This window comes from Mesorhizobium sp. M7A.F.Ca.MR.148.00.0.0 (genome assembly GCF_003997735.1).
Taxonomy (GTDB): domain Bacteria; phylum Pseudomonadota; class Alphaproteobacteria; order Rhizobiales; family Rhizobiaceae; genus Mesorhizobium.
Genome location: NZ_RZTB01000049.1, coordinates 1 through 43,575, shown reverse-complemented (window position 1 = coordinate 43,575; position 43,575 = coordinate 1). Strand labels below are relative to the sequence as shown.

Below are 43,575 nucleotides of genomic sequence, written 5' to 3'. Positions count from 1 at the left end.
GCAGTGCTCGACGTTCTTGATGTCGGCGCGCTCCGCAGAGGACCCCACCCCCGGCCTACGGCCGGACCCTCCCCTCATGGGGGAGGGGGACGCAGCGCCAAGGGAACAGCCATGACCATCACCGCAGCAACCCCTGCCCCGCCCCGCGCCCGCAGGGTCGCCAGCCGCCAACAATGGATCGGCCTGCTCTATGTCGCGCCGGCTGTCGCGCTGGTCGTCGTCTTTTTCCTGATCCCGCTCGGCATGACGGCGTGGATGTCGCTGCACAACTGGCCGCTGATGGGCGAGCACAGCTTTATCGGCCTCGGCAATTACGTCGCCATCCTGCGCGACACCAGGTTCTGGAACGCGCTGCGCTTCACCGCTTTCTACACGGTGATCGTCACCATCGCGATCTTCGTGGTGGCCTTTCCGCTGGCGCTGTTCGTCGAACGGCCGCGGCCGCTGACCAATCTCTACCGCACCATGTTCTTCATGCCGGCGGTTGTCGGTTTCGCCTCGGCCAGCCTGCTCTGGTCGTGGTTGCTGAATGTCGATTCCGGCCTGTTCAGCCCGGCCGCCTACGACCTCGGACTGATCGACAGGAAGTTCAACCTTCTGGCCACCTTCCAGCCGGCCTTCTGGTCGATCATCGCCATGGTCGTCTGGAAGGTCGCCGGCTTCACCATGATCATCCTGATGGCCGGCCTGCAATCGATCCCGCAGGACCTGCAGGAGGCGGCCGTCATCGACGGTGCCGGGCCTTTCGCCAGGTTCAGGGCGATCACCCTGCCGCTGATGCGCCGCACGCTGGCGCTGGCGCTGATCCTGTCGGTCGCCGGCTCGATCCTCGCCTTCGACCAATTCTACATCATCCTGCGCGGCGGCCCGCGCAACCAGACGCTGACGGCGGTCTACTGGATCTTCAACCAGTCCTTCGTGTCGTTCAAGCTCGGCTATGGCGCGGCACTTTCCATGGTGCTGCTGGTCATCCTGGTGGCGCTCAGCCTCGTCCAGCTATGGTTGTTGCGCAAGCCGGAGGGTCTCGACTGATGGCGCAGGCAGCCTCCCGTAGCCGCCGGCTCCTGAGCCGCGTCGCAGAGCATTCTACCGGCATCGTCGCCTCGGTGCTGTTCGCCGCGCCGATTGTTTGGGCGGTGCTGTCGGCGTTCAAGCCGGCGGCCGAAGCACGCCTGCCGCCGCTGCCGCCCTGGCCGACGTCGGGGTTCTCGCTGGAGAACTATGCCACGCTCAACAGCTTCGGCGACGGGCTGTGGGCCTCTGCGCAAAACAGCATCTATGTCTCGGTGATGACGGTCGTGCTGTCGGTCGCCGTCAGCGTGCTGGCCGGCTACGGCTTTTCGCGGTTCCGGTTTCCGTTCAAGGACCTGTTCTTTATCCTCATCCTGTCGACGATCATGATCCCGTTCCAGTCGATCCTGACGCCGATCTTCCTGGTGCTGACCAAGCTTGGCCTGCACAACACCCTGACCGGCCTGGTCGGCGTCTATGTGACGCTGCAACTGCCGTTCTCGATCTTCATGATGCGCAACGCCTTCGACGCCGTGCCGCGCGAAATCGAGGAGGCCGCCCGCATGGACGGTGCCAGCAATCTCACAATGCTTTTGAAGGTGATGCTGCCGCTGGTCTGGCCGGGCGTGGTCACCATCGCCCTGTTTGCCTTCCTCGGCGCCTGGAACGAATTCCTCGCCGCCCTCGTGCTGATGACCGACCAATCCAAGTTCACGCTGCCGGTGATGATGACCGCACTGCAGTCGGGCCGCTTTGGCGCCATCGACTGGGGCGCGGTGCAGGCGGGCGTCACCGTGATGATGGTGCCGTGCCTCATCCTCTTCCTGGCGCTGCAGCGCTTCTACATCCGCGGCCTGATGGCCGGGGCCGTCAAATAGAATGGAGTAAGTTCATGACCGCATCGCCATCCGCAAAAACCGGAAAACCGAAGCTCGCCTTCCGCCCGCTGCCGGTGCCGCAGGTCGACGTGCACGGCTTCTGGGGCGACCGCGCCGACGCTGTCGCCACCCGCACCGCCGACATCCTCTACGAGCGCTGCGTCGAGGCCCGCATGCTGGAGCAGATCGATCCGGACCGCCCCTCGCCCGGCATAGTCATCCCCTTCCACTCGCCCTCTCCCGACGAAGCCGACCGCCAGGGCGCGGAATTCACCGGATCGACGGTGACCACGCAGATGTTCTGGGATTCCGATCTCGGCAAGACGATCGAGACCGCGGCCTATTCGCTTTACCGGCGCAAGAACCCCGAACTGGAGAAGAAGATCGATGCCGTCATCGACATGTATGGCAAGCTGCAGCAGGAGGACGGCTATCTCTCCAGCTGGTATCAGCGCATCCAGCCCGGCAAGCGCTGGACCAATCTGCGCGACTGCCACGAGCTCTATTGCGCCGGCCACCTGATCGAGGGCGCGGTCGCCTATTACCAGGCGACGGGAAAACGCAAGCTGCTCGACATCATGTGCCGCTATGCCGACCATATCGCGTCGGTGCTCGGCCCCGAGCCCGGCAAGAAGAAGGGCTATTGCGGACATGAGGAGATCGAGCTGGCGCTGGTCAAGCTGGCGCGGGTGACCGGCGAGCGGAAATACATGGAGCTGGCCAGATACTTCATCGACCAGCGCGGGCAGCAGCCGCATTATTTCGACGAGGAGGCCCGCGCCCGCGGCGCCGACCCGAAGGCCTATCATTTCAAGACCTATGAATACAGCCAATCGCACATCCCGGTGCGAGAACAGCACAAGGTCGTCGGCCATGCTGTCAGGGCGATGTACCTCTATTCCGGCATGGCCGACATCGCGACCGAATATGGCGATGATACGCTGCGGTCGGCGCTCGACCTTCTGTGGGACGATCTCACCACCAAGAGCCTCTACATCACCGGCGGGCTCGGGCCATCGGCGCACAATGAGGGGTTCACCAGCGACTACGACCTGCCCAACGAGAGCGCCTATGCCGAGACCTGTGCAGCGGTGGGCCTGGTGTTCTGGGCCAGCCGCATGCTCGGCATGGGGCCGAACGCGCGCTACGCCGACATGATGGAACGCGCCCTCTACAACGGTTCGATCTCGGGCTTGTCGCTCGACGGCTCGCTGTTTTTCTACGAGAATCCATTGGAAAGCCGGGGCAAGCACAACAGGTGGAAATGGCACCGCTGCCCGTGCTGCCCACCCAATATCGGGCGCATGGTCGCCTCGATCGGCAGCTATTTCTACAGCCTGGCCGACGACGCGTTGGCCATCCATCTCTATGGCGACTCGACCGCCCGTTTCGACATATCGGGCGTCCCGGTCGGCGTGACGCAGACGAGCCGCTATCCCTGGGACGGCGCCGTCGAGATCGCGCTCGAACCGCAGGCGCCGGTCGAATTCACCTTGCACCTGCGCATTCCAGCCTGGAGCGCCAGTGCCCAGTTGAAGGTGAACGGCGAGGCCATCAAGCTGGCTGAGATCACCAGCGACGGCTACGCCGCGATCAAGCGGACATGGACGAAGGGCGACAATATCCGGCTCGATCTCGAAATGCCGATCGAGCGGCTCTATGCCAACCCGCAGGTGCGCCAGGATGCCGGCCGCGTCGCGCTGTCGCGCGGCCCGCTGATCTATTGCGTCGAGGCATCAGACAATGACAGCCAGCCGCATCGCCTGACGCTGCCGCGGACGGCCACCATCGAAGCGCAGCACCGGCCGGAACTTCTCGGCGGCGTGGTGACGCTGTCGACCGCGGCACTTGCCGATGCCGCCGACGGGTGGCAGGACGGGCTGTACAGGCCCGAGCCGCCGGCCACCGCCGAGACACGCCTGACCGCCATTCCTTATTTCGCCTGGGACAACCGCGAGCCCGGCGAGATGCTGGTATGGCTCAGGGACGGCTGAAGGAGGTCGGTCTGTCGGCGATGGCCGATCCAAGCTCAGCCGCGGTCGATGCCGCGGTTTCGGGCTCTCGGTCCACATAGCGCTGGCGCAGGCGCAGGAATGGCGCCTCGACGCAGGTGTAGCTGAGATAACCGATCGGGATCGTCGCCACGAAGCACAATGCGGACCAGAGGCATGCGACGTAAAAATTGCTGATGCTCATGACATGCGTGTCTATGAACGCCGCCAATTGCATGACGAAGAACAGGTGCAGAAGATAGATCGAATAGCTGTAGGCCCCCGCCTTCTCCAGTATCCTGAACGGCGGGCTTGTTCGCTTTTTCGAAAAGCTCGTGTCGTAGTAGGCGATGCCGAATGAATAGGCTGCCGCCTCCAGGGTCGGCAGGATGATCCATATCCAATGAGGCGACGGATAGCGGCCCAGTTGGTAAAATCCGCCGGCTGCATCGAACCACCAGAAGAACCCGGAAAAAGCCATGAGAACGGCCAGCGCCAGCCAGTGCTGGTTCTTCGCGCGGGCACGCAGGTGGAAGGCAAGAATGCCGGCCAGGAACTGATCCGCATGGCCTATGATGGTTACGGACCCCGCCGACTGCACTTCGCCGATCTGCACATACAGGACAGACCTCAGCACAATGGCTGCCGCGATGAACAGCAAGGGCGCGAACACAAACCGCTTGGATGCCATCAGCAAGAACGGCAGCAACAGGTAGAAGTGCGCTTCGATCGTTACCGACCAGCCGCCATTCGGGAGGGCGGGAAAAAGAACCCCCAATCCGACGCTCGTGAAATACCCGTCGAGGGACTGGCCGGCCAGGTACCTGCGGCAAGCCTCGATACATATCACGACCAGGAGAAGCGGAAGCAGCCTGAGGGCCCTGTTGGCAAAGAAGGGCAGATAGCTGATCTGTTTTCCATCGAGCAGCTTGGCGAACAGGTAGCCGGAAAGCGCCATGAACAGGGAAACGCCAGTATGCCCTTCATCCAGAACGCTGAAGATAGGAAGAGCCGGCACAAAGTCATAAGGCACGGGGCCTGCAGGAGACGCATGAAGGAAATGCCAGGTAAAGACAAGAAAGGCCGCCAGGCCACGAACCTGATCCAGCGCTGGGTAATGCTCTCCGGTCGAGGATTTCATGATTGGCCCCACGCGCACCGTGTCCTGCGCCGGTGTTCAGGTCATCGTTGGGCCAGAACTGTTTTCAATTCATTAAATCCTCACTGCGGAGACTTCCGAAATCAGAGATTTGCTTCGCAAGGTGCTGTGGCCTGCAAGCATCCGGGGCCAAACACGACTGAAGCGTGCCGCGCTTGAGCGGATCACTTCTGGGCGACGGTCAGCCCGATCTCCACGGCCACCAGTTCCTGCAGCCGCCACAAATTGCGGTCGCGGATGCCGCAGGCTTCGAGGTGGCGGATCGTCTCGAAAAGATATTGCGCGCCCGAGCCCCAATGACCAACGGCTGTCACCAGCGTCGCCGCGATCGCCTGCTTGTCGAGCTTGCCGGCATAACGCGGATTGGCGGGATCAACGACGAAGCCAAGCGCGCGACATGGGCCGCCTTCGGTCCTGACCTGCAGCCAGCGCGGCACGTTGACGGCGGGCAGGATGGTCATTTCGCGGCGCAGGAGCGCTTCGAGGTTAGCCGCCACCGGTTCCGCGATCTCGAACACCATGCCCTGGCACTGGCCGCCGCGATCGAGCGCCATCATCAGGCCGGGCTGCTCGACCGTGCCGCGAAAACGCTGGACCGTGAAGCAGAACGAACGATGCCAGCCGCTGGCCACCGCGCGTTCTCCGCCTCTCACCTCGCCGGCGGGCTTCCACAACAGCGAGCCATAGGCAAATAGTTTCAGCGGCCCGGCCGGAGCGCCGGCCAGCACCTCGTCGCGGATGCGCGCATAGTCGGCATCGGTCATGTGAACCATGCCCGGCGTCGGCCCGGCATCCTCGACAGCACGCATGGTGCGCGCGACCAACGCCTCGGTCAGCGCCATCGGCGTGTTGCGCGGGACCCTCGATGATGCGGTGGAAATGGCCTTGCTCATCTTCGCGCTCCCAGTCCTACCGCCATGTTGCTGAAGGCTGAAGGATTCTCAAGGGCCGTGCAGCCGAGATAGATCACGAGTGGCCGATGCCGCTCTTGCGTGACGCGTCTTGGAACGATGTTGCCGGCAAACTGTTCTGTTCCTTGCCGGAGGATGCCATGAACGACGCGTCGGCAAAGCCCGTTGGTCCCGTCCTTTCATCGGCGGAGCGCGTCAACACGCTATCCCATTTCCATCGCGCCGAGATCGCTCGCATGGCGGGATGGCGCGACCGGCTCGACCTGACGACCAACTGGGCAATCACGGTGGTGGCGGCGCTGCTTTCGGTATCGCTCTCGACGGCCAGTGCGCATCACGGCGTGCTGCTGTTCGCCATGCTGCTGATCCTGCTGCTGCTGTGGATCGAGGCGCGCCGCTATCGGTTCTTCGATTTCTATCGGGCGCGCGTACGCCAGTTCGAACGCCACTATTTCGCGCAGATCTTTTCCCCACAGCCCGACTTCGCCTCGGACTGGCTGCTCATCGTCGGCGAAGGCCTGCGCGCGCCGAAATTCCTGCTGTCGCAGCGCGTCGCGCTAGCCCGTCGGCTGCGGCGGAATTACATCTACCTGTTCCTGATCCTCTGGCTGGCCTGGGTGCTCAAGATATCCACACCCAGCCTTCAAACCGTGGGCGTCAGGACCGGCTTTGCCGGCTCGCTTCGCGAGGCCGTGGACAGCGCCGCCCTTGGCCCCGTTCCCGGTGTGGCGATCGTGGTTGTCGTGGCCGCATTCTATGTCGGGTTGCTTGCGATCGTCTTTTTCACGGCCGATGACGACGGCGAACTGTCCTTTGGCGAGGTGCATGTTTGACGTTTATGCCCGGCAACAAGCCGCTGCAATGCAAACGGCGGCCCGCGCGTTGAAATGGTCGGTCCGCCGAGACGTTTGGGAGCACGGAACTGCGCGCCTAGATGCCGAAGAACTGCTTGCCAACCATGTAGCCCAGTGCCGCTACGACCAGCGGAAACAGTGCCGGCGCGGCTTTGCCTAGAAGGGAGACCTGCAGGTCCTTCGCCGGCGTATGACGTGCATTGCCGAGATTCTTGGTCATTGCTTGCCTCGGGTTCGAAAGACTCATTAGCAAATGCTGATTAACAGCATGGCCGGATTAACGGCCTGATAGGAAATCAACTCTGATCAAATGCAAATTCTAATGATCGGCACATGGACGGCAAAGACGCGCTACCCTATTTCGCGGCGTTCGAAGCGTTGACCGGGACGCGCGGCCTTTCCCGCCAATCGGCAAAACCGCGCCTGAACAACAAGATGGCTCAGGAACCCGATTTAGCAGGTGAACGCCAGCTCCAGAGCCGGTGCAGTTCGCCCGCCGCCTCGCCCGAGCTTCGTGTTGATAGGCGCGGCATCGAACGGCATGCCCGCAGGGGAGGCAGGCCGCATCCCGTCAAAAAATTCGCAAACCAATGTCGGACTTGTTACGCCTCGTTCGTCCTTGGGGTATCGAACAGCCATTTATGAAAGGATCCAGCATATGCCCGGCACCGTACGTTTGCACCGCGTTCTGACGACCAGCCCGGAAAAGGTCTATCGCGCCTTCGTTGAAGCGGACGCGCTGGCCAAGTGGCTTCCGCCAAACGGCTTCACCTGCACGGTTCATAATTTCGAGGCAAAGGTCGGCGGCACGTTCAAGATGTCGTTCCGCAATTTCACCACGGGCGACAGCCATTCCTTCGGCGGCGAGTACCTCGAACTCGTCCCGGGCGAGCGCCTGCTCTACACCGACAGGTTCGACGATCCCAATCTGCCCGGCGAGATCCGGGTGACCGTGATCTTGAAAAAGGTGTCGGTCGGCACCGAAATCGACATCACCCAGGCCGGCATTCCGGACGTCATTCCGGTCGAGGCCTGCTATCTCGGCTGGCAAGAGTCGCTCAGAAATCTGGCAAAGCTCGTCGAACCCGAGATCAATCAATAGGCTGGGGGTGGGAGAACGGGGCGTTTCTGGCCTGCTGAAGCCTGAAACTTGGACTGTGGCGGGAACTGCCCTTTATCGCTAGCAATTCATCATCGACACCCCCTGTGACCGGACGTGTCAATGAAGAATGCAGCGGAGGCTGAAAAAGCATGACTCTCACAAACCGAGACATCGTCGAATTGACGGCGTGGCGGCGCCAGCTGCACCAGGCCCCGGAAATCTCGAATGAAGAGGAGAAGACGGCAAGGGAGGTCGTCGCCTTCCTCGCCGATACGGGGCCGGACAAGGTGCTGACACAGCTCGGCGGGCACGGCGTCGCAGCCATATATGACAGCGGCAAAACGGGGCCGACGGTGCTGTTCCGTTCGGAACTCGATGCCTTGCCTATCGAAGAACTTTCAGGCGTGCCGCATTCGTCGCGCGTGCCGGGCAAGTCGCATATGTGCGGCCATGACGGACACACCGCGATCCTGGCATCCCTCGGCCGTCAGTTGGGGCGCGAGAGGCCTGCAAGCGGCCGCGTCGTGCTGATGTTCCAGCCGGCGGAGGAAACCGGCAATGGCGCGGCAGGCGTCGTCGCCGATCCGCGCTTCGGCGAGATCGCGCCGGATTTCGCTTTCTCATTGCACAACCTGCCCGGCGTGCCGTTCGGCGAGGTGCGGCTCAAGGCCGGCGTGGTCAACTGTGCGTCACGCGGCATGCGCATCGTGCTGGAGGGCAAGACCGCCCATTCGTCTATGCCGGAGACCGGCATTTCGCCTATGCTGGCGATCAGTGAGCTGATGCCGGCGCTGCCGGCGCTCGGGCGCGGGACCTTCGCCGACGACGACTTCTCCATGCTGACGGTCACCCATGCCGCGATGGGCGAAGCCGTGTTCGGCATCTCGCCGGCTCACGCCGAGGTGTGGGCCACGCTGCGCACCCGGCGTGACGAGCGCATGGCAAACCTGTGCGCTGCTGCCGAAGCACTGGTCGCCAGGATCGCGGGCGAGCATCGCCTTTCCGTCCGCTGGGACTATCACGAGATCTTCGTCGCCAGCGTCAACGCGCCGGACGCGGTGGAGCATCTGCGGCGCGCACTTGATGAAGAGGGCGTCGCGCACGGCGAAGAAGCCCTGCCGATGCGCGCCTCTGAAGATTTCGGCCTGTTCGGCCACAGTGCCAAGTCGGCAATGTTCTTCCTCGGTGCAGGCGAGCGGCACCCTGCCTTGCACAATCCCGACTATGACTTTCCCGACGACCTGATCCCGATCGGGTCAAGGATCTTCATGCGCACGGCACGTAATTTGCTGGGCTGACCTCCGCCGACCCCAACACCGAAAGGAACACGCAATGCCAACGATGCCAAAGAACACGATTTGCCTCTGGTTCGACAAGGACGCCGAGGCTGCGGCTCGCTTCTACGCGGAGACCTTTCCCGATACCAGGGTGGGCGCCGTTCACCGTGCGCCGAGCGACTTTCCGTCCGGCAAGAAAGGCGACGTGTTGACGGTCGAATTTACCGTTGCCGGCATTCCCTGCATCGGATTGAACGGCGGCTCCACATTCAAGCAGAGCGAGGCCTTCTCGTTCCAGATCGCCACCGACGATCAGCAGGAAACCGACCGCTACTGGAACGCCATCGTCGGCAATGGCGGCCAGGAGAGCGCGTGCGGCTGGTGCAAGGACAAATGGGGCGTGTCCTGGCAAATCACGCCGCGCACGTTGACCGAGGCCATGGCGGCCGGCGGCGAGGAAGCCAAACGCGCCTTTGATGCAATGATGGAGATGACGAAGATCGACGTCGCGGCGATCGATGCAGCCCGGCGCGGCTGACCTCGATCGCAGCTGAGTTGCTATCGGACCTTGATGACGACCTTGCCCTTGGCGCGTCCTGTTTCGACATAGGCCAGCGCCTCGTTGGCCGCCTCGAAGGGAAAGACCCGATCGACGACCGGGCGGATCGCGCCGGCTTCGATGAGCGATGCGATCTTGCTCAACTGCTCGCCCTGCGCCCACATGAAGAGAAACGAGAACGTCACGCCACGGCGCTTGGCTCTCGCTCGAATACTGCGGCTCAGCAGGCGAAGCACCAGCTTCAGCACCATGTTCAGTCCTTTTTCCCTGGCGAAGTCGGGATCCGGTGGGCCGGAGATGGAGATGAGCTTGCCCCCCGGTTTCAGAACATTCAGTGACTTTTCAAGTGTCTTTGTGTCCTGGCTGTTCAAGACGACGTCGTAGCCCGACAGCACTTTTTCGAAATCGTCTTTCCTGTAGTCGACGATGACATCGGCGCCGAGCCCCTTGACCAGGCCGGCACTCGCCGCGCTGGCGGTGGTCGCAACGGTCGCGCCGAGATGCTTTGCCAGTTGGATGGCGAATGTCCCCACGCCGCCGGATCCGGCTTGAATGAAGACCTTCTGTCCCCTCTTCAGGTTGGCCCTTTCGATGAGCGCCTGCCAGGCGGTCAGGCCGACCAGCGGGATCGAGGCCGCCTCCTCCATGCTGAGGTTCCCGGGCTTCAGGGCCACGTCGGCTTCATCCATGGCTATGAACTCGGCGAACGTCCCGATCCGGCCATCGCGCGGCCGCGCATAGACGTCGTCGCCGAGTTTGAACTTGCGGACTTTCGATCCCACGCGGACAACCCTCCCGGCCACGTCGTGACCCAGGATGAACGGCCGGCGATAGGGCAGGATCAGCTTGAACTCTCCGGTTTTGACCTTGGAATCGAGCAGGTTCACCGCCGCGGCGTGGACCTCGACCAGGACATCGCTGTCCCCGAGTTTCGGCTCCGGCATTTCGGCCAGCCGCAGCGTGCCGTTCTTGCTGTATTTGTCGACGACGAATGCCTTCATGGCAGTGACTTTCTGAGAGATTGTTGATGTTCGGGACGAAAGCCGCCCGGTGAGAGGTGTCAGGCCTCGAGAAAGGCCAATGCTTTCGGAACGAAATCCGCGTGGTTCTGGAACACCCCGCCATGGCCGGCATCCGCATAGATCACCAATTGCGCCCCCGGAATGCGGCGGGCGAGATCGTGGGTATTGACGCTCGGCACCATCCTGTCGTGATCGCCATTTGCGATCAGCGCAGGGACGCGGATGGCGCTCAAATCTTGCGGCGCCTGTAGTCCATAAGCCTTCACCGCCCGGAGTTGCGCGCCGAACGCGCTAAGCGATATCGGCCTGTCGCGGTCGGCCTTGCGCTCTGTCAGCCGCTGCAGGAACGCCTTCGCAGCGCGGCGCCCGTTCACCGTTCTGGTGAAAAACAGATAGTATTTCGGATCCCGAAAAGTCAGCGCACCCTTGATCATGTCCACGATCGTCAGTGGCGTCATCTTGTCGATGCCTTGGCCGCCGGCCGGCCCGGTGCCGGCCAGGATGAGCTTGCGCACAAGCCTGGGCTCGGTCAGCACGATCTCCTGCGCCACGAAGCCGCCGAGTGAGAAACCGAAGAGATCGACTTGATCGAACCCCAGCGCCCGGACAAAGGCGACCGCATCCCGTGCCATCTCGGCGATGCGTGACGGCGTTTTGCCGCCTGAAGCACCAACGCCCCTGTTGTCGAAGGCAATCACCCACCGGGTCGCGGCGAGGCCATCGACGATGCGTGGATCGAAATTGTCCAGTTGAGCGCCGAGATGGTTCAGCAGGATTACCGGCACGCCCGTCCTTGGTCCGAGCTGCCGATAGACGAATGCCGTGCCGCCGACATCGACGGAGTGCGTTGGCGTGTCCTGGAACGATGCCCGTAAGTGGGGCGACCGCTTGAACCCATGTGTCATGCTTGGCACCTCCGCCTTGCGGGGGCTGGCCAATCGTGTTGTCGTTGCCAGTCGCATGTGCGTAAAATCCTCTGCTCGCTGTTGTTCAAACCGGCAGGCGGAACTGTTTGCGCAGGCTCTTGTCGAATATCCCCGCGGGAGCAAAGCGGCGCAGCAGGCTGACCTGGCGCGCTGCCTTGCCGGCGGTGTAGCGCCGTTGCGGACGGGCATCGGTCGCTGCTTTGACGACCACCTGCGCCACCACTTCGGGCCGATCGGCGACAGGCATCACATCGCGAAGCAGCGCTTCCAGCGTAGCTCGAGCCTGATCGTATTCCTGCAACGGCGAATCCGGTTGGATCCCGTTCTGGTCGAAGACAGTGCGAACGAATGCCGGCTCGATGACCGAGACGCGGATATTGAAGGCACGAACCTCGTGGTCGAGCGATTCCGAATAGCCCTCGAGCGCGTGCTTGACCGCCGAATAATGCGCTGAATACGGCGCCGGCACCAGTCCCAGCACAGAGCCGATATTGACGATGCGCCCCTCGCCACGCCGCCGCATCGACGGCAGCACCGCATTGGTCATGCGGATGACGCCGAACAGATTGACGTCGAACAAGGCCTGCACCTGTGCAATCGAGAATTCCTCGGCGCCTCCAAGCTGGCCGACGCCGGCATTGTTGACCAAGAGGTCGATCCGGCCGGTCTGCGACAGCACCGTCGAAACGAGTGCGGCAACGGCCTCACCGTCGGTCACGTCGCAAACCAGCATGGTCACCCCGTCCGGGCCGTTGTCGGCCTTGCGCCGGCTGGTTCCGAAGACGGTGAACCCCGCCTTTGCCAGAGCCTCGGCACTGGCGCGGCCAATGCCCGAAGAGGCTCCCGTCACAACAGCAATTTTTTTGGAATTCGCATTCATTTCGTGCTCCAAAATCATGAGGGCTAGCTTTTTTGCGCCCGTTGAATTACAGTCGTAATATCAGATTACACTCATAATGCAATAGCAGAAAGGAATAGCAGCCATGCGCTACGAAAAAGGCCGGAAGGACGCCTCGCGCGGACGGATCATGGAGGTCGCTGCGGAACGCTTTCGCGGCGACGGCATCGCCGCGTCCGGACTGGCGACCATCATGAGCGACGCCGGGCTGACGAACGGCGCCTTCTATCCGCACTTTCAATCCAAGGCGCAGCTTGTCCGCGAAAGCGTGGCGGCGGCGATGGAGCTTCAGGCGCAGCAACTGGCAGAAGCATTGGCTTCGGGCGTGGAGATGGCCATCGGCACGTATCTGTCGGCCGAGCACCGGGACAATCCCGGAAAGGGCTGCGCGTCAGCCGCGCTGCTGCCGGAGCTCGCCCGTCAGCCGCCTGAGACGCGTGAAGCCTATACAGACCACCTGCTGGCTTTGGTGCGCCAGTTGGCGCAAGCGCTACCGCAGGCCAAGGATCCGGAGGGCGTGGCGCTGGCTGTCTTCGCAACGCTCCTCGGCACGCTGCAAATGGCCCGCGCCGTGGGCGGAACGGAATTGTCCGATCGCATCCTCTCGGTGGGGAAACATGCGGCGAAGACGCTGATCGAGCAGCGTTAGCGCTCCAGGAAGCTGACAGTGAGGAACATGCCGGGCGCTGACGATAGCCGATCCGTCAGATCTTCCGGCTGGCCAGCAGCCTTGTCAGCCAGTCCGGATTCATTTCCGGAACAGAGGACAAAAGCCGTTCGGTATAGGCCGCGTGCGGTGGCGTGAGAACTTCGCTCTTCAATCCCTGCTCGACGACTTTGCCGCGGTGCATGACGACGATTTCGTCGGCTATCGCGCGCACGGTAGCAATGTCATGGGTAATGAAGATGTAGCTCATTCCGAGTTCACGTTGGAGACGTATGAGAAGCTTGAGAATTTCCTCTTGGACGATCTGGTCGAGCGCGGACGTGATCTCGTCGCAGATGATAAGCTCCGGATCGGCAGCCAACGCCCGGGCAATGCAGACGCGCTGTTTTTGGCCACCCGACAGCTCGCCAGGCAGGCGTTCCAGAAAATCTTCGCTCATCTCGACCATGTGCATGAGTTCGCCGATCCGGCGATCCCTCCGCGCGCCCTTAAGGCCGAGGTAGAATTCGAGCGGCCGAGCTATGACTTCTTCGACCGTTTGGCGCGGATTCAGGGCGTTGTCGGGCATCTGATAAATCATCTGTATGCGGCGCAGGACCTCTTTCGGCCGCGTCTTCAGGCTCGTGGAAAGAAGCTGGCCGGCAAAAGAAATCGAACCTGAAATTGGCGGCAAAAGGCCGGTGACGACTCGAGCGAGCGTCGATTTCCCCGAACCGGATTCGCCGACCACAGCCACGGTTCTTCCGCGCGGAACCTTGATGGAGACATCCTGGAGCACCTTGACCTTTCCTGCATAGGCCGCGGTAACGTTGTCTATCGTCAGCAGATAGTCATCGGCTGGAACTTCGGGCTTGGCGAGCTTGCGTACGGCCCAGAGCGTTTTTGTATATTCCTGGCTGGGCGAGGCCAGCATCTGGCGTGTGTCTGCTTCCTCCACGGTACGTCCGTGGCGCAGAACCATGATACGATCCGCCATTTGCGCCACCACCGCCAGGTCATGCGTCACGTAGATTGCAGCGGTGCTGAATTCCTCCACGATGTTGCGAATGGAAGCTAGAACTTCAACCTGCGTGGTCACGTCGAGCGCCGTTGTTGGCTCGTCGAATATTATGAGGTCCGGACGACAAGCCATTGCCATCGCTGTCATTGCCCGTTGCAACTGCCCGCCGGAGACCTGATGAGGATAACGAAAGCCTATGGTCTCCGGTTCTGGGAGTTGAAGGCGTCGATAAAGATCGACGGCGCTCCGGTTCGCCTCTTCCCGGCCGGCAATTCCATGCGCCACCGCGGTTTCGACGGTTTGTTCCAAGAGCCGATGTGCCGGATTGAAGGAGGCAGCCGCGCTTTGCGCGACATAGGCAATGCGGGAGCCCCTGAGGCGACGGCGCCCTTTTTCATTGACTGCCAGAAGATCAATCCCGTCGAACAGGACCGAGCCTTGCATGATCCGGCAGCCCGGCTTGGCATAACCCATTGCAGCAAGGCCAATGGTGGACTTGCCGGCGCCTGACTCTCCGATCAGCCCAAGAACCTGGCCCCGCTTCAGCGTCAGATGGACCCCGTGGACAATGGGATGCCACCGCTCATCCGAGAACCCCTCCACATGCAGATTGCGGATTTGAAGCAGATCCTTTCCTTTTTCGCGTGGGCCTGGACCGCTACTTTTCATCCCGCAACCCGCTTGTTGCTTGCAGGAACCAGTCCACAACGAAATTCACGGACACGGTAAGGAGAGCAATCGCGCAGGCCGGAAGTAGCGGGGTGACATCGCCGTAGGTGATCAGGGTCGCGTTCTCGCGCACCATTGATCCCCAATCGGCCGTCGGCGGCTGAATACCGACGCCGAGAAACGACAGCGCCGCGACTGTCAGGAACACGAAGCAGAATCGCAAGCCGAACTCGGCGACCAGTGGCGGCATGACATTGGGAAGGATTTCCTTGGCGATGATCCATTTCGGTCCCTCGCCGCGTAATCGTGCCACCTCGACATATTCCATCACCGCCACGTTAAGTCCGACGGCGCGAGAAAGCCGAAAGACCCGGGTGGAATCCAGAAGCGCAATGATGACAATCAGGCTCGTGATCGACGAGCCGAAGATCGTCAGCAGCACCAGCGCGAAGATCAGACTCGGGATTGACATCAGCACGTCCACTGCACGCGACAAGATCTGGTCGAGCCACCCCCTGTACAATGCGGCAAGAAGGCCGAGCGAGACGCCGACCGCGAAGGACAGCAACGTGGTCGCGACCGCGATAGCGATGGTATTGCGCGCACCGTAGATCAAGCGGGTGAGCATGTCGCGGCCGAGCTGATCGGTTCCCAATTTGAACTCCTGGCTCCACGGCGCGAAGGCTTCGCTGAAAACCTGCGTCTCGCCATATGGGGCTATCCAGTGCGCGAAGACCGCAACAAAGACGTAGCCGAGGATCACGACGATGCCGAACCATGCGCTGAACGGTGCCTTCTTCAGCGCAGTTTTCGCCCGGGTGGCACGCGAGCGCCTCAGCCTTTGAACCGCCGCGACAGATTCGGATCTAGTCATCGTGGGTGCAAGAGCCTGGGATTGGTGGCGATGGAAATAATGTCGGCTAGCAGGTTGAGAAGGATGTAAGTCGCGGCGAAAATCAGGGCGCAGGCCTGGACAACCGGAACATCCCTGGATTTCACCGCGTCAACCATCAGCTGGCCGATGCCGGGGTAGACGAAAACGACCTCGACCACGACCACTCCGACGATGAGATACGCCAGGTTGAACGCCACCACAGTGACGATCGGAGCCCAGGCATTGGGCAGGGCATGCCTCAGCACGATCACCATCGGGGACATTCCCTTGAGGCGCGCCATATCGATGTAGGGGCTTGCCAGCATGTTGATGATGGCCGCTCGGGTCATGCGCATCATGTGGGCCACGATTACCAGCGTAAGCGTGATTGCCGGCAGGGCGACTTTCCAGAGATGCTCCCAAAATGGCGTCTGATCGTTCACATTCGACAATGTCGGAAATTTGGGAACCGCATTGAGCGCCCAGTTCAGCGAGACAGTGAGCCAATGAGGCAGCGTTTGAGCGAAATCGGATCCGATGAACGTGTCGCGCGAGATCACCAGGTAGGCGAGCATATAGGCGACGAAAAATTCCGGGAATGAAATGGTTGTCAGTGTCGCGACATTCACCAGCCGGTCGAACCAGCCGTTGCGGTACAGCGCAGCCAGAATGCCAAGCCCCAAGGCCAGAGGAACAGCTATCAGCGCAGTCACCGCTGCAAGGAACATCGTGTTGTAGAGGCGTGGTGCGATGATCTCGGCCACGGTACGCCGATATCCGGTGCGGCTCGCAAACGAAGAGCCGAAATCGCCATGGAGCATCTGGGCGACCCAAACGAAGTAGCGCTCGACAGGCGGACGATCGATGCCGATTTCCCGCTGGAACGCGGCGACCGTTTCGGGCGTCGCCGATTGCCCGAGCGTGGCCTTGGCGAAGTCGCCTGGAAGCATCGCGATCGCAGAGAAGATAATGATGGACACGATGAACAAAGTGACCAGGCCGAGGCCAAGGCGCTGCAGGACCGTTCTTGCGACGGGGTTCATGTGCGTGGCGTTTCCCTTTGGGCGGCAGCCCTGCACTCGGAGCCAGCTGACCGGAGCCTCAAAACCATCGCGGCTCCGGCCCGCCATCTCATGCCGTGGCGATCCACCAGCGTTCGGCCATTTTCAGTCCATCGTTCTCCCAGTTGGGCGCCACATCGCCGTGTGCGAGCTTTTTGGATTGGGCGCTGACGAAATTGTTGAAGACCAGCACGATGCTGCCGCCGTCATCATGGGTTAACTGCTGCATCTCGGCATACATCGCCGCTCGCTTGACCTCGTCCGTCTCGGCGCGCGCCTGGACAAGCAGTTCGTTGAAATGGGGATTTTTCCAGAAGGACTCATTCCAACTGGAGTCGGCGGCGAAGGCTTGCGTGAACATCCAGTCGGCCGTCGCCCGACCGCTCCAATAGGAAGCGCACCAGGGTTTCTTCAGCCAGACATTGTCCCAATAAGCGTCCTCGGCCTCACGCACGACATTGACGTCGATGCCGCATTGGGCTGCCGTTTCGCGAATGAGCGAAGCCGCGTCCACGGCGCCGGCAAAAGCGGCATCGGCGACCGAGAGGTCCACCTTCAGGTTCTCCATTCCGGCCTTTTTCAGGTAATGCTTGGCTTTTTCCGGATCGAAGCTGTGTTGCGGTTGCGGATCCTTGGCGAATTTGATGGCCGGCGCGATCGGGTTGTCGTTGGCCACAGTGGCGTGGCCAAGAAAGATCTTGTCGACGATTTCTTGGCGATTGATCGCCCATTTCAATGCCATTCGCACGTCTGGATTATCAAATGGCGCCATCGTGACATTCATCGGCAAGGTATAGTGCCCATAACCAGTGACTTCGACGATCTCCACCTTGGGATTGCGTTTCAACATGCCGAGGGTCTTCAGGTCGGCGCGGCCGATATAGTCCACCTCCCCCGTGGACAGCGCCGCCATGCGAGCGGCAAGATCCGTGATGGCGATGAACTCCACCTCATCGAGATAGGGCTTGCCGTTCTTGAAGTAGTTTGGATTGCGCTTGAGCTTGGCCGAAACGCCGGGCTGGAAATTCTCGACGACGAAAGCACCGGTGCGAACGCCTGAAGCCCAATCCGCCTTGCCATCCTTGGCCGGCATGATGACCAGATGGTAGTCACTCATAATGTAAGGGAAATCGGCGTTGCCGCTCTTGAGCGTGAAAACCACCGTTTCCGGGCCATCCGCCTTGATGTCGGCGACGGAGTCCAACAGCGATTTCGCCGCCGATTTGGTGTCCTTGCCCATGTGATATTGCAAGGAGGTCACGACGTCATCCGCCGTCACGGTCTTGCCGTTGTGAAAGGTTGCGCCTTTGCGCAGCTTGAAGGCCCAGGTTTGGGCCCCATCCGAAGTTTCAAAGCTCTCGGCGAGGTCCGGTTGGACATTGCCTTTGGCGTCAACCTCAGTGAGGCTGTTGGACAGCGAGCCCGAAAATGCGGTTTGTGTGAACGTGTCGGGGTAGCCGGCCGGATCGATCGAATCCGTCGTCGCGCCATGAGCCATGCCGAGCTTGGCGAAGCCGCCCTGCATTGGTTCGGCCCGCGCCGTGCTCACGAACAGCCGGTCGGCGGCGGCAACGGTCAGGCCCGCGGCCAGCCCAAGATGAATGAAGTCGCGGCGGGAAACCTTGCCGCCTCCGATCAGGCTTTGCGCGATACCAAGCTTGTATTCAGATTCTGACATTTGACTCTCCCATTGCGGAATTCCCCGCGTTATTTCTCGTCAAGCACCGGCGAACAAATCTGCTTATCGGCTCCCGCCACCTTTCCTTCGAATTTTTCCAATCCCAATCGGCTTGCGCCAATCAGGCCGTCACGTAGATGCCGCCGGCTTCGACGGTGACTGGAAATGTGCGCGCGCGAACGGACGGATCGACCAAGGCCGCGCCTGACTTGATGTCGAACTCCCAGCCGTGCCAGGCGCATCGAACGATCTCGTTTTCGCGATGATAGATGAATTGCGCCTGTTCAACGGGCGCGGTTGTGCCGCATTGCGGCCCCTCGCAAAGCGGAGCGCCGCGGTGCGGACAGACATTCAGCAGCGCGTGGAATGAATCTCCGATGCGGAAAATCCCGACCGAAAGGCTGCGGATCTTGGCGATGAACGGAGACCCTGTTTCGATCTCGTCGACGCGGCAGATATATGTCTTCTCGGGCATCGTATGCTTCCTCAGGCGGCATTCGCGGCTTGCGCGCGGGGGATGCGTTTGTAGACTTCCAGCGCGTTCAGTCCCATGATCTTGCTCCTCCAGGCAGGAGGGATTTGCAGCGTGTTGGCATCGTCGTAATCCCAGTGCGGATAGTCCGATGCAAACATCAGCGTGTTTTCTCCGTCCATCGCTTCGAGCGTGGACCAGAGATGTTGGATGTTTGCAGGCTGCTCCAGCGGCTGCGTGGAAAAGCGGATGTTGCGCCGGCAATATTCAGACGGCAGCATCTTCAGCCATGGCGTCTCCTTGCGCAGCGCTTTGTAATCAGCGTCCAGGCGCCAAAGGACCGACGGAACCCAGGCCACGCCGCATTCGATGATCACGAAGTAGAGGTCCGGCCATTTCTCGAAGACGCCATGGGCGATCATGCTTGCCACGTGCGACATCGCCGACATGTGCAGAATGGCATGCGTTTCCCAGAAGAATGTTGTCGGGGCAGGAGCAATGGCAGTTGAATTCACGCCGCCATGCCCGCCCAGATGAATGGCGAATGGCAACCCCACTTCCGCGCAGGCTTCGTAGATCGGGTGGTAAAACGGGTCGCCATACGGCTTGACGGACCCCTGGGAGGCGAGAACCTGGACCATGCGCGGATGACTGCCAAGACGGCGAATCTCGGCGGCAGCGAGCTTCGGATCCTGTGGCGCGATGATGATCGAGCCCATGAAACGATCGTCTTTCGGCAACCACTGATCGATCTGATAATCGTTGTACGCGCTGACCAGAGCGCTGGCATAGTAAGGGTTAGCCAGGGTCGACGCCTCGATAGGCTCATCGCCGGTCAGGATCGCCACGTCGACTTTGTATTTGTCGAGGTGCTTCTCTTTCATGATGAGATAGTTGTCGGCTTCCGTTTTCGGACGGATGTCCTTGCGGGAGAAGTCCTGCGGGTGGAACCAGGGCCGATGGCCATGCGGAAAGGCGCCAACGGGACCTGTTTTCTCGCCCTCGATGAACATGTCTTTCCACAAGCCGGAGAGATAGGGCTCCAACACGGTGGCGCTTGACCAGTAATTATGACAGTCGCAGTCGACTATGAACACTTCTTCCGCTCCGTATCCGTATCTCGTCCCGGCGGCGCTGCCGGCCGTTGATCTGCTGCAGCTTCCGCCTTGAGTATTGTTTGATCAAGCTTATGATACGTGGAATATGATCGAGTTTTTCGATTGGAGATTTCATGCAACTTGATCACATCGAGACCTTTCTCGACATCATCGAATCGAGAAACTTCAATCGCACTGCCGATCGGCTAGGATTGACCCAGTCGACGATCAGCACCCGCATCAAGAACCTCGAGAGCGCAATCGGGTCCGAACTGTTCCAGCGCGGACGCGCCGGGGCGGAGCCGACCGCCGCAGGGCGCCGGTTCGAAGCTTATGCAAGATCCTTGCTGTCTACATGGTCGCAGGCTCGCCACGATGTCCGGGCGTTCAATCGTTTCGAAGGCACCTTGCGCGTCGCCGCGCAGGTCGGGATGACCCGCTCGGTTTTGCCGGGTTGGGTGGAGACGCTGTGTCAGGCTCTTCCCAAATCGTCGATCCATGTCGAGTCGGATTATTCAAACCAGATGGTCAGCGACCTGAGCATGGGAAATCTCGATATCGCAGTGCTTTACGCCCCGCGATACCTACCCGAAATCTCCTATGAGCATTTGATGGTTGAGGAATATGTGATGGTTTCCACGGTGGCCAGAACCCTCTCCGAGGTCGACCCCGAAACCTACATTCGTCCGGGCTATACAGTCCTGCTGGAGAAGGCCCATGCCGAATTGCTCGGCGAGTTGGCGATCTGTCGCCTTTCCATGGGATCGGAAACCTTGGCGGAGATGATGCTACGGCGCACGGGCGGCACCTGCTATATGAGAAGTGACGATGCGCGCAGGTTCGCCCTCGAACGCCCATCGTTCATCGTCGAAGGCGCTCCGACGCTGCATCAGCCGGTCCACACGGCCATCCTGGCGCGCCGCAAACACGAACCGATCATACGCAAGGGAATCCGCGCCCTTCACGTTGCCGTGATGTCACTGGATATGTAATCGAAATAATCGATCATAACTCGGGAGGGATGCTTCTGTTGCGGGGGGCCTGGAACTGGCATCTTGGGTTCGACTTCAAACCGAGATGAATGATGAACGCACACGTTTCCTTTGGGGCCCCCGACCTCCTGCCGATGAGGCATCATCGGCAATGGGCACAAACCACATCGCAGCTTGTACTCTGCCGTCGTGTAATCGAGGAAACGCCCGATGTGAAAACTTTCGTTTTCACATCCTCGACGGATCGGATGTTCTGCTTCAGCGCGGGCCAGTATGTGCTCGTGCACCTCAAGATCGAGGGTGCCGCGGTGACGCGCTCCTACTCTGTTTCGTCACCACCGACGCGACCGCTCGACCTGCAGATCACCGTGAAGCGAACACCGGGCGGCCTGGTTTCGAATTGGCTCCACGACAATTTGGGGGCGGGCGACGAGATCGAGATCGAAGGGCCGCTCGGCTCATTCAATCTCGATGACCTACCCTATGAAAAGCCGCTCTTCCTTTCGGGCGGCAGCGGGATAACGCCGGTGATGTCCATGCTGCGTGCGCTTACCGACCGCGCGGCCGACCAGGATATCTCATTCGTTCATAGTGCCAGAACGCCTGGTGATATAGTCTTTCGACGGGAATTGGACGCACTTGCCTCTCGCTTTCCCAACGTAAAAGTAACGTGCGTTTGTAGCCAGGAAGATCCCACCTGGAGGGGGCCGACTGGCAGAATAGACAGTCAGATGCTGCTGACCCTCGTTCCCGATCTCCACAACCGCACTATCTTTGCCTGTGGCCCTGAAGAGTACATGAAAGCCGCACGTGCCTGCCTGGATGCGATTGGCGTGACTCCGTCACGGTACCACCAGGAGAGCTTCGGCGGCGGCAGCAGCCCCCAGTTGGAACCGGCCCCGACAATACCATCTTCGGTCCGTTTCGTCCGCTCCGGGATCGTGCATAACTGCTTGCCCGGAGAGACGCTGCTGGAGGCGGCGCGCCAATGTGGCGTCTACGTCCCAACCGCCTGCCAGCAGGGAGTTTGCGGCACATGCCGCATCGCCAAGCTGTCCGGCGAAGTCGCCATGGAGGATCTCGGCGGGCTGGCCCCTGAAGAGAAGTCGGCCGGCTATGTCCTGGCATGCTGCAGCCACCCTCAGGGCGCGGTTTCGCTCGATCTTTAACCCCGGGTGCTTGGTTCAGCATTGAAGCCGGCGCAGTAAGTGTTGAACTGCCGGTGAAGGCGTTGCGGGCGTAGCGGACTGATGCGCATCGACCTCAGCCGATATTGCTCAGAAGTCGAGAACAACCATCATACCGCGGACTTCGGCCATTTCCAGCAGCAGGTCCTGCAGTCTGTCGTCCAGCGCGGCACCGGTCAGCGCCAGAAGCTCGGTGATGCTCTCTCTCATTGATATGACGGCGGCGCCTGTCTTCTCGGCGAGCAGCCGTCCGATGGCAGCCCGGATCAGCTCGTCCTGATCAGACATGCTTCACCTCCCGACGCACTGCAACCTCCCCTTGCTTTCCATGCCTCACCGCCGCTTTCGACAACAGGGCGTGATTTCCCATACGGTATGTTTTTAATGCGATCCCGGGCGGCTTTGCTCACGCCAGCAGATCGTCTTTATCGACCTGCCAGTCGTTCAAAGCCGCCAATGAAGGCAGCGGCGAAAAATGGCCGGGTTGGACCGTTTCAACCGCTGCAAGCAGTTCCTGCGGCACTTCGTGCCGATAAAGCTGGGTGCATACGCCCCCTTCGACCATTGCCGGCAATTCCGTTATCGCGTCGAAAATCGAAAATGTACCCGTTGGTTCTTCCAGGATCTCTAAACGCCTCACCCGAAACCTCCCTCTTGCGCAAAAGTAGCGACTAACGCGGCTATCCCCAAGTGGTTCCCCAGGCCGGCACATTTTTTCGCGCCTTGGTTGTAGCGCATGCCGGCAGGGCAGTCATGCCCCCAGGGTGCATAGCCAAAATCGCTACGCACCACTTTTAAATCTTGACGCGTGTCAATTTTTTATAAAACATGCGCAAATGCCGGATTGGCATCGGCCGGCGCTCTGGGAGGAGCAATGCCTGACATCGAAAAGTGCCCGACCTGGGCTGCAGTCCGCACATTCCAAAGCGGGCAGCAATCTGTTGGCGAACATCGCGCCAGGCGCCGGGGTCGCTTGCGCGCCGTCTAACATTGCAGTCACCGGACAGCGACATTGATGCAGCCCATAAAACAATCAGGAGGAGGAAAAACCATGCGTATGTTCAATTGCCTGAAGCTTGGCACGAACCTGCTTGGCGCAGGCATGCTTGCAGCCATCGTCGCAGCGCCCGCCCATGCCGAGGATACGGCGAAAGTCGCGGCCATCGTCAAAGGCCTCGACAATCCGTTCTTCCAGACCATGCAGAAGGGCATCGAGGAACAGGCCAAGGCAAACGGCGTGAATGTCAGCGTCCAGGCCGCCGCCAATATGGGTGACGCCACCGGCCAGGCCGACCGCCTGACCGCCATGGCCATGCAGGATTTCGATTGCTACCTGGTCAACCCGATCAGCGTCTCCAATCTCGTCCAGGCGCTGGTGCCGGTCGCCCAGAAGAAGAAGCCGATCGTCAACATCGACTCGACCATAGACCCCGAACAGGCCAAGGCCGCCGGCTTTGCCGTCTCGACCTATATCGGCACCGACAATGTCGCCGCCGGCGCGCTAGCCGGCGAAGAGATGCTGAAGCTGGTGCCGAAGGGCTCCAAGGTCGCGCTGGTCGCCGGCATCATCGGCGATGTCGGCTCCAACGCCCGCATCAAGGGCTTCAAGCAGGCGGTGGAAGGCAAACTCGACATCGTGGTGATGGTCAGCGCCGACTGGGATCGCGAAAAGGCGCTGACCGCCGCCACCGATATTCTCGCCGCGCACCCGGATCTCGCCGGCTTCTTCGCCGCCAACGACATCATGGCGCTCGGCGTCGAGCGCGCCGTGCGGACCTCGGGCAAGGACGTCAAGGTGATCGGCCTCGACGGCATCGTCGACGCGCTCAAGTCGATTGCGGCAGGCGAACTCACCGCCACCGTCGCCCAATATCCCTATGTTGTCGGCGCCATGGGCCTCGAGGCCTGTGCAGTGGCCGCCAAGGGCAAGGAACTGCCGGCCAACGTGCCGGCGCCGGTGCTGTTGATCAACAAGGACAATGCCGAAGCCTCGCTGAAGAACTTCCCGCGGCCCGGCGGCGACTATCCCGATCCCTTCCGCGAGATGCTGAAGTGAGCACACCAGCAGACAACGCACCCGCCGCCCATTCGGCGGGTGCTGAGGAGAGCCGTCCCTCCCTGGCGGCTCTCCTCCTCGATCCGTCCTTCTGGGCCGACTGGGCATCCGTCGTCGGCCTGGTCGGCCTCGTCATCGTCTTCGGCATCGCCCAACCGGTCTTTCTCAGCGTCGCCAATCTGCAGGCGCTGTTGCTGGCGGCTGCGATCCTGGTGGTGCTGTCGATCGGCCAGACCTTCGTCATCGCCACCTCGGGCATCGACCTGTCGCTGGCGGCAGCGGTCATGCTCGGCGCCATCATCCTCGGCCTCGTCAACGCCGCCGGCTACGGCATCTTCATCGCCTGCGTGCTCGCGGTTCTCGCCACCAGCGCCGTCGGCTTTCTTAACGGGCTGATCATCACGGCAGGCAAGATCCCCGACTTCGTGGTGACGCTCGGCACGCTGTCGGGCATCACCGGCCTTGGCCTCATCCTGTCGGGCGGCGAACCGACCATGGTCGGCTCGACCTTCCTGCTCAGGCTCGCTTCCGGCTCGCTCGGACCGTTCGGTTATCCGGTCTGGGTAGCGATCGCAGCCGTCATCGTCGCGCATATCGCACTCTACCACACACGCTTCGGCGTGCATCTGCTGGCGACCGGCGGCCAGACCGAAAGTGCCGGCGCGCTCGGCATCCGCACCAACCGGGTCAAGATTGCCGCCTATACAGTCTCGGGCTTCTGCGCCGGCATCGCGGCCATTCTTCTGGTCGCCCGCATCGGCTCGGCCGAACCGCAGATCAACACCAGCCTGCTCTTGAACTCGGTGGCGGCGGTGGTGCTGGGCGGCGTCAGCCTGTTCGGCGGCCGCGCCAGCATTCTGGGACCGGCGATCGGCGCGCTGATGCTCACAGCACTCGTCAACGGCCTGACCTTGCTCAACGTCTCAGCCTTCTACCAACCGCTTGCCGTGGGCGCCATCGTGGTGCTGGCGGCGCTGATCATGCGATATCAGAAATGAGCGCGCTCCATCACATCCCCGCCGCTGAGGCGATCATCGCCTGCGAAGGACTGAGCAAGCATTTCGGCGGCATCCGCGCCTTCACCGACGTCGCCTTCCAGGCCCGTCGCGGCGAGGTGACCGCCGTCATCGGCGACAATGGCGCCGGCAAGTCGACGCTGATCCGCAGCCTGGTCGGCGTGCATCAGCCGGACACCGGCAATTTGTTCTTCGACGGCCGGGCGCGGCCCTTCGCCAACCCCGACGAGGCACGCAAGGCCGGCATCGAGACCGTGCATCAGAACCTGGCGCTGATCGACGAACTGACGGTCGCGCAGAACCTGTTCCTCAACCGCGAGATCGTGCGTCGCATCGGGCCGTTCGCTTTCCTCGATCGCAAGGCGATGAAGCGCGAGGCCCGTTCCATGCTGTCGCGGCTGTCGATCAACGTGCCGTCGATCAACCAGCGTGTGCGGCGCTTGTCGGGCGGCCAGCGGCAGGCGATCTCGATCTGCCGCGCTGTCGGCTCCGGCGCCAAGCTGGTGGTGATGGACGAACCGACGGCAGCACTCGGCGTGCAGGAGACCGCCAATGTCGAGGCTCTGATCCGGCGCCTGCGCGAGCAATCCGTCAGCGTCATCCTGGTCAGCCACAATTTCGATCAGGTCCGCCGCATGTCCGACCAGATCTGGGTGATGCGGGCGGGAAAGATGGCAGCGACGGTGCGCGCTTCCGAAATGTCCGGCAACGAGCTCGTCGCGCTGGTCACCGGCGCGGCATAGTCCTGCAGCATCAGACTTGAAATCAAGGGAGTTCGCCTGTGGCACCAATTCGTGTCGGACTGATAGGTCTTGGAGAGGTCGCGCAGTCGATCCATCTGCCTGTGCTGGGCGATCAGCGCGACCGCTGGGTGATCGCGGGCGTGTACGACGTGTCGCCCAGCCTGGTGGCACTCGTCACCTCCGAATTTGCGACGGCAAAGGCCTTCGACACGGCCGAGGCGCTGATTAATTCGCCCGACATCGACGCGGTGTTCGTGCTGTCATCCGACGACACCCACAGCCGCTTCGTGCGGGCGGCGATTGCTGCCAACAAACATATCCTGCTGGAAAAGCCCGCCTGCCTGACGGTGCGCGAGATAGACGATCTTCTGGCACTGATGCCGGGCTACGACAAGACCCTGTTCGTCGGCTATATGCGCCGCTACGCGCCGGCCTATCTGGCGGCCAGGGACGAACTGCCGGCATACGCCGACATCACCCATGTCCGAATCTTCGACCTGATCTCGGAAGGCCGGCACTTTCTCAAGAAGAGCCAGAACGTCCTCTATCCCAACGATATAGACCCTACCCTGCTGGCGCGTGGCGCAAGCGAACGCGACGCGCTGATCCGCGAGGTGGTCGGCGCCGACGCGCCGACCGATCTGGTGCGCGCCTATCGCGGCCTGACGGCGCTTTCCTCACATCACATTTCAGCGATGCGCGGGCTGATCGGCGAGCCGGCGCGCGTGCTGGCCGCGCACCGCACCAATGGAGGCGCCAACACATCAGTCACCTTCGACTACGGCCATTTCGCTTGTCTCTACGACGCGGTGGTCGACGATCTCGGCCTGTTCGACGCCATGATCGAGGTGCGCTCGAACACCAGGCGTGTGCGCATTCTCTACGACACGCCCTACATCCGCAGCCTGCCGACGCGGCTGGAGGTCACTGATGCCGGCCCGCTCGGCCCGGTGACGAAAACCTTCGGGCCTCTCTACGGCGATGCTTTCTCGAATGAACTCGAGATTTTCCACCGCCACATCACCGAAGGCACAAAGCCTCTGACCAACCTCGCCGATTCACGCCGCGACCTGGCGCTGATGGCCGAGATCATCGAGCGGATGAAGGAGAGTGGCGGGCGCTGAGGCGACGCCTGCCGCCTACTTCCCACAGTGATGATCGTTGATCTTGTTCACCGCATTCGCGTCGGGTCCGACGCGATGGTAGGAGCACGCGCCGGCCGCCGTCGTCACCAACTGCTGATCGTAGTAGCGCGGGCCGCCGAACAGGATGTCGATGAGATCGCCTTCGGCGGGAACGTAGCGTTCGGATTGGACCCGGCGGTCGTGGTGCCGGTCGCCAGCGAAAGCCAGGGCGCAAGCGCTTGAGCCCATGGCGACAGCGAGAGCTAGGATCGCTACGCATTTCGTGGTCATGCCAATACCCTCCTGGCCATTCCGGAATCACACCATACATCCAAAACCGTCAGCCGGACAAAAGTTCCGGAGAAGACCGCGATAGGCTCTTGCCGAAGTCTGCGGGCTCGCTCATCCATAGGATTGTAACGAAAGCCTGGAACCAGTGATGACCGATGCCAGCCTTCATCTCGTCGAAGCGACGATCGACCAACTGCGCCGCGCGCTCGATGACGGCACCGTCACCAGCGTCGAACTGGTCGGGGCTTATCTCAGGCGCATCGGGCATTTCGACCGCCACGGCATCAGCCTCAATGCCGTCCCAGTGCTCAATCCTGATATGTTCGAGGAGGCGGCAGCCTCCGACCGGCGCCGCCGCAACGGCGCCGTGCTCGGACCGCTCGACGGCATCCCCTACACCGCCAAGGACAGCTACAAGGTGTCAGGCCTGACAGTGGCCGCCGGTTCGCCCGCCTTCGAGCATCTCATCGCCAATGAGGACGCCTTCACCATCGCCCGGCTGCGCGCCGGCGGCGCCGTGCTGATCGGGCTGACCAACATGCCGCCAATGGCCAATGGCGGCATGCAGCGCGGCGTCTACGGTCGCGCCGAGAGCCCCTACAATGGCGACTATCTGACCGCCGCCTTCGCGTCGGGCTCGTCCAATGGCTCCGGCACGGCGACGGCGGCCAGCTTCTGCGCCTTCGGGCTTGGCGAAGAAACCTGGTCGTCCGGCCGCGCGCCGGCCACCAACAATGCACTGGTCGCCTACACCCCGTCGCGCGGCGTCATTTCGGTGCGCGGCAACTGGCCCCTGGTGCCGACCATGGATGTCGTGGTGCCGCACGCGCGGACAATGCCCGACATGCTCGAACTGCTCGATGTGATCGTCGCCGACGATCCCGAGACGCGAGGCGATTTCTGGCGCGCGCAGCCCTGGGTCGAGCTGCCGAAAAGCTCCGCTGTGCGGCCGCCGCGCTATACCGATCTCGCACTGGCGGGGTCGTTGAAAGGCAAGCGGCTCGGCGTGCCCAGAATGTATATCGGCCGCGACAGCGAGGCCGATGCGCCGATCGAAACCCGCGCCTCGGTGCTTGCCCTTTGGCAACAGGCAGCGGCCGATCTCGCGCGGCTTGGCGCCGAGGTGGTCGAGGTCGATTTTCCCGTCGTTTCCAACTATGAGCGCGACCGCCCCGGCACGCGCACCATGGTCGAGCGCGGGCTGGTGCCCCCAGAGTTCGCCGACCGCGAGCTCTGGGATCTCAGCATCTGGGGCTGGGACGACTTTTTGCGCGCCAATGCCGACCCGTCTTTGCCCGATCTCGTCTCGGTCGACGGCCCAAAGATCTTCCCGCAGCCGCCGGGCACGCTGCCCGACCGCTATGAGGGCGGCTTCGACCTGAGGGAATATGTCGAGCGGGCGCGGTCCGGCGTCACGCCCGTCACGGAAATCCCGACGATTGAAGAAGGCCTGAAGGGCCTCGAAGCGACAAGGCGGATCGATTTCGAGGACTGGCTGGACGCCCATGGCATCGACGCCGTGGTGCTGCCCGCGGCCGCCGATGTCGGACCGGCCGATGCAGACATCGACGAGGCGTCCGCCGCCCTTGCCTGGCGCAATGGCACCTGGGTCGCCAACGGCAATCTGGTCTGGCGCCATTTCGGCATCCCCACCGTCACCGTGCCGATGGGAACCATGGCCGATATCGGCATGCCGGTCGGCCTCACCTTTGCCGGCAAGGCCTATGACGATGAGAGACTGCTGCGCATGGCCGGCGACTTCGAACGCTCCACGCAGCGCCGCACCCGCCCGCCGCGCACGCCGGAACTTGACGACGATGTGTTTTCAGGCCGTCCTGCCCGAGCCGGCGACAGCAAGGTGCCAGCGTTCGCGATCACGCTTGCCGCCGAGACGCGGCCTTCCGGCGACCAGGACGAGATCGTCATCACGCTCGAACTGCCCGGCGAGGCCGCCGAAACGGCCAACATCCAGGTGCATGTCAACGGAGAGGTCGTCGTGCTGCAGCGAAGCGGTGCGCGCCTCAGCGGGCATGCCCTCATTCCGGCCGCCGAGCATCAGCGCTTCCACAGCGTCTGGCGTGGCTCCTACGGTTCGATCGTGACGGCGGTGGTGCGGCTGGAGGATGGGCGCACCGCTGGCGCCTTTGCGGTCACCGGCGGGATAAAATGAGTGCTGGGCACTAGGAGGGCAGAGAGGCCAGCCATTCTTCCCAAAATTCCTGCTGAATGTGGACGAAAACCGGAACCACGTCGACGCCATCGTAAAATATGTCGACCAGATCCGTCTCTTGGGGAAATCGCCCCATCGTCACCTTGCAGGCCATCAATCCGCGACTCTTCTCCATCACGGTATTTTCGGGATAAACATTGGCGCTTGCTCCGTAACAGAAGGGTAGCAGGCCATCGACTTCGAGTGCCTGACGGATTTGGAACAGAGCCTCGAAAAAGTCTTCCTCTTCTGCCTCGATCACCTTGTCCCGATAACTGCATTTCAGATTGCAGGCAGCGCCGTTCACGTGCAGCGTGAACACAGCTTGCTCGTCGTCACCAACGGAACCTGCGCCGATCAGAAAAACAGTACGCTGATGGTCCATCTCATCCCCCTCGCCATGTGACGGGATGGTAGTACAACAACGGCCGCTTTTCCAGCATGGCAGGGATTGGGACGGCCGCACTCCCTCCCGTCGTCATCCGCTGGCCGGGCGTCCCGCCGCAAAGGCAAGGTCCCGCCGAAATGGCGTCCAATTTGTCTTGCGCCAGACCGGCAAGCAGCTTTTCATCGAGGTAGCCTGCTCGGATGAGATGGGCGAAGACATAAAGGAGCTGCGAATAGCGGTAGTCGAACGTCCGATCGATATCCCGCCGCTGTTCACGCAAATAGGCTTCCAGCTCCCACATCTGGGAGGGAACCGTCACCGCACTGGCCTTGCTCTTGAATTCGGCCATCGTCTTTGCGAGGGCCGCCTCAAGAGCCTTATCGAAGGCGTGGCGGGCGCGGACCAACTGAAATCGTTCATTGGATATCTCCGCAGATGTCCTGTGAATTCCACCAGATTTTCACGAACTTCGCCTGCTGCTACCCCCGCGCCGCCCAAAGCAAACCCCGCTCCACCATCAGCGCCATTTCCGGCACCGCGAACTCATCCGCCGTGTGACCAAGGGAACTGTAGAAAACCTTCCCCGCCATAGCGCCGTTTCCAGACGACCGGCATGACGACGCCGCCTATCCCAGGAAAATGCGCGTCGGTGAAGGTGGTGGTCGCCAGCACCTCGTTGCTTGGGTCGACATGCATGTAATATTGCTCCGACCGGTAGGCGAAATCGCTGATGCCTTTTGTGATCGGATCGTCCGGCCGGGTGATGGCGACGTGATAGTCGATGATATTGCCGGGATGCGCCACCCATTGGCCGCCGGTCATGAACTGATAGTCGGGCTCGTTGCGGAAACTGTCGCCCATCGTGCCATGGAAACCGCCGAGCCCGCTTCCCCCGCGAACCGCAAACGTCAGGTTCTGCAGTTCGGCCTTTTCGATCGTCGACATGGTGATGACAGGCACGATGAGATCGAAGGAAGCAAGCTGCGGATCGGCGAACATCGCCGTGCCCTGGCCCAGCGTGACGTCGAAGCCGTTTCGCTCAAGCAAGATGCGAACTATCTTCGCGCTCTGCTCCGGCGTATGGCCCTCCCAGCCGCCCCAGGCGATCAAGGCCTTCTTTGGCATTGTGTACCTCCCTGGAAAACTCGGCCCTGATCGATCCGGCGTCAGCGCCAGCCCAGCGCTGGAGCGACATGGGTCAGGATCGCCTCGATGACATGCGCATTGTAGTCGACGCCGAGCTGGTTCGGAACGGTGAGCAGCAGCGTGTCGGCCTCGGCGATCGCCTCGTCCTGCGCCAATTCCTTAATCAGCACATCCGGCTCGGCCGCGTAGCTGCGCCCGAAGATCGCCTTGGTGTTCTCCTCGATATAGCCAATCTGGTCGCGGCTCTCATTGCCGCGACCGAAATAGGCGCGGTCGCGATCGTCGACCAGCGCGAAGATGCTGCGGCTGACCGAGACGCGCGGCTCGCGGCTGTGGCCGGCCGCTTTCCAGGCCTCGCGATAGATCCGAATCTGCTCGGCCTGCTGGATGTGGAACGGCTTGCCGCTCTCGTCGAATTTGAGCGTCGAACTCTGCAGGTTCATGCCGAGCTTCGCGGCCCATTCCGACGTGGCGTTGGTGGCCGCACCCCACCAGATCCGCTCGCGCAAACCCTCCGAATGCGGCTCGAGGCGCAAGAGGCCGGGCGGGTTGGGGAACATCGGCCGCGGATTGGGCTGGGCGAAGCCCTCGCCGCGCAGCGTCTCGAGGAAGACCTCGGCGTGGTGCCTTGCCATGTCGGCGTCGCTCTTGCCTTCCGGCGGCGCGTAGCCGAAATGGCGCCAGCCATCGATCACCTGCTCGGGCGAACCACGGCTGATGCCAAGCTGCAGGCGGCCGCCGGCGATGATGTCGGCGGCGCCCGCATCCTCGGCCATGTAGAGCGGGTTCTCGTAGCGCATGTCGATGACGGCGGTGCCGATCTCGATGCGGCTGGTCTTGGCGCCGACGGCTGCCAGCAGCGGGAACGGCGAAGCGAGCTGGCGGGCGAAATGATGCACGCGGTAATAGGCCCCGTCCGCGCCCAGTTGCTCGGCGGCGACGGCGAGGTCGATGGATTGCAAAAGCGCGTCCGAAGCCGAGCGCACTTGCGATTGCGACGAGGGCGTCCAGTGCCCGAACGACAGGAAACCGATTTTCTTCATAGCCATGCGATATAAGGATGCGCGTCAGGCTTCAATGCAAAAGAGATTTTTCGACGCGCCCAATCCAGGCTCATGCATCGCTATTCTCGAAGGCGCCGATGCCTTGTGCGATCAGATTGGTTGCCATCACCAGCGAGACGATTGCCGCGGAATTGAAGACGACGACCCACCATTTGCCGCCGGTCAGGAAACCATAGCCGTCGGCGACGGCCAGCCCCCAATCGGCCGATGGCGGCTGAATGCCGAGGCCGAGAAAGCTCAGCGTCGCGATCGAGAAGAACGCGTAGCCCAGCCTTGTGACCAGCTCGATCAAGATCGTTTCCCTGATGTTGGGCAGTATCTCCAGAAACATGATGGCGAGCGGGCCCTCGCCGCCAAGCCGCGCAGCGCTGACATAGTCGCGCTCATTCTGCTCGCGCACGGCGGCGCGGACGGTGCGCGCCACCAGCGGCGCGTAGGCGATGCCGATCACCAGGACGACCGTTAGATTGGACGGGCCGATGGCCACCAGCGTCATGGTGACGAGAACGATGAACGGAAACGCCATCAGCGTATCGAGCAGCCGCGCGCCGATGGCATCGACCAGGCCGTCGAAATAGCCGAGCACCAACCCGATGATGCTGCCGGCGGCGACACCGGCCAGCGTCGCCAGCGGCGCAACCAGCAGGATGTCCCGCGACCCGACGACAATGCGCGACAGCACGTCGCGGCCGAGCTGATCGGTCCCGAACCAGTGCAGCGCGTCGGGCGGCGTCAGCATCGCCAGGAAATCCTCGGCATAGGGATCGTAGGGAACGAAGAGGTTGCCTGCTATGGCGCACACGACCCAGAACAGAAGCAGCAGCGATCCGACCACGACCGACGGCGGCAATCCGGCGAAAGCACTGCGGATCCGGCGCACTGCCGGAAAGCCGGCCACGGCGCGCCTCGGTGCGGGAAACTCGGCCAGATCCGTCATGGCGAGGTCCGGCGGCGTTGCCGCGGATCGAGCAGCGCCAGTACGAGGTCGCCGGCCGCCGCCGACAGCACGAAGATTGCCGCCATCACCAGCACGCCGGCCTCGAGCATCGGGAAATCGCGTGCCTTGGCCGCATTCAGAACCAGATTGCCAAGCCCCTGGATGCCGAACAGCGCCTCGATCACCACCAGCCCGCCAAGCATGTAGCCGGTCTGCGTCGCCAGCACCGCGATGGTCGGCGTCAGCGCGTTGCGCAGCACGTGCCGAAAGATGATCTCGCGCCGCTCGAGCCCTTTCAGGACGGCGGTGCGCGTATAATCGGCGGCCATTGCCTCGATCACCCCTGCCCGCGTCATCCGGGCGATGTAGCCGGCAAGGTTCAGCACCAGCGGCAGCGCCGGCAGGATCAGATAATAGCCATGCGTCCAGAAGCCCGCGCCATCGGGCGCAACACCGGAGATCGGGAACCAGTTCAGCCACAGGCCGAAAACGATGAGCAGCATCAGGCCAGAAACGAAATCAGGCACAATGCCGAAGGAGACGCCTGCCATCACGATCAGCCGGTCGATCAAGCGGCCCGCATTGAGACCGGCAACGACGCCGGCACCAACGCCAAGCGGAATGAGAAAAATCAGAATAATGCCGGCAAGGGCGGCGGAGCGCTTGAGGCTTTCCAGCACGAAGGGCGCCACCGGCCCGCGCATGGACAGCGAGGTGCCGAAGTCACCGGTGACGGCCTTGCTGAACCAGAGCCAGTACTGGACGAGAACCGGCTGATCGGTGCCCAGCCGCTTGTTCAGTTCCGCCACCGCCTGCGCATCGGCAAAAGGCCCGAGCATCACACGGCCGACATCGCCGGGCAGGACCTGCCCGGCGAAGAACACCAGGATGCTGACCAGCCACAGCGTGAGGACAAGTGTGCCCAGACGCGCTGACAGAATGCGACCGGTCAGCATGTCGCGATCATGCCTGGACGAAGGAAACGCGGTCGAGCAGCAGATGCGAGATCGCGGTGAAGCGCACGCCCTCGACCTTCGAGCTGACGATCCGGCTGTATTGCGAGAAGTAGCTGATGATCGCCGGCGTCTCGTCGAGCAGCAAGGTCTGGATCTTGCCGGCAACGAGGCGCTGTGCCTGCAGATCACGCGCCTTAGAGTAGTCGAGCAGCAGCGCATCATAGGCCGGGTTGTTGAAATGCGCCGCGTTCCAGGCTCCCGAACTCTTCAGCGTGGCGTTGAGGAAGATGTCGGGCGTGCCGCGATGGCCGTAGTCGGTGATGCCGAGCACCGAATCCAGCCAGGGCGAGCTGCCGAAGGTGGCCGAGCCGTAATAGGCGTCCTGCGGCAGGACGTTGAGCTTGACGTCGATGCCGGCCTTCCTGGCGAAGTTCTGGATGATCACCGCATAGTCGGGAATGTCATAGGCGCGCTCGGTGGTCAGCGTCACCTCGAAGCCGTTCGGCACACCCGCCTCGCCGAGCAGCCGCTTGGCTTCCGCAATGTCCTGCTTGCGCTGCGGCACCGACGGATCGGCCGATGGGAAGATCGGCGCGAACGGGGTGTCGTTGCCGACGATGGCGCGGCCCTTCAGCAGGCCCTTGACCACCGCCTCGCGGTCGATGGTGAGCGCCAGCGCGCGGCGGATGCGCTTGTCGGTGAACGGCGCCTGGTCGGTTCTGAGATGCACCTGATCATGCGAGCTTGCCTGCACGCTCAGCAGCTTGAAATTGGGATTGCCCTCGATCGCCAGCTCCAGGCGCGTCGTGCTCGGGATGACGTCGAGCTGGCCGGCCTGCAGCGCCAGCACCTGCGCCTGCTCGTCGTCGAAGAACTTGATCTCGACCCGGTCGGGCAGCGCCTTGTCGCCCCAGTAGTCCTCATTGCGCACGAAGCTTGCGCCTTGCTTGGGACGGAAGGATTCCAGCTTGAACGGGCCGGTGCCATTGAACGTCTTCTCGAAATCGCCGGCATAGTCGGCCGGCAGGATGACGGCATTGTAGACGTCTGAGGAGACATAGAAAGGGAAGTTGCTGTTTGGGCCGTCGAGATCGAAGGCGACGGTTTCGTCGTCGACCAGCTTGGCGCCGCCCTTGGACAGGATGCCCTTGTAGGCGGACAGCGCCGACGAGCCGCTGGCCGGATCGACCAGCCGCTCGAAGCTCGCCACAACATCCCTAGCGGTGACCGCGCGGCCATTGTGGAATTTCACCCCTGGCCGCAATTTGAAGGTCCAGCGACTGGCCGTCTCGTTTGCTTCCCAGGACAGAGCCAGCTTCGGCTGCAGACCATCCTTCGGATCGTCGAGGATCAGATACTCGCCGATCTGGCTGATCACCCCGATGCTGGCCGGATCGGTGACCGAAACCGGATCGATCGCCTTGGTCGGCTGGCCTAGCCCGACACGGACCGTGCCGCCTCCTGCGGCTGCAGCGCGCGCGCCTCCTAGCCCCTGCGAGGCGGCAAAGCCGGTCAGGCCGAGCAGTGCGGCATACTTCAGGAGATCGCGGCGCTTGAGAAAGCCGCCCTGATATTCGTCGACGGCGACATTCCAGATGTCCCCCGACAGGTTGCGAACTGCGTCGATGTCTCTGCGTTTGGTCATGGTGAAACCCTGCCTTGAAATGAAGATTGAAAGCTATGCGACGGGTTCGCCGTCGACATGGATGCGGTCGACGGCCTGCGGATAGAACGCGATGAGACCCTTGATCTTGGGCATTTCCTCTATGGGATCCCGGTAGCTCCAGGCGATGTCAGGGCGCACCGAGCCGTCGCTCAGCAGGCCGGACCAATAGGAGGCGATGCCCTTGTAAGGACATCGCGTCGTGGTGGCCGAGGCCGTCAACCGCTCCAGATTGATGTCTTCCGCGGGCAGATAGAAACGCGTCGGCAGATGCGTCTCGAACAGCAGCACCGGACGGTGGCTGTCGGCGATCGGCTCGCCGTCGAACCAGATTTGCACATGGCTGGAGCTCTGCAGCACATCGATACGTGCATAGGGATCGCGGGCGTGGACGAAGGCTTCCTCTTCCTCCTCGAACCATTGGTCGACGGCTTTCCAGGTGAAGGCGATGCGGCCGGCCAGAGGCGCCAGGTTTTCATCCGGTGGCGACACGAACGCCCAGGCCGCGTTGGCGCTGCGCCTGTCACTGCTGTCGATATCCCAATAGGCGGTTTCGCCACCGACCGGGTGCGGTTCGCGATGCAGTGAGGGTCTCAGCACCGACGGGTCGACCGCTGACGGCGGGAAGAAATAGATCGGCAGGAAATGGTTGGAGCGCAGCACGAGCACGTTGCGGCTGTCGGCGATGGTGCGGCCGCCGAACTTGACGCGCACGCGCTTGGGGCTGTGCAGGACATTGACGAGCTGCGGCGCGGTGGCTTCGCGGGGCTGCAATCTTGGTGCAACGGTCATGATCGTTCTCCCGGCCTGACGTCAGGACACCGCGCGCGCATTGTCGCGTTGTTCGGCGAAGCGATTGGCTGGTCGCGCCAGGCCGAAGCGGTCGCGCAACGTTCCCGGCGCGTATTCGGTCGGGAACACGCCGCGCCGCTGCAGCTCCGGAACCACCTGGTCGGCGAAATTCACCCAGTCCTCGGGCAGCAGCGGGAACATCAGGTTGAAGCCGTCGGCGGCACCGGAAACGAACCAGTCCTGCAGCTGGTCGGCGATCTGTACCGGCGTGCCGGCGACGGTCGGCACCGAACCGCTGTTGGCGAGTTTGCGGGCGATCTCGCGCAGGCTGAGATTCTGCTTCGCCCATTGCTTGACCCGGTTGAGCGACGTGCGTCCGCCGTTGAACGTGCTCTCGTCCGGCAGCGGCGGCAATGGCCCGTCCGGCGGGAACAGCGACAGGTCCAACCCGCTCCAGCTGGACAGAAGGTCGATGCCGACCTGATCCGGCAGCAAGGTCTGCAGGTATTCCTGCTTTTCCCGGCCTTCTGCTTCGGAGGCGGCGACAACAGGCAGGATGCCGGGCAGGATCTTGAAGCTCTCCGGCCGCCTGCCGTGGCGGGCCAGCCGCTCGTTGATATCCTGACGGTATTTGATGCCATCTTCCTTGGTGCTGTAGATGGCGAAGTGCGCATCGGCCTGGGCGGTGGCGAAGTTCTTGCCGTCCTCCGAGGAGCCCGCCTGGACGATCAGCGGATGGCCCTGCGGCGGCCGCGAGACGTTGAGCGGGCCGCGGACCTTGAAGTGCTTGCCCTTGTGATCGATGGGATGGGCCTTGTCGGGGTCGGCGAAATAGCCCGACGCCTTGTCGATCAGCAGCGCCTCGTCTTCCCAGCTGTCCCACAGCGCTTTGACGATATCGAGGAATTCGGCCGCACGCTCGTAGCGGAACGCATGTTCGATATTGCCGTCGCGGCCGAAATTGCGCGCCTCCTCGTCCATCGCCGAGGTGACGACGTTCCACGACGCCCTGCCCTTGCTGATGTGGTCGAGCGAGGCGAACATGCGCGCCACATTGTAGGGCTCGCTGTAGGAACTCGATGCCGTGGTGATCAGGCCGATATGTTTGGTCACGCCCGCCAGCGCCGAGAGCAGCGTCAGCGGTTCGAGGCGGGCATTGGCGTAGTGGGCGACGCCGCTCTTGACCGAATCCCAAATCGAAACGTGGTCGGCGACGAAGATGGTGTCGATCCTGGCGCGCTCGGCCGCCTGCACGAGATCGCGGTAGAATTCGAAGTCCAGCACCTCCCGCCTCGGCGCCCTGGGATGGCGCCACGACATCCGGTGATCGCCCTGCGGGTTGAAGAAGAATGCGCTGAGGATCATGTGGTCTCGAGCCATGACGGCCTCCTTCCAGATCTGCTCCGGAGACCGTCGCGCTGCCTCGGCAGACGGCGACAATCTCTCCTGAGGCATGAAAGGTAGATTGCGCTTCGGCTTAATCCGAGTAATTTTATAGAGATAATGCACTCCGAAAGCGGAAGCGATTGCCCTCGATGGCAGCGCTCGAAGAAAGTGGTTTCAAGTCTCCATGTCCTCCTCGGTTCTGAACGTAGACCAGCTGTCCGTCGCCTATGACGGGCGCAAGGGATCGCATCCCGCCGTCAGCGGCGTGTCGCTGCACATCCGCGAAGGCGAAGCGCTCGGCCTGGTCGGCGAGTCAGGATCGGGCAAAAGCTCTGTGGCGCTCGCCATCCTGCGTTATCTGCCGAAGAACGCCCGTATCGCGGCCTCAGCGCTTGAATTCCAGGGCCGCGAAATCCGCGACCTTTCCGCCGAGCAACTGCGCCGGCTCAGGGGAAATCAAATCGCGGCCGTCTACCAGCATCCGGGCGCGGCGCTCAATCCAAGCATGACGATCGGCCGGCAGATCACCGAGACGATCATGCGGCACCGCCCGGTTCGCCTCGACGAGGCGCGCGAGCGTGCGGCCGAACTGCTCGGCCGGGTCCGCGTCAGCCATCCGGAGCGTGTGCTGGATCTCTATCCCCACGAACTCTCCGGCGGCATGCAGCAGCGCGCCAACATCGCCATCGCGATTGCGCTCGACCCGTCGCTGCTGGTGCTGGATGAGCCGACGACGGCGCTCGACGCCAGCGTCCAGTCCGAGATCATCGCCATCCTCTCCGACCTGCGCAAGGATCACAAAACCAGCATCCTGCTGATCAGCCACGACATCAACATGATCCGCCGCTCCTGCGACCGGGTGGCGGTGATGCAGGCGGGAACCGTGGTCGAAAGCGGCGTTGCGGGCGATGTCTTCGACAACCCCTCTCACGCCTACACCAAGGCGCTCATCGCCTCGATCCCGGCGCTCAACTACACCAAGCGGGACGGAAGACTGGCGGAGACGGACGGCGTGCCAGCGCACCCCATAGCCCAAGGCGAAGACGCCGGCTTGCCAAAAGAACGCCGGGTCGCGATCGCCTGCAAAGGCATCAGTCATGCCTTCGGCAGCCAGCCAGTGCTGCACGGCATCGATCTCGACATCGGCCAGGGCGAAACCTTCGGGCTGATAGGCGAGTCCGGTTCGGGCAAGTCGACACTGGCAAGGATCGTCACCGGCCTGCAGGCGCCCAGCGCCGGATCGGTCGAACTGTTCGGCAGGACGGTCGCGCCGCGCGTCGAGAAGAGAAACCTTGCCGAACGCCGCGACGTGCAGATGGTCTTCCAGTCGCCGGATCGCACGCTCAACCCGCGCCAGCGGATTGGCCGCATCCTCGGCCGCCCGCTGCGCCGGCTCGCCGGGCTGCGCGGCAGCGAGGTGAGAGCCCGCGTCGGCCACCTGCTGGCATCGGTCCGTCTCGCCGGCGCCACGGCCGAGCAGAAATCGCGCTCGCTGTCCGGGGGCCAACGGCAACGGGCGGCGATCGCGCGCGCCTTCGCCGGCGTGCCGAAGGTCGTCGTGCTCGATGAACCGACCTCCGCGCTCGACGTCTCCGTCCAGGCGACCGTTCTCAACCTGCTCAACGACCTGCAGCGCGACAAGGACACGACCTATCTGTTCATCAGCCACGACCTCAGGGTGGTGCGCTACATGGCCGACAGGATCGGCGTGCTCTATCGCGGACGCCTGGTCGAAACCGGTTCATCCGACCAGATTTTCAAAGGCCCCAACCACCCCTATACCGCCCTGCTGCTAGCCGCTTCTTCCGATGAGGCCGAGCCGAAACTATCCGCTCCAGCCGAGATCGAGGCCACCGGTGTCCCGAACACCGGATGCGCCTTCGCCGACCGCTGCCCCCTGGTTCTGCCTGACTGCCGAAAGGCGGAACCATCAGCCATGGAGGTCGCGGCCGGCCACCGGATCGCCTGCTGGCGGCACGGCCAGGGTTTTTGAACGGCTCAACAGCAGTACGAAGGCCCGCGGCAACTCGGTTTCAGCGGCAGGCAGGTCGTCCGATGCATGGAACCTCTCCGACGGCTGGCGAGGCGGTGCAACATTGTCATGGCGTGCTGATTTGCCGACACTGGAAGCCCGGAGTTCCTGGTCCCGCGCTGGGCTTGGGTGTTTCCTCGCATACAAATATATTCGTTCATGCTAATATATTGTGGTCATGCACATTCGTTCGTGACGAACATGTGGGAGGATGCAATGAAAACCATGAATCGCAGGTCTGCAATTGCTCTGGGTGTGACGGCTGCCGCGATAACGCCTCTGTTCACCCTGGCGGCATCAGCGAAGGTCAAGAAATACGGCCCGAAGGAAGGCAAGGAGATTGCGCCCGGTGTCAGGGCGGTTGAGGTCAGCACCGGCGACTCCGACATTCCCGCCTACAAGAGCATCGCAATCGTCGACGTGGTGTTCCAGCCCGGCGCACACGCGCCTCAGATGGTGATGGATAATGACATGGTCTGCACCATTACTTCAGGCGCATTCACGATCAAGAAAGCCGACAAGGAATTCAAGCTCAAGGAAGGCGACATGTACACCTGCGCCAAAGGCAAGACCGACGAGGCCACGAACACAAGCAAGGAGGTCGGCGTCCATCGTATCGCCGTCCTGATACCTGCCTAGAGCATGATGCCGAAAAGTGTGAAGCGGTTTTCGGACGACATCATACTCTATCTCTTTGATTTAGAGACGGATTCAGATTTCAGCTCGATTCGACCTGAAATCATCCGGCTCTAGCAGACCGGATTCCGGCCGGATGGAAGATCGCACGCCGTCCGGCCGTCGCTTGCGTACAGCCGGATGCTGGCCTCGTCCGGCCAACGCCCTTCAGCAAGAGGATTCCGTCGCTGGTGCCAGCCGGATCGCAGTCGCATGCTCGCTTTCCGTTCAGGCACAGTGCGATACCGGAATTGGCTCTTGAACGGCCAAGTCGGACACGCGTACCATTGTGCCATCTGAATTGAGTCTGCTTTATTAGTCCGGACTAACCTCCGGATTGGTTTGGATATTTCCCTTGAACACGCAAGCAATCGGCGGCGCGCCGGAGCGCGGCAAATCGTTTGCCCATGTGGCGGAAGCCTCCTGGGGCAAGGGCCTCAGCACCTTGCTCCGCATCGTGCGCATGACGCTGCGCCATCCCTGGCAGGTCGCCATCACCATCGTCTCGACCTTCATCGCCGCGACCTTGCAGCTTTTCATTCCCCGCCTGCTGGGCCGCGCCATCGACCAGGCGCAGGGCGTCATGGCCGCGGGTGCCGGCGCTGCCGCGGAACAGGCGCTGTGGAATACGGCGCTGACGCTGCTCGTCGTCTCGATCCTGCGCGGCCTCTTCACAATGGCGCAGAACTACTATGGCGAGGCCGTCGGCCACCGCACCGGCTATGAACTGCGCCTGGCTTTCTACGAGAAGATCCAGCGCCTGAGCTTCGCCTACCACGACAGGGTCCACACCGGCGATCTCATCACGCTCGGCCTGCTCGATCTCGACGGCGTGCGCATGTTCTTTTCCACTGGCATTTTGCGCGTGGTGCTGCTCGGCGTGCTGATCGGCGTCGGCGCGTATCTCCTGGTCAGCACCGATCCCGTGCTCGGGTTGCTCAGTCTGAGCTTCGTGCCCTTCGTCGCCTGGCGGTCCTCGGTCACCCAGCTCAAACTGCGCAGCACCTGGCTGACGTTGCAGGAGCGCCTCTCGGTGCTGAGCCGGGTGATGGATGAGAACCTCGGCGGTATCCGTGTCGTGCGGGCCTTCGCAGCGCAGCGGCATGAGCTGGAAAAATTCGATCGCGCCAAGCGCGATGCACTGGACCTCGCCAATCAGCGCGTCGACATCCGCGTCGCCAACACCAGCGCCATGAATTTCTCGTTCCTGGCCGCCATGGGGCTGGTCCTGTGGTTCGGCGGCCAGAAGGTGATCGCAGGCCAGATCAGCGTCGGCACGCTGGCGCAGTTCCTCACCTTCATGACCATCCTGCAGATGCCGGTGCGCCAGCTCGGGCTGATGGTCAATTCCTTCGCCCGCGCCTCGACCTGCGGCACCCGGCTGTTCGAACTGCTCGACGCCGAGCTCGACATCGAGGACGCGCCCGGCGCCAGGGATCTCGTCGTCAGCGACGGCGTGCTGCGCTTCGACAATGTCGGCTTTCGCTATGAGGGCGCGGGCGGCCGGCCGACGCTGTCCGGTATCTCCTTCGAGGCCCGGTCCGGCGAGACCATCGGCATTGTCGGCCCACCGGGCAGCGGCAAGTCGACCATCGCGCATCTGATCCCGCGTTTCTACGACGTCACTTCGGGCACGATCACCATCGACGGCCAGGACATCCGCGAGGTGACGCTGCAATCGCTGCGCAAAGCCGTCGGCGTCGTGCAGCAGGACGCGTTCCTGTTCACCACCTCGATCGAGAACAACATCGCCTATGGCAATCCCTGGGCGCGCGAGACCCGCATCGGGCAGGCAGCCGAGTACGCCCAGCTGCACAATTACATCATGGGCCTCCCGGCCGGTTACACCACGGTTGTCGGCGAGCGCGGCGCGTCGCTTTCCGGTGGCCAGCGGCAGCGCCTGACCATTGCGCGGAGCCTGATGCTGCGGCCATCGGTGCTGGTCTTCGACGATTCGACCGCGGCAATAGATGCCGGTACCGAACAGCGCATCCGGGCGGCGATGAAGCGCTTCGCCAAGGATCGCGTCACGCTCATCATCTCGCACCGGCTGAGCTCGCTGATGCATGCCGACCAGATCCTGTTCGTCGAGGGCGGCCGGATCGTCGAGCGCGGCACGCACGAGGAACTGCTGGCGCTCGGTGGCCGCTATCGCGCGCTCTACGATTTGCAGCTGCGACCGGACGATGAGCGGCCTGTCGTGGCGGGAGCCGCATGATGTCGACACAGGCCGACGACGACAAGGAAGATACCAGCCGCCGGCCGACAAGGGCCGTCGTGGGCTCGCATCGCGACGAGGAAGAAGTCTTCGGCAAGGCCTACGACCCCCGCATCGTCAGGCGCATCTGGAGCTTCGTGCAGCCGTATCGGAGCCGGATCTTCATCTCGGTCGCCGCCGTGCTCGTGTTCACGCTGACTCAGCTGGCGATCCCGCTGGTCATCCGCTACGCCATCGACCACGGCATGACGGCAGGCAAGCTCGACCAATCGGTGATGATCGCCTCGATCATCACTTTCGCCGTCATTATCCTGATCAACTATGCCGCCAGCTATGTGCAGGAAAGCGTCGTCGGCAAGGTGGCCGAAAATGTGCTGTCCGATCTGCGCCGCGCCATGTTCAGCCACCTGCAGCGGGTCTCGTTGAGCTTCATGGACAAGACCGAGGTCGGGCGGCTGATGTCGCGTCTGCAGGGCGACGTCAATTCGATGCAGGAATTCCTCGAAACGTCGGTCATGTCGGTGGGCGACATCGTGCTGCTGTTCGGCATCGTCAGCGTGCTTTTGTGGCTGGATTTCCGGCTCGGCCTGCTGA

The 43,575-nt window shown here is 62.4% G+C and carries 42 protein-coding genes and 1 pseudogene; 19 read left to right on the top strand and 24 right to left on the bottom strand.

Translation table 11 applies throughout. The annotated features are described in order from the left end of the window. Positions 1-111 precede the first annotated feature (111 nt). Genes EOB49_RS18940 through EOB49_RS18930 form a run of 3 tightly spaced genes read left to right on the top strand, consistent with a single transcriptional unit; the run spans position 112 to position 3,883 of the window. On the top strand, positions 112-1,032 hold the full coding sequence (locus EOB49_RS18940; protein WP_127381884.1) for a sugar ABC transporter permease: 921 nt from the start codon (positions 112-114) through the stop codon (positions 1,030-1,032). Then, the gene (locus EOB49_RS18935; protein WP_127326524.1) at positions 1,032-1,889 is read left to right on the top strand and encodes a carbohydrate ABC transporter permease; all 858 of its coding nucleotides are present in this window, start codon (positions 1,032-1,034) and stop codon (positions 1,887-1,889) included. Before EOB49_RS18940 ends, EOB49_RS18935 begins: the two co-directional genes overlap by 1 nt. 14 nt (positions 1,890-1,903) lie before the next feature. Further along, complete coding sequence (locus tag EOB49_RS18930; RefSeq protein ID WP_127381883.1) at positions 1,904-3,883, top strand: glycoside hydrolase family 127 protein; 1,980 nt, start codon at positions 1,904-1,906, stop codon at positions 3,881-3,883. On the opposite strand, the gene EOB49_RS18925 is transcribed toward EOB49_RS18930, so the two are convergent. Beyond that, the gene (locus tag EOB49_RS18925) at positions 3,870-5,021 is read right to left on the bottom strand and encodes an acyltransferase (protein ID WP_127381882.1); all 1,152 of its coding nucleotides are present in this window, start codon (positions 5,019-5,021) and stop codon (positions 3,870-3,872) included. The two genes, EOB49_RS18930 and EOB49_RS18925, sit on opposite strands and share 14 nt — an antisense overlap. A 182-nt stretch (positions 5,022-5,203) precedes the next feature. Beyond that, positions 5,204-5,932, bottom strand: coding sequence for a gamma-glutamylcyclotransferase (locus EOB49_RS18920; protein ID WP_127381881.1), 729 nt, complete (start codon positions 5,930-5,932; stop codon positions 5,204-5,206). Positions 5,933-6,090: 158 nt separating this feature from the next. Between EOB49_RS18920 and EOB49_RS18915 the strand changes: the two genes are divergently transcribed. Further along, complete coding sequence (locus EOB49_RS18915; RefSeq protein WP_127322397.1) at positions 6,091-6,783, top strand: DUF2270 domain-containing protein; 693 nt, start codon at positions 6,091-6,093, stop codon at positions 6,781-6,783. Between the two features lie 97 nt (positions 6,784-6,880). Here EOB49_RS18915 and EOB49_RS18910 read toward each other — a convergent pair whose 3' ends face one another. Continuing rightward, positions 6,881-7,024, bottom strand: a complete 144-nt coding sequence (locus tag EOB49_RS18910) for a hypothetical protein (RefSeq protein ID WP_127271038.1) — start codon at positions 7,022-7,024, stop codon at positions 6,881-6,883. A 438-nt stretch (positions 7,025-7,462) separates the two neighbouring features. Between EOB49_RS18910 and EOB49_RS18900 the strand changes: the two genes are divergently transcribed. The 3 genes from EOB49_RS18900 (at position 7,463) to EOB49_RS18890 (ending at position 9,721) form a co-directional block, all read left to right on the top strand. After that, on the top strand, positions 7,463-7,906 hold the full coding sequence (locus tag EOB49_RS18900) for an SRPBCC family protein (RefSeq protein WP_127272572.1): 444 nt from the start codon (positions 7,463-7,465) through the stop codon (positions 7,904-7,906). A gap of 149 nt (positions 7,907-8,055) precedes the next feature. Continuing rightward, positions 8,056-9,204 carry an amidohydrolase gene (locus EOB49_RS18895; RefSeq protein ID WP_127381879.1) on the top strand — a complete coding sequence of 383 codons (1,149 nt, stop codon included), beginning with the start codon at positions 8,056-8,058 and terminating at the stop codon, positions 9,202-9,204. 43 nt (positions 9,205-9,247) lie between these two features. Further along, complete coding sequence (locus EOB49_RS18890; RefSeq protein ID WP_174800353.1) at positions 9,248-9,721, top strand: VOC family protein; 474 nt, start codon at positions 9,248-9,250, stop codon at positions 9,719-9,721. 20 nt (positions 9,722-9,741) lie between these two features. Here EOB49_RS18890 and EOB49_RS18885 read toward each other — a convergent pair whose 3' ends face one another. The 3 genes from EOB49_RS18885 to EOB49_RS18875 form a co-directional block, all read right to left on the bottom strand. After that, a complete protein-coding gene (locus EOB49_RS18885; protein ID WP_127381878.1) occupies positions 9,742-10,743 on the bottom strand; it encodes an NADP-dependent oxidoreductase in 1,002 nt (333 codons plus the stop codon). Between the two features lie 59 nt (positions 10,744-10,802). Further along, a complete protein-coding gene (locus tag EOB49_RS18880) occupies positions 10,803-11,669 on the bottom strand; it encodes an alpha/beta hydrolase (protein ID WP_127381877.1) in 867 nt (288 codons plus the stop codon). An 85-nt stretch (positions 11,670-11,754) separates the two neighbouring features. After that, positions 11,755-12,570 (bottom strand): oxidoreductase, encoded by an 816-nt coding sequence (locus EOB49_RS18875; RefSeq protein ID WP_127326518.1) that lies wholly within the window; start codon positions 12,568-12,570, stop codon positions 11,755-11,757. A 103-nt stretch (positions 12,571-12,673) separates the two neighbouring features. Here EOB49_RS18875 and EOB49_RS18870 point away from each other — a divergent pair, with 103 nt between their 5' ends. Continuing rightward, positions 12,674-13,237, top strand: a complete 564-nt coding sequence (locus EOB49_RS18870; RefSeq protein ID WP_127381876.1) for a TetR/AcrR family transcriptional regulator — start codon at positions 12,674-12,676, stop codon at positions 13,235-13,237. A gap of 55 nt (positions 13,238-13,292) precedes the next feature. On the opposite strand, the gene EOB49_RS18865 is transcribed toward EOB49_RS18870, so the two are convergent. The 6 genes from EOB49_RS18865 to EOB49_RS18840 all read right to left on the bottom strand — a co-directional run bounded on the left by EOB49_RS18865 (position 13,293) and on the right by EOB49_RS18840 (position 20,106). After that, positions 13,293-14,924, bottom strand: coding sequence for an ABC transporter ATP-binding protein (locus EOB49_RS18865; protein WP_127381875.1), 1,632 nt, complete (start codon positions 14,922-14,924; stop codon positions 13,293-13,295). Further along, positions 14,914-15,798 carry an ABC transporter permease gene (locus EOB49_RS18860; RefSeq protein ID WP_127381874.1) on the bottom strand — a complete coding sequence of 295 codons (885 nt, stop codon included), beginning with the start codon at positions 15,796-15,798 and terminating at the stop codon, positions 14,914-14,916. The genes EOB49_RS18865 and EOB49_RS18860 overlap by 11 nt, the downstream gene beginning before the upstream one ends. Beyond that, entirely contained in the window at positions 15,795-16,841 is a 1,047-nt protein-coding gene (locus EOB49_RS18855; protein ID WP_127319354.1) for an ABC transporter permease, read from the bottom strand. Before EOB49_RS18855 ends, EOB49_RS18860 begins: the two co-directional genes overlap by 4 nt. 88 nt (positions 16,842-16,929) lie before the next feature. Further along, positions 16,930-18,537 (bottom strand): ABC transporter substrate-binding protein, encoded by a 1,608-nt coding sequence (locus EOB49_RS18850; RefSeq protein ID WP_127381873.1) that lies wholly within the window; start codon positions 18,535-18,537, stop codon positions 16,930-16,932. Between the two features lie 121 nt (positions 18,538-18,658). Continuing rightward, positions 18,659-19,012, bottom strand: coding sequence for a Rieske (2Fe-2S) protein (locus EOB49_RS18845; RefSeq protein WP_023809364.1), 354 nt, complete (start codon positions 19,010-19,012; stop codon positions 18,659-18,661). An 11-nt stretch (positions 19,013-19,023) separates the two neighbouring features. Further along, entirely contained in the window at positions 19,024-20,106 is a 1,083-nt protein-coding gene (locus EOB49_RS18840; RefSeq protein ID WP_127381872.1) for an amidohydrolase family protein, read from the bottom strand. A 134-nt stretch (positions 20,107-20,240) separates the two neighbouring features. Between EOB49_RS18840 and EOB49_RS18835 the strand changes: the two genes are divergently transcribed. Continuing rightward, on the top strand, positions 20,241-21,098 hold the full coding sequence (locus EOB49_RS18835) for a LysR family transcriptional regulator (RefSeq protein WP_023809366.1): 858 nt from the start codon (positions 20,241-20,243) through the stop codon (positions 21,096-21,098). Between the two features lie 212 nt (positions 21,099-21,310). After that, entirely contained in the window at positions 21,311-22,267 is a 957-nt protein-coding gene (locus EOB49_RS18830; RefSeq protein WP_206526121.1) for a hybrid-cluster NAD(P)-dependent oxidoreductase, read from the top strand. 108 nt (positions 22,268-22,375) lie between these two features. Here EOB49_RS18830 and EOB49_RS18825 read toward each other — a convergent pair whose 3' ends face one another. Next, complete coding sequence (locus EOB49_RS18825; RefSeq protein ID WP_127381871.1) at positions 22,376-22,573, bottom strand: hypothetical protein; 198 nt, start codon at positions 22,571-22,573, stop codon at positions 22,376-22,378. A 118-nt stretch (positions 22,574-22,691) separates the two neighbouring features. After that, on the bottom strand, positions 22,692-22,925 hold the full coding sequence (locus EOB49_RS18820; protein WP_127381870.1) for a hypothetical protein: 234 nt from the start codon (positions 22,923-22,925) through the stop codon (positions 22,692-22,694). Positions 22,926-23,336: 411 nt separating this feature from the next. Between EOB49_RS18820 and EOB49_RS18815 the strand changes: the two genes are divergently transcribed. From EOB49_RS18815 to EOB49_RS18800, 4 genes are read left to right on the top strand one after another with little or no spacing between them, the layout of a single operon-like run. Next, positions 23,337-24,341, top strand: a complete 1,005-nt coding sequence (locus EOB49_RS18815) for a substrate-binding domain-containing protein (protein ID WP_127381869.1) — start codon at positions 23,337-23,339, stop codon at positions 24,339-24,341. Then, positions 24,338-25,339 (top strand): ABC transporter permease, encoded by a 1,002-nt coding sequence (locus EOB49_RS18810; protein WP_127326512.1) that lies wholly within the window; start codon positions 24,338-24,340, stop codon positions 25,337-25,339. The genes EOB49_RS18815 and EOB49_RS18810 overlap by 4 nt, the downstream gene beginning before the upstream one ends. Next, positions 25,336-26,100: an ATP-binding cassette domain-containing protein gene (locus EOB49_RS18805; RefSeq protein WP_127381868.1), complete on the top strand. Its 765-nt coding sequence runs from the start codon at positions 25,336-25,338 to the stop codon at positions 26,098-26,100. Before EOB49_RS18810 ends, EOB49_RS18805 begins: the two co-directional genes overlap by 4 nt. A gap of 38 nt (positions 26,101-26,138) precedes the next feature. Further along, complete coding sequence (locus EOB49_RS18800; protein ID WP_127381867.1) at positions 26,139-27,224, top strand: Gfo/Idh/MocA family oxidoreductase; 1,086 nt, start codon at positions 26,139-26,141, stop codon at positions 27,222-27,224. 15 nt (positions 27,225-27,239) lie between these two features. Here the strand turns inward: EOB49_RS18800 and EOB49_RS18795 are convergent, their stop codons facing one another. Then, positions 27,240-27,515 (bottom strand): hypothetical protein, encoded by a 276-nt coding sequence (locus EOB49_RS18795; protein ID WP_127381866.1) that lies wholly within the window; start codon positions 27,513-27,515, stop codon positions 27,240-27,242. 148 nt (positions 27,516-27,663) lie between these two features. Here EOB49_RS18795 and EOB49_RS18790 point away from each other — a divergent pair, with 148 nt between their 5' ends. Next, a complete protein-coding gene (locus EOB49_RS18790) occupies positions 27,664-29,685 on the top strand; it encodes an amidase (protein WP_127381865.1) in 2,022 nt (673 codons plus the stop codon). A 10-nt stretch (positions 29,686-29,695) separates the two neighbouring features. Here the strand turns inward: EOB49_RS18790 and EOB49_RS18785 are convergent, their stop codons facing one another. From EOB49_RS18785 to EOB49_RS18745, 9 genes and pseudogenes are all read right to left on the bottom strand, one after another. Then, entirely contained in the window at positions 29,696-30,109 is a 414-nt protein-coding gene (locus tag EOB49_RS18785) for a hypothetical protein (protein WP_127381864.1), read from the bottom strand. Position 30,110: 1 nt separating this feature from the next. After that, on the bottom strand, positions 30,111-30,461 hold the full coding sequence (locus EOB49_RS18780; RefSeq protein ID WP_245472755.1) for a hypothetical protein: 351 nt from the start codon (positions 30,459-30,461) through the stop codon (positions 30,111-30,113). Positions 30,462-30,591: 130 nt separating this feature from the next. Beyond that, positions 30,592-31,237, bottom strand: a pseudogene (locus EOB49_RS18775) (ThuA domain-containing protein). 41 nt (positions 31,238-31,278) lie between these two features. Continuing rightward, a complete protein-coding gene (locus tag EOB49_RS18770) occupies positions 31,279-32,301 on the bottom strand; it encodes an LLM class flavin-dependent oxidoreductase (RefSeq protein WP_164781731.1) in 1,023 nt (340 codons plus the stop codon). Positions 32,302-32,371: 70 nt separating this feature from the next. Continuing rightward, on the bottom strand, positions 32,372-33,259 hold the full coding sequence (locus EOB49_RS18765) for an ABC transporter permease (protein WP_127381862.1): 888 nt from the start codon (positions 33,257-33,259) through the stop codon (positions 32,372-32,374). Beyond that, positions 33,256-34,215, bottom strand: coding sequence for an ABC transporter permease (locus EOB49_RS18760; RefSeq protein ID WP_127381861.1), 960 nt, complete (start codon positions 34,213-34,215; stop codon positions 33,256-33,258). Before EOB49_RS18760 ends, EOB49_RS18765 begins: the two co-directional genes overlap by 4 nt. A gap of 7 nt (positions 34,216-34,222) precedes the next feature. After that, entirely contained in the window at positions 34,223-35,860 is a 1,638-nt protein-coding gene (locus tag EOB49_RS18755; RefSeq protein WP_127381860.1) for an ABC transporter substrate-binding protein, read from the bottom strand. Positions 35,861-35,893: 33 nt separating this feature from the next. Further along, positions 35,894-36,670, bottom strand: a complete 777-nt coding sequence (locus EOB49_RS18750; RefSeq protein ID WP_127381859.1) for a DUF427 domain-containing protein — start codon at positions 36,668-36,670, stop codon at positions 35,894-35,896. A gap of 21 nt (positions 36,671-36,691) precedes the next feature. After that, entirely contained in the window at positions 36,692-38,050 is a 1,359-nt protein-coding gene (locus EOB49_RS18745) for an LLM class flavin-dependent oxidoreductase (protein ID WP_127381858.1), read from the bottom strand. 190 nt (positions 38,051-38,240) lie between these two features. Here EOB49_RS18745 and EOB49_RS18740 point away from each other — a divergent pair, with 190 nt between their 5' ends. The 4 genes from EOB49_RS18740 to EOB49_RS18720 form a co-directional block, all read left to right on the top strand. Further along, positions 38,241-40,049, top strand: coding sequence for an ABC transporter ATP-binding protein (locus EOB49_RS18740; RefSeq protein WP_127320793.1), 1,809 nt, complete (start codon positions 38,241-38,243; stop codon positions 40,047-40,049). A 240-nt stretch (positions 40,050-40,289) separates the two neighbouring features. Beyond that, positions 40,290-40,727, top strand: a complete 438-nt coding sequence (locus EOB49_RS18735; RefSeq protein ID WP_245472754.1) for a hypothetical protein — start codon at positions 40,290-40,292, stop codon at positions 40,725-40,727. A 391-nt stretch (positions 40,728-41,118) separates the two neighbouring features. Next, entirely contained in the window at positions 41,119-42,981 is a 1,863-nt protein-coding gene (locus EOB49_RS18725) for an ABC transporter ATP-binding protein (RefSeq protein ID WP_127381857.1), read from the top strand. Continuing rightward, on the top strand, positions 42,981-43,575 hold a 595-nt coding region (locus EOB49_RS18720; RefSeq protein WP_245472753.1), incomplete at its 3' end, for an ABC transporter transmembrane domain-containing protein. The genes EOB49_RS18725 and EOB49_RS18720, both read left to right, overlap by 1 nt.

Excerpts from the sequence above, each read along its gene's own strand:
- EOB49_RS18940 (WP_127381884.1), top strand. The coding sequence starts at position 112 with ATGACCATCACCGCAGCAACCCCTGCCCCGCCCCGCGCCCGCAGGGTC.
- EOB49_RS18935 (WP_127326524.1), top strand. The coding sequence starts at position 1,032 with ATGGCGCAGGCAGCCTCCCGTAGCCGCCGGCTCCTGAGCCGCGTCGCA.
- EOB49_RS18930 (WP_127381883.1), top strand. The coding sequence starts at position 1,904 with ATGACCGCATCGCCATCCGCAAAAACCGGAAAACCGAAGCTCGCCTTC.
- EOB49_RS18925 (WP_127381882.1), bottom strand. The coding sequence starts at position 5,021 with ATGAAATCCTCGACCGGAGAGCATTACCCAGCGCTGGATCAGGTTCGT.
- EOB49_RS18920 (WP_127381881.1), bottom strand. The coding sequence starts at position 5,932 with ATGAGCAAGGCCATTTCCACCGCATCATCGAGGGTCCCGCGCAACACG.
- EOB49_RS18915 (WP_127322397.1), top strand. The coding sequence starts at position 6,091 with ATGAACGACGCGTCGGCAAAGCCCGTTGGTCCCGTCCTTTCATCGGCG.
- EOB49_RS18910 (WP_127271038.1), bottom strand. The coding sequence starts at position 7,024 with ATGACCAAGAATCTCGGCAATGCACGTCATACGCCGGCGAAGGACCTG.
- EOB49_RS18900 (WP_127272572.1), top strand. The coding sequence starts at position 7,463 with ATGCCCGGCACCGTACGTTTGCACCGCGTTCTGACGACCAGCCCGGAA.
- EOB49_RS18895 (WP_127381879.1), top strand. The coding sequence starts at position 8,056 with ATGACTCTCACAAACCGAGACATCGTCGAATTGACGGCGTGGCGGCGC.
- EOB49_RS18890 (WP_174800353.1), top strand. The coding sequence starts at position 9,248 with ATGCCAAAGAACACGATTTGCCTCTGGTTCGACAAGGACGCCGAGGCT.
- EOB49_RS18885 (WP_127381878.1), bottom strand. The coding sequence starts at position 10,743 with ATGAAGGCATTCGTCGTCGACAAATACAGCAAGAACGGCACGCTGCGG.
- EOB49_RS18880 (WP_127381877.1), bottom strand. The coding sequence starts at position 11,669 with ATGACACATGGGTTCAAGCGGTCGCCCCACTTACGGGCATCGTTCCAG.
- EOB49_RS18875 (WP_127326518.1), bottom strand. The coding sequence starts at position 12,570 with ATGAATGCGAATTCCAAAAAAATTGCTGTTGTGACGGGAGCCTCTTCG.
- EOB49_RS18870 (WP_127381876.1), top strand. The coding sequence starts at position 12,674 with ATGCGCTACGAAAAAGGCCGGAAGGACGCCTCGCGCGGACGGATCATG.
- EOB49_RS18865 (WP_127381875.1), bottom strand. The coding sequence starts at position 14,924 with ATGAAAAGTAGCGGTCCAGGCCCACGCGAAAAAGGAAAGGATCTGCTT.
- EOB49_RS18860 (WP_127381874.1), bottom strand. The coding sequence starts at position 15,798 with ATGACTAGATCCGAATCTGTCGCGGCGGTTCAAAGGCTGAGGCGCTCG.
- EOB49_RS18855 (WP_127319354.1), bottom strand. The coding sequence starts at position 16,841 with ATGAACCCCGTCGCAAGAACGGTCCTGCAGCGCCTTGGCCTCGGCCTG.
- EOB49_RS18850 (WP_127381873.1), bottom strand. The coding sequence starts at position 18,537 with ATGTCAGAATCTGAATACAAGCTTGGTATCGCGCAAAGCCTGATCGGA.
- EOB49_RS18845 (WP_023809364.1), bottom strand. The coding sequence starts at position 19,012 with ATGCCCGAGAAGACATATATCTGCCGCGTCGACGAGATCGAAACAGGG.
- EOB49_RS18835 (WP_023809366.1), top strand. The coding sequence starts at position 20,241 with ATGCAACTTGATCACATCGAGACCTTTCTCGACATCATCGAATCGAGA.
- EOB49_RS18825 (WP_127381871.1), bottom strand. The coding sequence starts at position 22,573 with ATGTCTGATCAGGACGAGCTGATCCGGGCTGCCATCGGACGGCTGCTC.
- EOB49_RS18815 (WP_127381869.1), top strand. The coding sequence starts at position 23,337 with ATGCGTATGTTCAATTGCCTGAAGCTTGGCACGAACCTGCTTGGCGCA.
- EOB49_RS18805 (WP_127381868.1), top strand. The coding sequence starts at position 25,336 with ATGAGCGCGCTCCATCACATCCCCGCCGCTGAGGCGATCATCGCCTGC.
- EOB49_RS18795 (WP_127381866.1), bottom strand. The coding sequence starts at position 27,515 with ATGACCACGAAATGCGTAGCGATCCTAGCTCTCGCTGTCGCCATGGGC.
- EOB49_RS18790 (WP_127381865.1), top strand. The coding sequence starts at position 27,664 with ATGACCGATGCCAGCCTTCATCTCGTCGAAGCGACGATCGACCAACTG.
- EOB49_RS18785 (WP_127381864.1), bottom strand. The coding sequence starts at position 30,109 with ATGGACCATCAGCGTACTGTTTTTCTGATCGGCGCAGGTTCCGTTGGT.
- EOB49_RS18780 (WP_245472755.1), bottom strand. The coding sequence starts at position 30,461 with ATGGCCGAATTCAAGAGCAAGGCCAGTGCGGTGACGGTTCCCTCCCAG.
- EOB49_RS18770 (WP_164781731.1), bottom strand. The coding sequence starts at position 32,301 with ATGAAGAAAATCGGTTTCCTGTCGTTCGGGCACTGGACGCCCTCGTCG.
- EOB49_RS18765 (WP_127381862.1), bottom strand. The coding sequence starts at position 33,259 with ATGACGGATCTGGCCGAGTTTCCCGCACCGAGGCGCGCCGTGGCCGGC.
- EOB49_RS18760 (WP_127381861.1), bottom strand. The coding sequence starts at position 34,215 with ATGCTGACCGGTCGCATTCTGTCAGCGCGTCTGGGCACACTTGTCCTC.
- EOB49_RS18755 (WP_127381860.1), bottom strand. The coding sequence starts at position 35,860 with ATGACCAAACGCAGAGACATCGACGCAGTTCGCAACCTGTCGGGGGAC.
- EOB49_RS18750 (WP_127381859.1), bottom strand. The coding sequence starts at position 36,670 with ATGACCGTTGCACCAAGATTGCAGCCCCGCGAAGCCACCGCGCCGCAG.
- EOB49_RS18745 (WP_127381858.1), bottom strand. The coding sequence starts at position 38,050 with ATGGCTCGAGACCACATGATCCTCAGCGCATTCTTCTTCAACCCGCAG.
- EOB49_RS18740 (WP_127320793.1), top strand. The coding sequence starts at position 38,241 with ATGTCCTCCTCGGTTCTGAACGTAGACCAGCTGTCCGTCGCCTATGAC.
- EOB49_RS18735 (WP_245472754.1), top strand. The coding sequence starts at position 40,290 with ATGTGGGAGGATGCAATGAAAACCATGAATCGCAGGTCTGCAATTGCT.